The 56202-nt window shown below is 67.7% G+C and carries 56 protein-coding genes (1 of these 56 only partly in view); 32 read left to right on the forward strand and 24 right to left on the reverse strand.

All coding sequences use genetic code 11. The features are described from left to right. The 3 genes from WC597_RS13250 to mscL all read left to right on the forward strand — a co-directional run. The coding region (locus tag WC597_RS13250) for a S1 RNA-binding domain-containing protein (protein ID WP_372693898.1) at positions 1 to 719 on the forward strand (719 nt) is incomplete at its 5' end. A gap of 246 nt (positions 720 to 965) precedes the next feature. Next, entirely contained in the window at positions 966 to 1256 is a 291-nt protein-coding gene (locus tag WC597_RS13255; RefSeq protein ID WP_135193710.1) for an integration host factor subunit beta, read from the forward strand. 41 nt (positions 1257 to 1297) lie between these two features. Next, positions 1298 to 1717, forward strand: a complete 420-nt coding sequence (mscL, locus tag WC597_RS13260; RefSeq protein ID WP_372693901.1) for a large-conductance mechanosensitive channel protein MscL — start codon at positions 1298 to 1300, stop codon at positions 1715 to 1717. Here mscL and WC597_RS13265 read toward each other — a convergent pair whose 3' ends face one another. Further along, positions 1718 to 2869, reverse strand: coding sequence for an N-acetyltransferase (locus tag WC597_RS13265; protein ID WP_372693903.1), 1152 nt, complete (start codon positions 2867 to 2869; stop codon positions 1718 to 1720). A 214-nt stretch (positions 2870 to 3083) separates the two neighbouring features. Here WC597_RS13265 and WC597_RS13270 point away from each other — a divergent pair, with 214 nt between their 5' ends. Further along, positions 3084 to 4913, forward strand: coding sequence for a peptide MFS transporter (locus WC597_RS13270; protein WP_372693905.1), 1830 nt, complete (start codon positions 3084 to 3086; stop codon positions 4911 to 4913). Positions 4914 to 4985: 72 nt separating this feature from the next. Here the strand turns inward: WC597_RS13270 and WC597_RS13275 are convergent, their stop codons facing one another. Next, positions 4986 to 7055, reverse strand: a complete 2070-nt coding sequence (locus WC597_RS13275) for a TonB-dependent receptor plug domain-containing protein (protein ID WP_372693907.1) — start codon at positions 7053 to 7055, stop codon at positions 4986 to 4988. Between the two features lie 145 nt (positions 7056 to 7200). Between WC597_RS13275 and WC597_RS13280 the strand changes: the two genes are divergently transcribed. Then, positions 7201 to 8139 carry a TraB/GumN family protein gene (locus WC597_RS13280; protein WP_372693909.1) on the forward strand — a complete coding sequence of 313 codons (939 nt, stop codon included), beginning with the start codon at positions 7201 to 7203 and terminating at the stop codon, positions 8137 to 8139. A 4-nt stretch (positions 8140 to 8143) separates the two neighbouring features. On the opposite strand, the gene WC597_RS13285 is transcribed toward WC597_RS13280, so the two are convergent. From WC597_RS13285 to WC597_RS13305, 5 genes are read right to left on the reverse strand one after another with little or no spacing between them, the layout of a single operon-like run. Next, complete coding sequence (locus WC597_RS13285) at positions 8144 to 8449, reverse strand: hypothetical protein (RefSeq protein WP_372693911.1); 306 nt, start codon at positions 8447 to 8449, stop codon at positions 8144 to 8146. Positions 8450 to 8509: 60 nt separating this feature from the next. Further along, positions 8510 to 9940, reverse strand: a complete 1431-nt coding sequence (tldD, locus tag WC597_RS13290; RefSeq protein ID WP_372693913.1) for a metalloprotease TldD — start codon at positions 9938 to 9940, stop codon at positions 8510 to 8512. A gap of 60 nt (positions 9941 to 10000) precedes the next feature. Next, on the reverse strand, positions 10001 to 11098 hold the full coding sequence (locus WC597_RS13295; protein WP_372693915.1) for a hypothetical protein: 1098 nt from the start codon (positions 11096 to 11098) through the stop codon (positions 10001 to 10003). A 41-nt stretch (positions 11099 to 11139) separates the two neighbouring features. After that, positions 11140 to 11907, reverse strand: coding sequence for an ABC transporter permease (locus tag WC597_RS13300; RefSeq protein ID WP_372693917.1), 768 nt, complete (start codon positions 11905 to 11907; stop codon positions 11140 to 11142). Then, positions 11904 to 12836 carry an ABC transporter ATP-binding protein gene (locus tag WC597_RS13305; protein WP_372693919.1) on the reverse strand — a complete coding sequence of 311 codons (933 nt, stop codon included), beginning with the start codon at positions 12834 to 12836 and terminating at the stop codon, positions 11904 to 11906. Before WC597_RS13305 ends, WC597_RS13300 begins: the two co-directional genes overlap by 4 nt. 162 nt (positions 12837 to 12998) lie before the next feature. On the opposite strand from WC597_RS13305, the gene WC597_RS13310 reads away from it, so the two are divergent. The 14 genes from WC597_RS13310 (at position 12999) to WC597_RS13375 (ending at position 28138) form a co-directional block, all read left to right on the forward strand. Further along, positions 12999 to 14351 (forward strand): hypothetical protein, encoded by a 1353-nt coding sequence (locus WC597_RS13310; RefSeq protein WP_372693921.1) that lies wholly within the window; start codon positions 12999 to 13001, stop codon positions 14349 to 14351. A gap of 44 nt (positions 14352 to 14395) precedes the next feature. Beyond that, positions 14396 to 15214 carry a c-type cytochrome biogenesis protein CcmI gene (gene ccmI / locus WC597_RS13315; protein ID WP_372693923.1) on the forward strand — a complete coding sequence of 273 codons (819 nt, stop codon included), beginning with the start codon at positions 14396 to 14398 and terminating at the stop codon, positions 15212 to 15214. Between the two features lie 70 nt (positions 15215 to 15284). Then, positions 15285 to 15779 (forward strand): cytochrome c maturation protein CcmE, encoded by a 495-nt coding sequence (gene ccmE, locus WC597_RS13320; RefSeq protein WP_372693925.1) that lies wholly within the window; start codon positions 15285 to 15287, stop codon positions 15777 to 15779. Then, complete coding sequence (locus WC597_RS13325; RefSeq protein WP_372693927.1) at positions 15776 to 17764, forward strand: heme lyase CcmF/NrfE family subunit; 1989 nt, start codon at positions 15776 to 15778, stop codon at positions 17762 to 17764. Before ccmE ends, WC597_RS13325 begins: the two co-directional genes overlap by 4 nt. Next, complete coding sequence (locus tag WC597_RS13330) at positions 17761 to 18267, forward strand: cytochrome c-type biogenesis protein CcmH (RefSeq protein WP_372693929.1); 507 nt, start codon at positions 17761 to 17763, stop codon at positions 18265 to 18267. Before WC597_RS13325 ends, WC597_RS13330 begins: the two co-directional genes overlap by 4 nt. 107 nt (positions 18268 to 18374) lie before the next feature. After that, entirely contained in the window at positions 18375 to 19913 is a 1539-nt protein-coding gene (locus tag WC597_RS13335) for a Do family serine endopeptidase (protein ID WP_372693931.1), read from the forward strand. A gap of 329 nt (positions 19914 to 20242) precedes the next feature. Further along, positions 20243 to 20914: a response regulator transcription factor gene (locus WC597_RS13340; protein ID WP_017504381.1), complete on the forward strand. Its 672-nt coding sequence runs from the start codon at positions 20243 to 20245 to the stop codon at positions 20912 to 20914. Positions 20915 to 20976: 62 nt separating this feature from the next. Then, positions 20977 to 21375: an endonuclease domain-containing protein gene (locus WC597_RS13345; RefSeq protein WP_372693933.1), complete on the forward strand. Its 399-nt coding sequence runs from the start codon at positions 20977 to 20979 to the stop codon at positions 21373 to 21375. After that, positions 21376 to 22797 (forward strand): ATP-binding protein, encoded by a 1422-nt coding sequence (locus tag WC597_RS13350; RefSeq protein WP_372693935.1) that lies wholly within the window; start codon positions 21376 to 21378, stop codon positions 22795 to 22797. It abuts the gene before it with no gap. Between the two features lie 139 nt (positions 22798 to 22936). Beyond that, the gene (locus WC597_RS13355) at positions 22937 to 25858 is read left to right on the forward strand and encodes a bifunctional [glutamine synthetase] adenylyltransferase/[glutamine synthetase]-adenylyl-L-tyrosine phosphorylase (protein WP_372693937.1); all 2922 of its coding nucleotides are present in this window, start codon (positions 22937 to 22939) and stop codon (positions 25856 to 25858) included. Between the two features lie 47 nt (positions 25859 to 25905). Further along, positions 25906 to 26568: an EF-hand domain-containing protein gene (locus WC597_RS13360; RefSeq protein ID WP_372693939.1), complete on the forward strand. Its 663-nt coding sequence runs from the start codon at positions 25906 to 25908 to the stop codon at positions 26566 to 26568. A gap of 66 nt (positions 26569 to 26634) precedes the next feature. Next, positions 26635 to 27219 (forward strand): RNA polymerase sigma factor, encoded by a 585-nt coding sequence (locus WC597_RS13365; protein ID WP_372693941.1) that lies wholly within the window; start codon positions 26635 to 26637, stop codon positions 27217 to 27219. Beyond that, positions 27216 to 27623: a hypothetical protein gene (locus WC597_RS13370; protein ID WP_372693943.1), complete on the forward strand. Its 408-nt coding sequence runs from the start codon at positions 27216 to 27218 to the stop codon at positions 27621 to 27623. Before WC597_RS13365 ends, WC597_RS13370 begins: the two co-directional genes overlap by 4 nt. Further along, positions 27620 to 28138, forward strand: coding sequence for a periplasmic heavy metal sensor (locus WC597_RS13375; RefSeq protein WP_372693945.1), 519 nt, complete (start codon positions 27620 to 27622; stop codon positions 28136 to 28138). The genes WC597_RS13370 and WC597_RS13375 overlap by 4 nt, the downstream gene beginning before the upstream one ends. A 13-nt stretch (positions 28139 to 28151) precedes the next feature. Here the strand turns inward: WC597_RS13375 and WC597_RS13380 are convergent, their stop codons facing one another. The 3 genes from WC597_RS13380 to WC597_RS13390 all read right to left on the reverse strand — a co-directional run bounded on the left by WC597_RS13380 (position 28152) and on the right by WC597_RS13390 (position 30190). Continuing rightward, the gene (locus WC597_RS13380; RefSeq protein WP_372693947.1) at positions 28152 to 28832 is read right to left on the reverse strand and encodes a bifunctional 4-hydroxy-2-oxoglutarate aldolase/2-dehydro-3-deoxy-phosphogluconate aldolase; all 681 of its coding nucleotides are present in this window, start codon (positions 28830 to 28832) and stop codon (positions 28152 to 28154) included. A gap of 157 nt (positions 28833 to 28989) precedes the next feature. Continuing rightward, the gene (locus WC597_RS13385) at positions 28990 to 29328 is read right to left on the reverse strand and encodes a hypothetical protein (RefSeq protein ID WP_372693949.1); all 339 of its coding nucleotides are present in this window, start codon (positions 29326 to 29328) and stop codon (positions 28990 to 28992) included. Between the two features lie 46 nt (positions 29329 to 29374). After that, positions 29375 to 30190: an alpha/beta hydrolase gene (locus WC597_RS13390; protein WP_372693951.1), complete on the reverse strand. Its 816-nt coding sequence runs from the start codon at positions 30188 to 30190 to the stop codon at positions 29375 to 29377. A 46-nt stretch (positions 30191 to 30236) separates the two neighbouring features. Between WC597_RS13390 and WC597_RS13395 the strand changes: the two genes are divergently transcribed. After that, positions 30237 to 30494, forward strand: a complete 258-nt coding sequence (locus WC597_RS13395) for an Lrp/AsnC ligand binding domain-containing protein (RefSeq protein WP_306002252.1) — start codon at positions 30237 to 30239, stop codon at positions 30492 to 30494. Here WC597_RS13395 and WC597_RS13400 read toward each other — a convergent pair. After that, on the reverse strand, positions 30491 to 30994 hold the full coding sequence (locus tag WC597_RS13400) for a GNAT family acetyltransferase (protein ID WP_372693953.1): 504 nt from the start codon (positions 30992 to 30994) through the stop codon (positions 30491 to 30493). The two genes, WC597_RS13395 and WC597_RS13400, sit on opposite strands and share 4 nt — an antisense overlap. Positions 30995 to 31108: 114 nt before the next feature. Here WC597_RS13400 and hmgA point away from each other — a divergent pair, with 114 nt between their 5' ends. Beyond that, the gene (hmgA, locus tag WC597_RS13405; protein WP_372693955.1) at positions 31109 to 32404 is read left to right on the forward strand and encodes a homogentisate 1,2-dioxygenase; all 1296 of its coding nucleotides are present in this window, start codon (positions 31109 to 31111) and stop codon (positions 32402 to 32404) included. Beyond that, complete coding sequence (locus tag WC597_RS13410; protein ID WP_372693957.1) at positions 32401 to 32763, forward strand: hypothetical protein; 363 nt, start codon at positions 32401 to 32403, stop codon at positions 32761 to 32763. The genes hmgA and WC597_RS13410 overlap by 4 nt, the downstream gene beginning before the upstream one ends. A gap of 79 nt (positions 32764 to 32842) precedes the next feature. Here the strand turns inward: WC597_RS13410 and WC597_RS13415 are convergent, their stop codons facing one another. The 13 genes from WC597_RS13415 to WC597_RS13475 all read right to left on the reverse strand — a co-directional run bounded on the left by WC597_RS13415 (position 32843) and on the right by WC597_RS13475 (position 45351). Then, positions 32843 to 33148, reverse strand: a complete 306-nt coding sequence (locus tag WC597_RS13415; protein WP_372693959.1) for a hypothetical protein — start codon at positions 33146 to 33148, stop codon at positions 32843 to 32845. 81 nt (positions 33149 to 33229) lie between these two features. Continuing rightward, a complete protein-coding gene (gene glk, locus WC597_RS13420) occupies positions 33230 to 34201 on the reverse strand; it encodes a glucokinase (protein ID WP_372693961.1) in 972 nt (323 codons plus the stop codon). Positions 34202 to 34231: 30 nt separating this feature from the next. Further along, entirely contained in the window at positions 34232 to 36121 is a 1890-nt protein-coding gene (edd, locus tag WC597_RS13425) for a phosphogluconate dehydratase (protein WP_372693963.1), read from the reverse strand. After that, a complete protein-coding gene (gene pgl, locus WC597_RS13430; RefSeq protein ID WP_372693967.1) occupies positions 36121 to 36837 on the reverse strand; it encodes a 6-phosphogluconolactonase in 717 nt (238 codons plus the stop codon). Before pgl ends, edd begins: the two co-directional genes overlap by 1 nt. After that, the gene (gene zwf / locus WC597_RS13435; protein ID WP_372693969.1) at positions 36830 to 38290 is read right to left on the reverse strand and encodes a glucose-6-phosphate dehydrogenase; all 1461 of its coding nucleotides are present in this window, start codon (positions 38288 to 38290) and stop codon (positions 36830 to 36832) included. The genes pgl and zwf overlap by 8 nt, the downstream gene beginning before the upstream one ends. A 48-nt stretch (positions 38291 to 38338) precedes the next feature. Continuing rightward, positions 38339 to 38965, reverse strand: coding sequence for a bifunctional phosphoribosyl-AMP cyclohydrolase/phosphoribosyl-ATP diphosphatase HisIE (hisIE, locus tag WC597_RS13440; RefSeq protein ID WP_372693971.1), 627 nt, complete (start codon positions 38963 to 38965; stop codon positions 38339 to 38341). Continuing rightward, positions 38962 to 39729, reverse strand: a complete 768-nt coding sequence (hisF, locus tag WC597_RS13445) for an imidazole glycerol phosphate synthase subunit HisF (RefSeq protein WP_372693973.1) — start codon at positions 39727 to 39729, stop codon at positions 38962 to 38964. The genes hisIE and hisF overlap by 4 nt, the downstream gene beginning before the upstream one ends. Further along, positions 39726 to 40463: a 1-(5-phosphoribosyl)-5-[(5-phosphoribosylamino)methylideneamino]imidazole-4-carboxamide isomerase gene (gene hisA, locus WC597_RS13450; protein ID WP_372693975.1), complete on the reverse strand. Its 738-nt coding sequence runs from the start codon at positions 40461 to 40463 to the stop codon at positions 39726 to 39728. Before hisA ends, hisF begins: the two co-directional genes overlap by 4 nt. Beyond that, the gene (gene hisH, locus WC597_RS13455) at positions 40457 to 41056 is read right to left on the reverse strand and encodes an imidazole glycerol phosphate synthase subunit HisH (protein WP_372693977.1); all 600 of its coding nucleotides are present in this window, start codon (positions 41054 to 41056) and stop codon (positions 40457 to 40459) included. Before hisH ends, hisA begins: the two co-directional genes overlap by 7 nt. A gap of 166 nt (positions 41057 to 41222) precedes the next feature. After that, positions 41223 to 42647 (reverse strand): imidazoleglycerol-phosphate dehydratase HisB, encoded by a 1425-nt coding sequence (hisB, locus tag WC597_RS13460; RefSeq protein ID WP_372693979.1) that lies wholly within the window; start codon positions 42645 to 42647, stop codon positions 41223 to 41225. 202 nt (positions 42648 to 42849) lie between these two features. Further along, complete coding sequence (gene hisD, locus WC597_RS13465; RefSeq protein WP_372693981.1) at positions 42850 to 44169, reverse strand: histidinol dehydrogenase; 1320 nt, start codon at positions 44167 to 44169, stop codon at positions 42850 to 42852. Then, on the reverse strand, positions 44169 to 45050 hold the full coding sequence (gene hisG / locus WC597_RS13470) for an ATP phosphoribosyltransferase (RefSeq protein ID WP_372693983.1): 882 nt from the start codon (positions 45048 to 45050) through the stop codon (positions 44169 to 44171). Before hisG ends, hisD begins: the two co-directional genes overlap by 1 nt. A gap of 10 nt (positions 45051 to 45060) precedes the next feature. Next, the gene (locus tag WC597_RS13475) at positions 45061 to 45351 is read right to left on the reverse strand and encodes a YerC/YecD family TrpR-related protein (RefSeq protein ID WP_372693985.1); all 291 of its coding nucleotides are present in this window, start codon (positions 45349 to 45351) and stop codon (positions 45061 to 45063) included. Between the two features lie 150 nt (positions 45352 to 45501). On the opposite strand from WC597_RS13475, the gene WC597_RS13480 reads away from it, so the two are divergent. The 10 genes from WC597_RS13480 to WC597_RS13525 form a co-directional block, all read left to right on the forward strand. After that, positions 45502 to 46710: an NAD(P)/FAD-dependent oxidoreductase gene (locus tag WC597_RS13480; protein ID WP_372693987.1), complete on the forward strand. Its 1209-nt coding sequence runs from the start codon at positions 45502 to 45504 to the stop codon at positions 46708 to 46710. A 267-nt stretch (positions 46711 to 46977) separates the two neighbouring features. Then, a complete protein-coding gene (locus WC597_RS13485; RefSeq protein ID WP_372693989.1) occupies positions 46978 to 48399 on the forward strand; it encodes a circularly permuted type 2 ATP-grasp protein in 1422 nt (473 codons plus the stop codon). A 170-nt stretch (positions 48400 to 48569) separates the two neighbouring features. Then, the gene (locus tag WC597_RS13490; RefSeq protein ID WP_372693991.1) at positions 48570 to 49508 is read left to right on the forward strand and encodes an alpha-E domain-containing protein; all 939 of its coding nucleotides are present in this window, start codon (positions 48570 to 48572) and stop codon (positions 49506 to 49508) included. A gap of 1 nt (position 49509) precedes the next feature. Further along, positions 49510 to 50349: a transglutaminase N-terminal domain-containing protein gene (locus WC597_RS13495; RefSeq protein ID WP_372693993.1), complete on the forward strand. Its 840-nt coding sequence runs from the start codon at positions 49510 to 49512 to the stop codon at positions 50347 to 50349. Between the two features lie 64 nt (positions 50350 to 50413). Beyond that, positions 50414 to 51199: a peptidase gene (locus WC597_RS13500; RefSeq protein ID WP_372693995.1), complete on the forward strand. Its 786-nt coding sequence runs from the start codon at positions 50414 to 50416 to the stop codon at positions 51197 to 51199. Between the two features lie 96 nt (positions 51200 to 51295). Beyond that, positions 51296 to 53686 (forward strand): TonB-dependent receptor, encoded by a 2391-nt coding sequence (locus tag WC597_RS13505; protein ID WP_372693997.1) that lies wholly within the window; start codon positions 51296 to 51298, stop codon positions 53684 to 53686. 71 nt (positions 53687 to 53757) lie between these two features. Beyond that, positions 53758 to 54444, forward strand: a complete 687-nt coding sequence (locus WC597_RS13510; RefSeq protein ID WP_372693999.1) for a Fe2+-dependent dioxygenase — start codon at positions 53758 to 53760, stop codon at positions 54442 to 54444. Between the two features lie 67 nt (positions 54445 to 54511). Beyond that, the gene (locus tag WC597_RS13515; protein ID WP_372694001.1) at positions 54512 to 55189 is read left to right on the forward strand and encodes a PepSY-associated TM helix domain-containing protein; all 678 of its coding nucleotides are present in this window, start codon (positions 54512 to 54514) and stop codon (positions 55187 to 55189) included. An 11-nt stretch (positions 55190 to 55200) separates the two neighbouring features. Next, positions 55201 to 55713, forward strand: a complete 513-nt coding sequence (locus WC597_RS13520; RefSeq protein ID WP_372694003.1) for a DUF2271 domain-containing protein — start codon at positions 55201 to 55203, stop codon at positions 55711 to 55713. Between the two features lie 11 nt (positions 55714 to 55724). Next, positions 55725 to 56202, forward strand: partial view of a DUF4198 domain-containing protein gene (locus WC597_RS13525; protein WP_372694005.1) — the 5' portion only. It continues 323 nt past the right edge of the window; only the first 478 of its 801 coding nucleotides appear in the window; the start codon lies at positions 55725 to 55727; its stop codon lies beyond the right edge, outside the window.

Genomic DNA, 56202 nt, shown 5'->3' on the forward strand with positions numbered 1-56202 from the left:
TCTCGACCTCGCAGGAAGTCGACGTCGTGGTTCTGGATGTCGACGCCTCCAAGCGCCGCATCTCGCTGGGCCTGAAGCAGGCTCAGGACAATCCGTGGGACGCCTTCGTCGCCAACAACCCGATCGGCTCGACCGTCGAGGGCGAAGTCAAGAACGCCACCGAGTTCGGCCTGTTCATCGGCCTGGACAACGACATCGACGGCATGGTCCACCTGTCCGACCTCGACTGGTCGGTGTCGGGTGAAGAAGCCATCCAGCGTTACCGCAAGGGCGAGATGGTCAAGGCCAAGGTCCTGGACGTCGACGTCGAGAAGGAACGCGTCTCGCTGGGCATCAAGCAGCTCGGCGGCGATCCGATCGGCGAGGGCGACACCTATCGTCGCGGCCAGCAGATCACCGTCACCGTCTCGTCGATCGAGTCGGGCGGCATCGAGGTCAAGTTCGGTGAAGACGACGCGCCGGTGACGGCCTTCGTCCGCAAGTCGGACCTGTCGCGTGACCGTAACGAGCAACGTCCCGAGCGCTTCGCCGTCGGCGATCGCATCGACGCCATGATCACCGCCGTCGACAAGGCCTCGCGCCGCGTCTCGGTGTCGATCAAGGCGCTGGAAATGAAGGACGAGGCCGAGGCTATCGAACAGTTCGGATCGTCCGATTCGGGCGCTTCGCTGGGCGACATCCTGGGCGCTGCGCTGAAGAACGCCGGCACCAAGGACTAAGCGCTCAAGCAGCGGAGCGCCGCGCGCTCCGCGATAGCGCACTAAAGATGAGGGCGGCGGGAGCGATCCCGTCGCCCTTTTCTCTGTCTGGCACACCCTTGTGTTCGCTAGCGGACACATTTCTTGCGAATGGCGCGCATCATTGGCGGATAAGGGCTTTTTCGAGAGCCGGTCGAAGGTTAGGGTGCAGCTTCTGGATCGACGGCGGGCGAGACGGCCTGTCAAAACGAGCTGGCAGGGGCATCGATGATCAAGTCCGAACTGATCGAAAAGCTGGCGATGGAAAACACCCACCTGACCCACGCGGAGGTGGAGCGGTTGGTCAATGTCATTTTGGGCACCATGACCACGGCCCTGTCCGAGGGCGGTCGGGTCGAGCTGCGCGGTTTCGGAGCCCTGTCGGTTCGTTCGCGCCCGGCGCGGGCGGGACGCAATCCCCGCACCGGCGAGGCCGTCGAGGTGCCGGCCAAGGCCGTGCCCTTCTTCAAGAGCGGCAAGGAACTGCGCGAGCGGCTTAACGCTTCCGGCGACGCGTGATCCTGCGCCTCGCCCTCTGACGACCATCCAAGGAAAAATCCATGAGCCTGCTGTCTGAGTTTCGTGAATTCGCGGTCAAGGGCAATGTCGTCGACCTGGCGGTCGGCGTCATCATCGGCGGCGCCTTCGGCAAGATCGTCACCAGCCTGGTCGATCAGGTCATCATGCCGCCGATCGGCTGGTTGATTGGCGGGATCGACTTTGCGGACCTGAAGATCACCCTGCCGGTCAATCCGGCCAATCCGACCGGCGAGCCGGCCGTGATCGAATACGGCGCCTTCATCAATGTGATGATCCAGTTCCTGATCGTCGCCTTCGTCATCTTCATGATGGTGAAGCTGATCAACAAGCTGCGCCGCCAGCAGGCTGCCGAGCCGGACGCGACACCTTCGGCGCCCACCGCGACCGAAGCCCTGTTGATCGAAATCCGCGACGAGCTGAAGGCCCGCCCAACCGCCTGATCAGGCCTTGGAGACGCGGCCGCGCGATGTCGCGCGCGCCGCGGACGGCCGGCTGAGGCGCGTCGGCGCCGGTGGATTGCGCGAACAGATGCCGTAGTCACCGTCGAACGGGGTCGGCGCCCAGGCGGCCGCCAGCGCCGGATCGTCGATGATGGCGTGGCAATGGCCCCAACCGCCTTCGCGCCGCGCCGTGGTCGCCAGGTCGCCCAAGGCAGCCATCATCCGCGCCGTCACCATCTGCAACCGCACCTTGGCGGCGCCCATGGCGCGCGCATTGTCGATCAGGGCCTGCGTCAAAAGTTCGATCGCATCCTGCGCCGTTTCCAAAGCGACCAGATCGATGATGTCCAGGCAGGGCGGCTCGATCAGGCTGGTCTTGGTCATCTGCGCCATGGCGGTCGCGACGATCCGTCCCTCGCGCACACAGGCCAGCAACAGCGGCGTCAGCGTCAGGTCGGGGTCCGCCATGCGCCAGCGCAGGGTCTCTGGGCTGCGATCCGCCAGCAGCCGATCTTCGGACGACAACATCCGCCAGAAATCGGCATAGGGCGAGGCGTCCGACAGGTCGCGCAGCACGATCACCTGCGGCGGCAGGGCCGGGGTCGTCTGTTGAAACACCCGTCCGTTCATCAGCTGCTCGCCCAGCCGGGCGGCCGTCTGCGCCGAGGTGCGGCCTAGAAGGCTTCGCAGCATCCGCCCCTTGGCGCAGGCCACCCGGTCCGTCACCCACGACAGCTTCAGCCCGTGGGTCTGGGCGGGCCAGGGCGACATGCCGAACAGGCTATAGAGCGGCGCCGAGCGCGCATTGGCGTTGAAGGTGTAGCGAGCGAACAGGCCGGACTGTTTCAGGAAGGTGCGGATCAGCGGACGGCTGGCGCCTTTCTGGCTAGGCGGCACGATGATCGAAAAGCCGGTCGCCCCATAGAGACTGCGTGACCCGTGCCGAAACCGCTGGATGAAGTTGCCCAGCATGGCGACGGCCTCGTCCTGATCGTCGGCGACCACCCAGCCGGCCGGGGCTGCGATATCCTGGCGCGCCGGATTGGCCTCCAGCCAGCGCCAGCCGGCCGGCGACCGTTCGGGCCAGCCCACGTCTCGGTGCAGCCGGTTCAGGGCCTCGTGGTCGGATCCGACGATCGGTCGAACGGACATCGGGCGCTCCTTCCCATTATGAAACCGGGGGTTTCTCCTGGGCGCGAGGATTGCAGAATGGGCGCCAACATATATCACCACAGGTTGTGTCTGGCGACAGGTCTTCGCGGCACGCTGTCCCACAACGGCCTTAACACTTGTTCGGATTCGCCCGCTGTGCTGGGTATGCGCCTTTCGCGCGCCCGATAGCGGCGCAGCAGTTGGGAGTGAGCCGTTGACAGCGACGGATGGGGGGGCGCTAGAGCCTCGCAAGACTTTCCTGGGGCACCCGCGGGGGCTGGTGATCCTGTTCTTCACCGAGATGTGGGAACGGTTTTCTTACTACGGTATGCGCGCCCTGCTGGTGCTGTACCTGACGCAGCACTTCCTGTTCGGCCCGGCCGAGGCCCAGGGCATCTACGCCGCCTACGCCGCGCTGGTGTATCTGATGCCGGTCATCGGCGGCATGATCGCCGACAAATATCTGGGATCGCGCAAGGCGGTCATCATCGGCGCCGTCCTGTTGGTGCTGGGCCACTTCACCATGGCCTTCGAAGGCACAGGCGGACGTGAAAGCCTGACCATCGGCGAAAAGACCTATCAGATCCAGGTCGAAGGCCGCGATCAGAACCGCAAGATGTTCGCCGTCAACGGCGACGAGCGGGTTCATATCGCCATCACGCCCGAAGGTGTTTCGACCGTCGGCGCCGAACCCTCGGCCGCCAACGCCGCAGACGCAGCGGCCGCCGCTGTCGGCACGGGTCTGGGCACGCCGCCGACCGGCGCGCTTGATCCCGCGACCCAGGCTGCGCCTCAGGCCGCCGCCGCCGCCGGCTTCCCCGCCTTCACCGCGACCGGCGCCTATACGCTGGAGACCGAGCGCGACCAGAAGCTGGGCGAGCCCGTCCTGTTCCTGGCGCTGGCCCTGATCATCGTCGGCGTCGGCTTCCTGAAGGCCAATATCTCGACCGTCGTCGGCTCGCTCTACGAACAGAACGATCCCCGCCGCGACGGCGGCTTCACCATCTTCTACGTCGGCATCAACCTGGGTTCGTTCCTGGCCACGGCCGCCTGTTCCTATCTGGGCTTCAACTACGGCTGGGCCTACGGCTTCGGCCTGGCGGGCATCGGCATGCTGGCGGGTCTGCTGACCTTCGTGCTGGGTCAGTCGTGGCTGGAAGGTCGCGGCGGACCGCCGGTCCCGATCCAGGGGCGTTCGATCCTGGGCGTGCCGCTGGTGCCCTTCTTCTGGATCGCCGGCATCATCGCCGTCGTCCCGACCTGGCTCCTGATGCAACGCCACGAGATCATCGAGACGGGCCTGCCCTGGATCGCCGGCGTGATCTTCGCCTCGGTCGTCGGCTTCACCGTCTTCCGTCTGAAGGGCGCCGAGCGCAGCCGTATGCTGGTCGCCCAGGTGCTGATCTTCTTCTCGGTGCTGTTCTGGGCCCTGTTCGAACAGGCCGGTTCGTCGCTGACCCTGTTCGCGGACCAGTCGACCCAGATGCCCAGCTGGTTCAACGCCGGCTATACGCAGATGTTCAACCCCGGCATCATCGTCATCGGCGGCCCGATCATGGCGGCCCTGTGGGTCTGGTTGGCCAAGCGCAAGCTGGAGCCGTCAACGCCGGTCAAGTTCTCGTTCGGTCTGGTCTTCGTCGGCTTCGGCTTCCTGGTCCTGACCTGGGCGGCGGGCAGCCAGGCCAACGAGGCCTTCCGCGTGCCGTTGCTGTTCCTGTTCCTGACCTACTTCTTCCACACGATCGGCGAGCTGTGTCTGTCGCCCGTCGGCCTGTCGATGATCACCAAACTGTCGGTGGCGCGCGTGGTCGGCCTGATGATGGGCGTCTGGTTCCTGTCCAGCTCGGTGGCGCACATCGTCGCCGGACTGATCGCCAAGGCGACGGCGACGGACACGGTCGCGGGCGTCGTGACCAGCCCGGCCCTGGCGCTGGAGACCTATGGGTCGATCTTCGGCACCATCGGCTGGACGGGCGTCGGTGTCGGCGTCTTCCTGCTGCTGATCTCGCCGCTGCTCAAGAAGGGCATGGCCGGGGTTCACTGATCCCGACCGCCTGACGAAGAAAGGCCCCGGCGGAGCGATCCGCCGGGGCTTTTTGCTGGACGCCGTCTGGCCTCAGAACGTCTTGCGGACGCGCAGCGACAGGAAGGTGCGCGGGTCGATGTCGCGGTCCTCGACGAAGGCGACGGTGCGCGGGTCGCGCGAGGCATAGACCGTGCGGCGGATGGTGAAGTCGTCCCACAGGTTCAGCTGGGCGCGGATCGCCAGGGTCACGGTCGGCTTGTATTCGACGAAGGCCTCGATGTAGTCCGAGCCGCGCCAGACGCTGACCTGATCCGGGCCATAGGTGCCCTGGCCAAGGCGCGGCAACCAGTTGATCCCCCACTGGGTCTTCCACCGGGTGATGTCCTGCTGGAAGCCGATATTGGCTTGGCTGGCGCGCACGCCCGAGATGCGGCGGTCCTCGCCCGTGGTCGGGTCCGTGACGCTGGTCTTGTTCCAGTTGTTCCTGAAGGTGAAGCGCGCGCCCGAGATGCCGACCTTGTCCAACGGCGCCGTCACGTTCAGCGACAGCTGGTCCAGCGTGCCGTCGCCGATATTGCCTACCGCCGACAGACCGCCGGGCAGCGGCAGGCGGTCGATGACGTCGATGATCCGGTCGTGGCGATAGCCGATGGCGACGATGCCCTCGCCCCAGAAGCGGCGTTCATAAGTCAGTTCGGAGATCCAGCGCTGCTCCGGCTCCAGATCGACGTTGCCGCCGAAGACATTGTTTTCACCCAGGTCGGCCGATGCGGCGAAGTCGCCGAAATTGAGTTGACCCAGTTCGCGTTCGAAACGGAACCGCAGCTGGTTGTTGGCCATCGGCGTCCAGGTCGCCAGGAGGCGGGGCTTGGCGAAGAAGAAGCTCTTTTCCTGGTTCGCGTCGCCGGACTGTTTGATGGTCGAGGCCTCCAGACGGACTCCGCCCTCCAGCGTGAACTTTGGGTTCGCGCGCCAGGTCACCTTGCCGAAACCCTCGCCGCGCGTCTCCTCGACCTTGACCGAGGCGCTGGGCAGATCGACTGCCGTCCCGCCGATGGTGAAGCCCTGCTGCACGTCCAGCATATTGTAGGCGACCTCGCCGCCGGCCTCGAACGTCAGGGCCGGCGAACGCTCGTTGCGGACCAGGGCGCGCAGGATGGTTTCCGAAGAGTCGCCGTTGGATTTGAACTGCTGTTCCGGGTCGATGGCGCCGTTCAGGGTCTCGTTGCTGTTGGAGACGTTGTCGAAGCTGCTGAACTCATGGATGAAGCGCGTCTCGAACTGCCAGCGCGGATTGATCGGGCGGGTCCAGGTCAGGCCGACCTCGCCCGAATCGCCGGTCTCCGCATAGTCGTTGCGACGCAGCGAGGTCGCAGAGGTCAGCTCCGACCAATTCTCATAGTCGTTGATGCCGTAACGGGCCGTGCTCTCGACCTTGCCGCCGAACAGGGGCCCGGAATAGTTGCCGCGGATGGAGTTGCCGCCACCCCAGCCGTCGTTCTCGTAGCGCTCATCCCGGATGACCTGGCCCACCGCATTGGTGCGGATCGAACGGCCGACGCCGTTGGAATCGCTGGACCCGATGCCGTCCGACAGGACGACGCCCCAGCTGCGGTCGCCGTCTCGCGCCGTGAACTGATACGAGCCGCCGTAGATGTCGTGGCCGCCTTCGAACAGCATGGCGTTCCAGGTCAGGATCGATTGACGGCTGCTGGTGGATTTCAGGACCACGTTCACGACGACCGCATAGCCCTGCATGTCGATGCCGGACGCGCCGCCGCGGATCAGCTCGATGCGCTGGACCTGATTGGCCAGGGTGCGGCCCAGGACGTTCGAACCCGAGTCGTTCTTGGACGCCGGGCGGTTGTTGTTGATCAGGACGTTGCCGACCGCCCCTTCGAAGCCGCGCGCGCCGGAACCGTCGTCGACCGAGAAGCCGGGCACACGGTTGACCATGTCCAGCGCCGTGTTGGGGCGCTGGGCGGCGAAGAAGTCGGGGGTGAAGACCAGCACGCCGCGCTGGTTGGCGTCGGTCAACGGCGCCTGGCTGGTCGGCCCGGTCGGGACCGGGGCCTCGGCGACCTGCGGCGCATCACCGGCGAAGGCGGCGCTGGCGGTGAAGAGCAGGGCGGTGCTGGCCAGCAGCAGGGTCTTGGTCATGGGGTTCCCCTCGTTTCGTTGGCGAGAGGTGTGCCGATCCGACGCGTTCATCTCCAGTTACAAGGCTGAAAGGTGAATTAAATCGACGACATCATTACAGGGATTTCATTACACATAAGACAGTAGAACGCCTTACAGCGATGTAATGATCAGACGCTCATCTTGCCTGTTGTTGTCCCTGCTGGCCGCCGCCGCGTTTGCCGGCCCGGTCTCGGCCCAGGAGGTTCCGTCCGATGCGGTCGAAGACATCGTCGTCACGGCGCGCCGGATCGAGGGGCCGATGTGGGAGGTGCGGCGCGGCGACAGCGTGCTGATCCTGGTCGGGTCGATCGACGGCCTGCCGCCCGATATGGAATGGCGCACCGACGCCCTGATCTCGGCGGTCGAACGGGCGGATCGGGTGCTGTTTCCGGTCGAGGGGCGCGCGTCCCTGGCGGATGTCGGGCGTCTGCTATGGCGGATGCGAACCCTGACGCGCCTGCCGGACGACCGCACCAGCGCGGACTATCTGTCGCCCGAGCTTGAGGCGCGGGTGGAACAGGCGACGGGCGAGGGCCCCAGCCGCAAGAGCATGCTGATGCTGTCGGCGGACCTGATGGAACACGGCGGCTATGCGCGTCGGGCGCGGCCGGTGTCGGAGGTGGTGCGCCGCGCCGCCCGGACCAACCGCACGCCGGCCGAGCCGGTGGGTGTCTTTCGCGGCGACGAGATGGTTGACAAGATCCTGACCACCCCGCCCGAGGCCTATGTCGATTGTATCACGGCGGCGGTGACGGCGGCCGAGGCGCACCCGGAAGAGGCCGCCCAGCGCGCCGAGGCCTGGCGTCTGCGGCGTGTGCCCGCTGTATTGGCTTCATCGTTGGACCAGGCGACCAACGCCTGTTCGTACTGGGCGGTGATGGGGCAGGGCGAGACGCTGCGGGGCATCTGGAACACGGCGGTTGACGATGCCCTGGCCGAGACCGGCGTCACGGTCGCCATCGCGCCCTTGCGCCTGCTAGCCGAGCCGGGCGGGGTGCTGGATCGACTGGAGGCGGACGGGCTGGAACCGCTCGGTCCCGAATGGCGTCCGTCCGCCCCCTGACGATTTAGTTAGCCGGCGCCGGGGCGCGTTCGGGCACGGCGTCGCGGGCGGCGTCGCCGATATTGTCGGCGGCGTTGCCGACGCTCTCGGCCGCGCCGGCGATGGCGTTGGATTCGACCGCGTCGTTGCGGTCCATGTTCATCAGGAAATAGCCGATCACCAACACGGCCAGCAGGCCGATGATCAGGGCGACGATGGCGCCCATGCCGCTACCGCTGCGGCGCTCTACGATGGTGGTGGGAGCGTCCGTGGTTTCGGTGATGCGTTCAACCCGGCCATCAGGATGTCTGACTTCGCGTTCGGTCGGCATGGGTGTTCCCTCTCCAGTGTAGCGAGAAAACACCCTGCGTCGCGATACGGTTCCGCTGGCTCAGACCGCCGTTCCGCCAACGGTCAGTCCGCCGATCTTCAGCGAAGGCTGGCCGATGCCGACGGGGACGCCCTGTCCGGCCTTGCCGCAGACGCCCACGCCGGGATCGAAGGCGAAGTCGTCGCCGACCATCTGGATCCGGGTCAGTGCCGTGGCCCCGTCTCCGATCAGGGTGGCGCCGCGGACCGGTGCGGTGATCACTCCGTCCTCGATCAGATAGGCCTCGTTGCACTGGAACACGAACTTACCGTTGGTGATGTCCACCTGGCCGCCCGAGAAGTTGGCGGCGTAGAGGCCGCGCTTCGTATTGGCGATCATGTCGGCCTTGGAGTCCTTGCCCCCCTCCATGAAGGTGTTGGTCATGCGCGGCATGGGCATGTGGGCGAAGGACTGGCGACGCCCGTTGCCGGTGGCGGCGACGCCCATCTCCCGCGCCGACAGCCGGTCGTGCATCAGCCCGACCATGATCCCATCCTCGATCAGAACGGTGCGCGAGGTCGGGGTGCCTTCGTCATCGATGGACAGGGAGCCGCGACGCCCCGCGATGGAGCCGTCATCAACCACGGTGACACCGGGGGCGGCGACCCGCTTGCCCATCATGCCGTTGAAGACGGACGAGCCCTTGCGGTGGAAGTCGCCCTCAAACCCGTGGCCGATGGCTTCGTGCAGCAGGACGCCGGGCCAGCCGGCGCCCAGGACCACCTCCATTTCGCCCGCGGGACAATCGATGGCGTCCAGATTGACCAGGGCCTGACGCAGGGCCTCGTCCACCTGGGCCTGCCAGCGTTCGGGGGCGACCCAGGTTTCGAACCCGGCTCGGCCGCCCGCGCCGGACGAGGCGCTCTCGCGCTTGCCGTTCTGTTCGACGGTGACCGAGACGTTCAGGCGCACCAGGGGCCGCACGTCGCGCACCGCCCGCTCGTCGGCGCGCAGGATTTCGATGGCGCGGCGCTCGCCCACCAGCGAGGCCGAGACCTGGACGACGCGCGGATCACGGGCACGGGCCCAGGCGTCGATCTCGGCCAGCAGGGCGATCTTGTCGGAGAAGGCAGGCGAGGCGAGGGGGTCGACCTCGCCATACAGTTTCTGATTGGTGGCGCGCGGCCCGTCGGCGACCAGGGCGGCGTGACCCTGTTTGGCCAGGGCGGCGCTGTCGGCGGCGCGGCGCAGGGCGGCGCCCGAAATCTCGTTGGCGTGGGCGTAGCCGGCGGTCTCGCCCGCCACGACCCGCAGGCCGAAGCCCTCGGTCGCGTCATAGGCGGCGGACTTCAGCCGTCCGTCGTCGAACACCAGGCTCTCGCTCTCGGACCGCTCCAGGAACAGTTCGCCGTCGTCGGCGCCGGCGAGCGCGGTCTTCAAGATCGACAGGGCTTCGTCGGTATCGACGCCGGCGGCGTCGAGGATGGGCGGCGGGGAGGCGTGAACAGTCATGGCCTGTAGGTAGGGGCTGAAGGCCGCTTCGTCACCTGCGAAGGCGCGCGATCTTTCGGATCAGTCCAGCGGCTGGGGCCGGGTCACGACCGGGGCGTCGGGATCGCTGGCGCCGGGACGCGCGGCGGTCGGGGGCGGCGTGGACGGCACGACCACCAGCGGCTCGATCTGGACCGTCGGGGCGGGCGTCGCTGCGGGCTGGGCCGCAGCCGGCGCCGGTTGGCGCGGCACGGCGGTCGCAGGGCGAGGCTGAGCATTCGTCGTGGTCGACGGCGTCGTCGTCGGCGTTGTGCGGGCGGCTTGGGTTGGAGCGGTCTGAGCTGGCGCGGGCGCAGGGGGCGCGGGCGTCGGCGTTTCAGCCGGAACGAAGGGGGCTGCGCCCGTGGGGACCGTCTCGGCCGGCGGCGTGGTCAGCGGCGCCTCGGGAACCACGGCGGCGGTCGTCGCCGGGGCGGGCGTGGAGGCCGGACGCGTGGCGAACCAGACGCCGCCGCCGATCACCAGCAGGGCGGCGACGCCCGCGCCGACATAGAGCGGCAGGCGCGAGGGCTTGGTCGGCGCGCGGGCGAAGCTGGGCGTGATAGGCGGCGCCGGCGTTGCGGCGACAGGGGCCGGCGTCTGGACGGCAGGTTTGGAGGCGACAGGCGACGTGGCGACAGCTTTGGCTGCGACCGGCGCGATTTCCGCCGGCTTCGGCGTGGGGGCAGGCGCGGCCTGCGGCGTCGGCAGCGGACGTACGGTCAAGTCCGCAGCGGCCGATTGCTGGGGCTGGGACTGGGGCAGGGGCTGAGGCGCGGGCTGGGGCGTCGTCGCGGTCTGAGCCGGACGGGCTGTGGGGATCAGCGATCCGCCCAGGATGCTGCCGGTTTGCGGACGCGGCGGCCTGGGCTGCGCGGGGGCCCGGCTGGGGGCCGCCGCCTGGCCCTTGGCGGGCGCCACGCCGGAGGCCAGGCTCCGGGTCTGGATCGAGGCTTGCTGCTGTTGCGGCGAGGGCTTGCGCGGCGGCGGATTGGGAATGCGGTCCAGCGGATTGGGCGCGACCGGCACCGGCCCGACGTGGAAGGTCGTCGCGGGCATGCGTCCCCACGTCACCGGCTTTCGAGCGAAAGGTTCGGGGCGGGCGACGGGTTCGGGCGGGGTCTTCTGGTCGTCGGACATTCTATTCCATTCGCTGGCGATCTGGCCCGTTTCGTGACGGATCAGTTCTTGAGCCGATAGCCGGTTTTGAACATCCACATGACGATGGCAAGGCAGACGGCGAAGAAGCCCAGGGTCGCCGCCACGCTGATCCCTATCGCGACATCGCCCTGACCATAGAAGGCCCAGCGAAAGCCCGAGATCAGATAGACCACCGGATTGAACAGGGTCACCGTGCGCCAGCCGTCGGGCAGCATGTCGATGGAATAGAAGGCGCCGCCCAGGAAGGTCAGGGGCGTGACGACCAGCATCGGGATCATCTGAAGCTGCTCGAACCCGTTGGCCCAGACCCCGATGATGAAGCCGAACAGGCTGAAGGTCACCGAGATCAGGATCAAAAAGGCCATCATCCAGAACGGATGCAGGATTTCCAGCGGCACGAAGAAGGCCGCCGTCGCCAGGATGATCAGACCCAGCACTGCCGACTTGGTCGCCGCCGCCCCCACATAGGCCAGCACGATCTCAAGCGACGACACAGGCGCCGACAGGATCTCGTAGATCGTCCCCGTGAACTTGGGGAAGTAGATGCCGAAGGAGGCGTTGAAGATGGACTGGGTGAACAGGCTGAGCATGATCAGGCCTGGCACGATGAAGGCGCCGTAGGGCACGCCGTCCACCTCCTGCATCCGACTGCCGATGGCGCCGCCGAAGACGACGAAATACAGGGCCGTGGTGATGACGGGCGTGACCACGCTCTGCCACAGGGTGCGCAGCGCGCGCGCCATCTCGAAGCGATAGATGGCCCAGACGCCAAATGCGTTGAAGGTCATGCCGCGGCTCCGTTCTGGTGGACCAGGCTGACGAAGATGTCTTCCAGCGAGCTCTGGCGGGTGTTCAGGTCCTTGAAGCCGATGTTCAGCGCCTCAAGCCGGCGGATCAGCGACGGCACGCCCGTATCGTCGGCGTTGGCGTCGAAACTGTATTCCAGCTCGCCGCCTTCGTTCTTCAGCGTCAGGTCCCAGTCGGACAGGTCGGCCGGCAGGGCGGTCAGCGGGTCGATCAGGTTCAGGGTCAGGGTCTTCTTGCCCAGCTTCTTCATCAGGGCCGACTTCTCCTCGACCAGGATCAGTTCGCCCTTCAAGATCACGCCCACCCGGTCGGCCATCTCCTCGGCCTCCTCGATATAGTGGGTGGTCAGGATGATGGTGACGCCGCGCTCGCGCAGCTTGCGCACCATCGCCCACATGTCGCGGCGCAGTTCGACATCGACCCCGGCGGTGGGTTCATCGAGGAACAGGATGTCCGGTTCGTGGCTCAGGGCCTTGGCGATCATCACCCGGCGCTTCATCCCGCCCGACAGGGTCATGATCTTGGCGTCGCGCTTGTCCCACAGGGACAGGTCCTTCAACACGCTTTCGATGAAGGCGGGGTTCGGCGCCTTTCCGAACAGGCCACGGCTGAAGGTAACGGTGGCCAGCACCGTCTCGAAGGCGTCGGTGGTCAGCTCCTGCGGCACCAGGCCGATCTTGGTGCGGGCGGCGCGGAAGTCCTTCTGGATGTCATGGCCGTCGGCGACCACCGACCCCGTCGTGGGCGTGACGATGCCGCAGACGATGGAGATCAGGGTGGTCTTGCCGGCCCCGTTTGGACCCAGCAGGGCGAAGATCTCACCCTTTTCGATGGTCAGGTCGATACGCTTCAGCGCCTGAAGACCCGACTTGTAGGTCTTGGTCAGGCCGTCGATCTCGATTACGGGCATGGGCGTTCCTTTCCGGCGGCGCGGCGGCGCCGGCCGGGGTGTGGCGGCAATATGGCGTGCCTGACGCCTCACTCAAGGGGCGTCTGACTCAGGAGGGCGCCAAGTCGTTGTTAACCGGATTGCCGCACGGTGCAGGCTGTCCCTTTGTTGGCGGGAGCTTTCGTGTCGTCCCTGTCCGCCGCCCACCGCGCCGCTCTGACGGCGGTCGTCGAGGCCTGTCCCGATGCGTCACTGACGACGCTCGGGGCGGCCGTGGCGGCTCTGAACGGCGACAAGGCGGCCGAACTGGCGATCATCGTCGCGCAAGAGGCGCGCGACCGTGCGCGGCGCGGTACGGCCTTCGGACCCCTGTTGCCGCTGTTTCAGCCAAGGGCGGACGGCGTGCCGGCCCTGACCTTTCCGCCCCGGGTTCTGGCGCGTGTCTGGCGTCATGCGGTCCAGGGCGAAGAGGCCTTCCTGCCCTTGCTGGACGGCGCCGTCACCATCGACGGCGAATGGACCCTGGCCGCCGACCGGCTTTGCGCCAAGGCGGCGGCTGTGCTGCGCGACCGCGCGAGCGATGTCTGGCCCGACTATCAGCGACCGGCGGAGGGTGAGCCGCCTGCGACGCCGTTCGAACTGGCGGGCTGTTTCGACCTGACGCCGCTGGCGCGGTCCGCCTTGCCGCGTCTGCCGGTGTGGCTGGAACGGCCCGACGACAATCAGCTGGCGGGCCTGCGCCTGCTGATCCAGGACTGTCTGGTCATGTCGCCCGAGGGCGGCCGGCGGATGATCGACATCCTGTTCGCCCATGTGGCGGACGCCGAGCGCATGCTGCGGGTCGTGACGCGCACCAGCCGTCTGGCCGACCGCGAGGCGACCCTCAGCCATTCGGAAATGGGCGTCTTCGTCGAACGGCTGCTGACCTCGGTCCAGACGCGGGTTCAGCGCATCGCCGCCGTACGGTCGTCACTGGGCGAGGCGACCATGCTGGGCGTCGTGGACGACGTGACCTGGTGCGCCGGGGTTCTGGCCGAGATGGACATGAGCCTGCAAATCCGGCCCGATTCCAGCTGGGGCAAGACGGCGCGGATGGCGCGCGTCCAGGTCTCGGGTCAGCTGTCTGGGTTGATGAAGTCCACCTCGGCCGCCGTCCACGCGGCCCTGCCGATGAAGCGGCGAACGATCACCGGCCGCATGACCCGGATGTCCCCCTGGCTGGAGGCGCCCAGCGACGGCGAGCCGATCGAGGCGGCGGCGGCCCTGCTGGCGGCGGTCGCGGCCTTGCGCGGGGCGGCCGTCACCTTCGGCTGCGAGGCCGACCGTTCGGCGCTGAAGACTGAGCTGACCGACTATCTTTCCACCTGGGCCAATGAGGCGCTGGATAGCGCGGCGGACGGCGAGGTCGAGGATCCCGACCATGTCCTGCGCCTGGTCGGCGTCGCGGCGCGTTTTCTGACCCTGATCGAGGCGCTGGAGGCGGCGCGAGCCGTGCGGCGGCGCGCGGCCTCGGCGGAAATGGCGCGCCTGGGCTGAAACGACGCCTCGCCCGTCGTTCGCGGATGGGTTAGACGGCGAGAATGATCGCCTTCTGGATGATGACGGGACTGGCGGCGGCCTTGGCCGCCCTGCTGGTGCTGACCGGCGCACGGCGCGGCGCCGATCCGGCCGCCGGGGCCGAGACCCAGGCCGGCTCACGCGAGATCGAGGAACTGGATCGTCTGAAGGCGCGCGGCCTGCTGGACGATGCGGCCTATGCTGGCGCTCGGGCCGAGGCGGGGCGGCGGCTTCTGGCCGTGGCGACGACCGCGGCCCCGGTGGCCGGCGTCCGGGATCGGTTCTGGGTGCTGGGCGGGATCGCCGTGACAGTCGCGGGTGCGCTGGGCCTTTATGTCTTCACCGGGGCGCCCGGCCTGCCGGATCAGGCCTATGAGCGGCGCGTCGATGCCTGGGCGGCGAACCTGGACGGGCTGGAGCCGGCGCAGCTGGCCGCCGTGACGGCGCGGGTCGTGCGGGAACGCCCCGAGGACCGTCAGGCCCTGGCCATGCTGGGCGCGGCGCGTTACGCGGCCGGCGATCCCCTGGGCGCGGCGTCGGCCTTCCGTCGTCTGATCGCCCTGAACCCCAAGGACGCCCAGGCCTGGGCGCGGCTGGGCGAAAGCCTGGTGGTGGCCAATGACGACCAGATCGGCGGCGACGCCGAGGCCGCCTTTCGCGAGGCGTTGAAGCTGGACCCTGATCAGCTGGGCGCGCGCTTCTTCCTGGGCGAGGCGGCGTTGCGACGCGGCGACGGCGCATCGGCGCGTGCGCTGTGGACGCCCCTGATCGCCGCGCTCGATCCGGCCGACCCGCGTCGTCTGGATCTGGAGCGGCGGCTGCCGAAGGACGGCGCGCAATGACGCGTTGGTCGTGCGCCGCGACGGCGGTATATGCCGCCGGTCTGCCCTTCGAACCCGGAACGTCCGTCGCATGAGCTGGCTGCCCAAATCGCCGAAGGCGCGTCGTCGCCTGTGGGTCGTCGCCGCCGTTGCGCCGATCCTGGCGCTGGCGGTCGGCCTGTCGCTGTGGGCGATGCAGGACAGCGTGACCTTCTTCTATTCCCCGTCCGAGGCCACCGCCGACAAGGCGCCCGAGGGCCGAAACATCCGCCTGGGCGGTCTGGTCGAGGTCGGCAGTGTTCAGAAATCCGGCGACGGCGTGGTGGCCTTTTCCGTCACCGACAACGTCGGCGTGACCCGCGTCGTCTATCACGGCGACCTGCCCGATCTGTTCCGCGAAGGGCAGGGGATCGTGGCGCAGGGAGCCTTCGGCGCCGATCGCACCTTCCACGCCAGCCAGGTCCTGGCCAAGCACGACGAGAACTATATGCCGCGCGAGGTCGCCGACCGTCTGAAGGAAAAGGGCGAGTGGCGGCCTGAAGCGGCGCCGACGTCGGCCGCTGCGACCAAGACCGTTCCCCTATGATCGCCGAACTTGGGGCCTTCGCCCTGGCGCTGGCTCTGGCGCTGTCGATCCTGCAGACGGGCTTGTCGGCGGCCGGGCGCGCGCGACGCAGTCCGGTTCTGGCGGGCGCGGCGCAAGGCGCGGCGCTGGCGGCGGCGGGTGCTATCGGGCTCAGTTTCGCGGCCCTGATCTACGCCTTCGTCGTGTCCGACTTCTCGGTCTCCAACGTCGCGGCCAACAGCCACACCGACAAGCCGATGCTGTACAAGGTCGCCGGCGCCTGGGGCAGCCACGAGGGGTCGCTGCTGTTGTGGTGTCTGGTGCTGACCGTCTTCGGCGGGGCGCTGGCCCGCGCGCGCGGCCTGCCGTTCGGGCTGAAGGCCTCGGCCGTGGCGGTGCAGGGGGCGCTGGGTTCGCTGTTCCTGGCCTTCGCCGTCTTCACCTCCAGCCCCTTCACCCGCCTGGACCCCGCCCCTTTCCAGGGGGCGTCGCTGAACCCCCTGCTTCAGGATCCGGCCCTGGCGGTGCATCCGCCGCTGCTCTACGCCGGCTATGTCGGCTTTTCCGTCTGCTTCTCCCTGGCTGTCGCTGCCCTGATCGAGGGCCGGGCCCAGACCGCCTTCTGGCCCGCATGGGGGCGCTGGGTCCGACCCTGGGCCCTGGCCAGTTGGGCCTTCCTGACCGTCGGCATCACCCTGGGGTCGTTCTGGGCCTATTATGAGCTGGGCTGGGGCGGCTGGTGGTTCTGGGACCCGGTCGAGAATGCGTCATTCATGCCATGGCTGGCGGGCGCGGCCCTGTTGCACAGCGCGGTCGTGACCGAACGGCGCGGCGCGCTGGCGGGCTGGACCGTCTTCCTGGCCCTGCTGGCCTTCACCTTCTCCATGCTGGGCGCCTTCTTGGTGCGGTCGGGCGTGCTGACATCGGTCCACGCCTTCGCTGTCGATCCCCAGCGCGGCATGATGCTGCTGGCCATTCTCGGAATCACGGCCGGCGCCGCCTTCGCCCTGTTCGCCTGGCGTGCGCCCCAGCTGAAGGGCGGCGGCCTGTTCGCGCCCGTCAGCCGTGAGGGCGCGCTGGTGCTGAACAACCTGTTCCTGACAGCCTCGGCCGCGACCGTACTGCTCGGCACCCTGTATCCGTTGATCCTTGAGGCTGCGTCCGGCGCGACCATCTCGGTCGGCCCGCCCTATTTCGCCGCCACCTTTGTCCCCCTGATGGTCGTCGCCTTCATCATCCTGCCCGCCGGGCCGCTGCTGGCCTGGAAGCGCGGTGATCTGACCGGCGCAATGCAGCGCCTGGCCGTCGCGGCGGGCCTTGCGATCCTGTCCGCGCTCGCCGCCTTCGCCTTGTGGGAGCCGAAGAGGGCCCTCGCCGCCGCTGGCATCGGCCTGGGGGGCTGGCTGATCCTGGGATCGCTGGCCGAGGTGGCCGAACGCGCACGCCTGTTCCGCGCCTCCGTTGCCGAGACCCTGCGCCGGCTGAGGGGCCTGCCGCTAGGCGCCTGGGGCATGACCTTGGCGCACCTGGGCCTGGGCGTCTTCATCCTGGGGGCGGTGGTCGAGACCGGCTTCAAGGCCGAGACAGCGCGCGCGCTGTCGCTGGGCCAGAGCGTGTCCGCCGGCCCGTGGACCGTCACCCTCGACGAGGTCCGCGTGATCGAAGGGCCGAACTATCTGGCCGAACAGGGCCGGCTGACGGTGCGCGCCACAGATGACCGGGGTCGGGCCAGCACGGTGACGGCCGAACGCCGTTTCTTCCCCGCCGGCGGTCAGACCACGACCGAGGTCGGACTGGATTTCCGAGGACTCGACGACGTCTATGTAACGCTGGGCGAAAGAGCGGGTAGTCCCGAACAACCGGCCTGGGTCGTGCGCCTGTACTGGAACCCATGGGCGCGACTGATCTTCCTGGGGCCGATGATCATGGCGTTGGGCGGCGTGCTGTCCCTGCTGGATCGACGGTTGAGGGTCGGCGTCGGCGCGCGTCGGCGCAGGACGGCGTGAGGCGCCTGGCGATCCTGCTGGCCGCGCCGGTTCTGGTGCTGATGCTGACGGCGGCCGAACCGCCCGCCGCGCCCGACAGGCCCCTGTCCGATGCAAGACAGGAGGCGCGCGCCCAAGCCCTGTTTAAGGACGTGCGCTGCGTCGTCTGTCAGCACGAGGCCATCGCCGACAGTCCGGCGGGCGTGGCGGGCGACATGCGCCGCCTGATCCGCGAGGAAATCGCGACCGGCGCCTCCGACCAGGCGGTGCGCGACGATCTGGTGCGGCGGTTCGGCGACTATGTGCTGTTCACCCCGCCGGTGCGGGCCGGGACCTGGCTCTTGTGGTTCGGGCCCTTCGCCCTGGTGCTGCTGGCGGTCGCCGTTCTGATGCTGCGCGCGCGCCGCCGTCCGGTCGAGGCCGCGCCCCTGACGGCCGAAGAGGAAGAACGGCTGGACGAAGTTCTGCGAAATGAGAAGCTTCGCCGCGATCCTGACGCAACCTCGCCTCACGACGGGCGCTAGTCGAGATCAACGATCGGCGGTCGGGATTGGCGCAACGCCGGTTCGGCCTATATCAATCGCGAAACCGGCGCCCGCATGGCGCAGGACAGAGGATCGCAAGGACCACGATGCTGAAGCGCAAGGAGTTCATTCTCGGGGCCGCGGCCGGCCTGACCCTGGCGGCGGCGGCGACCGCCGGCGGCGTCATCAACTGGCCCGGCGCGCACGCGGAACCGCAGGCGGTCAACAGGATCACCCCGGTCCCGGCCAACGGCGACGCCTTCACGCCCCCGCCGGGCGCGCCCAGCAGCTTCGCGACCATCTTCGATCAGGTCTCGCCCGCCGTCGTTCAGATCGACGTGACGGTCAAGGTCGATCAGCCCCAGGGCGGCGGCGCCTTCACCATCCCCGGCCTGCCGTTCCAGTTCGTGCCGCCGCAAGGTCGTGGCGGTCAGAACAATGACGAGCCGCAGACGACTCAAGGCGCGGGCTCGGGCTTCTTCATCTCCCAGGACGGCTTCATCGTCACCAACAACCACGTCGTCGCCGACGCGACCGAGATCAAGGTCAAGATGTCGGACGGCCGCGAACTGCCGGCCCGCCTGATCGGCCGCGATCCCGCGACGGACCTCGCCGTGATCAAGGTCGAGGGCGCCGACTTCAAATACGTCAGCTTCGAAGAGACGGCCGAACCACGCGTGGGTGACTGGGTCATCGCCATCGGCAACCCGTTTGGCCTGGGCGGCACCGCCACGGCCGGCATCGTCTCGGCCAAGGCGCGCGACATCGGCGGAGCTGAAAGCCCCTATACGGACTTCCTTCAGATCGACGCCGCCATCAACCGGGGCAACTCGGGTGGCCCGACCTTCGACATCCACGGCCGCGTCATCGGCGTGAACTCGGCCATCTATTCGCCCACCGGTGGATCCGTCGGGATCGGCTTCGCTATTCCTGCCGAGGTCGCCAAGCGCATTACCTCGCAGCTGATGCGGGGAGAAACCATCGAGCGAGGCTATCTCGGCGTCCAGATCCAGACCTTGGCCCCCGAGGCGGCGGCGGCCTTGGGCCTGCCGGAAAACACCAAAGGCGCTTCGGTCGGTGAGGTAACTGCTGGCGGCCCGGCCGCCCGAGCTGGTGTGCAGATTGGGGATATTGTGACGGCCGTGGATGGCCAGGTGGTGACCAATAACACCGAACTGACCCGCCGTGTTGGCGCTGCAAAGGCTGGCGACACTCTTCGCCTTGACATTCTTCGCGACGGCCGCCGCCAAACTATAAACGTCCGAGCTGGGCGTCGTCCGTCGGAAGCTGAGCTTCAAGGTGGAACTAAAGGCGGTGATGAGGCACCGTCCATGCCAAGCGCGCCGTCGGGTGCCGTGGTTGAGGGTATGCAGATTGCTCCAATGTCTGATGCGCTGCGCCAACGCTATTCAGTGCCAGCCGAGGTCAACGGTGTAGTTGTTACTAATGTGGAGCGTGGTTCGAATGCGGCTGGCCTAGGGATGCCGCCCGGCGTTGTAATTATGCGCGCTAACAACCGCGCTGTGAACAGTCCATCCGATCTTGAAGCAGCAGTGGCAGCAGCTAAGGCTGCCAGCCGCCCGGGCATTCTTCTGCTTGTTCGAGCGCCAAATGGCAACACGTCGATAGTATTACCATTTAAGTGAGAATTTCGTTAGATTGCGTTGACTCCCCTATGAGTTGTGTTAAAGTTCTTGTGGTCCTTTAACCGTGGAGAATTGCTCTGCGTATTCTGGCACTGATTTCAACTTTAGTTGTTTCGCAAACTGTTTTTACTACATCTGTGTCGGCCCAAGCAGCAGTCAGATACGGTTGCCATGGAACCATGTGTTGCTGGGTGTATGCTGACGGCACCTACAAGTGCGTACACCGAGCCTAAAAGTCGAATGATCGGCATTCTGACCAAGCCTTAACTCACCCTATCGCCGCCGATGCGCTACCATCGGCGGCGATTTTGATTCCGGGAGGGGTTTCGATGCGGATTCTGGTGGTCGAGGATGACGCCGAGGCGGCGACCGCCATGGTGCGGGGCCTGTCCGAAGCCGGACATGAGGTGACCCACGCCGTGGACGGCGCCTTCGGGCTGCTGGAGTCGCAAAAGGGCGGCTACGACGTCTATGTGGTGGATCGGATGATGCCGCGCCTGGACGGCGTCGGCATGGTCGAGACGGTGCGCAAGGGCGGCGATCAGACGCCGGTCCTGTTCCTGTCGGCCCTGGGCGAGGTCGAGGACCGGGTCACGGGCCTGAAGGCCGGCGCCGACGACTATCTGGTCAAGCCCTACGCCTTCGCCGAGCTGATCGCCCGGGTCGAGGCCCTGGCCCGCCGTCGTGAGACGGGCGGCGTCCAGACCGTGCTCAAGGTCGGCGACCTGGAGATGAACCTGATCGGCCGCACCGTGCATCGCGGCACGACCGAGATCGATCTTCAGCCGCGCGAGTTCCAGCTGCTGGAGTTCCTGATGCGCCACGCCGGCCAGTCGGTGACGCGCACCATGCTGCTGGAGAAGGTGTGGGAATACCATTTCGACCCCCAGACCAACGTCATCGACGTCCACATCAGCCGCCTGCGCTCCAAGATCGACAAGGGCTTCGACCGCGCGATGCTGCAGACCGTGCGCGGGGCGGGGTATCGGTTGGAGGCGTAGGCAACTTCCCTCCCCTTTATGGGGAGGGACGATCGCGCAGCGATCAGGGTGGGGAAGTGCTCATGTCTTCGGAGACATATCGCGCTCGCGCGATGCGCAAGGCGATGACCCCGCCGGAGGCGCGGATGTGGGCCAATCTCAAGCGGCTTCGCGGCGAGGACTTTCACTTTCGCCGTCAGGCGCCCTTCAAGGGTTATTACCTGGACTTCGTCTGTTTCAAGCACCGTCTGGTGATCGAGGTCGATGGACAGGTGCATCAGTTGGATGAACAGATACGCCATGATCGGATCAGGGATGCGGTCCTGGCGAAAGAGGGGTTCGTCACCCTGCGCTTCGACAATGCGGCCATCCGCGACAACATCGGCGATGTGATGGATTTCGTCGTGGCCAGGCTCAAGAACTCCCCCACCCTGGCGTCGCTGCGCGCCGCCGTCCCTCCCCATGAAGGGGAGGGAGAATAGTTGCGCCTTCCCTCCCTCCTTCGCCGCACGCCCTTCCGGCTGACGCTGCTGTTCCTGGCGCTGTTCGTGGCGGCGGCGGGGGCGATTCTGGCCTATGTCTATTTCGCCTCGGCGTCCGAGGCCCAAGGCCGGGCCAAGGCGGATGTGGAGATCGAGCTGGGCGCCCTGACGGCGATCCATCGCACGCGCGGCATCGACGCCCTGAACCAGGCGCTGGTCGAGCGGTCGATCCGGGGCGGGCCGTATCTGTATCTGCTGACCGACGCGGCCGGAAAGACGATCACCGGCAACATCACGGAATCGCCGATCGACATCGACCTCAGCCTGCCGGCCGGCGCCAGCGACTGGGAGACCTTCCGCCTGACCGACACGGACGCGCAGGGTAAGGTCCAGCGTCGCCGCTCCATCGGGGTGATCACGACCTTGACCGGGGGCGAGCATCTGTTCGTCGGTCAGGACATCGGCGACATCGAGGACTATCTGGCCCGCCTGACTCAGGCCCTGTGGGGGGCGATGGGGCTGGTGATGCTGCTGGGCCTGGCGGGCGGTCTCTACATCAGCCGACGGGTGGAACAGTCCATGGCCGGGCTGAACCGGGTCGTTCAGGCGGTGCAGGAGGGCGACCTCAAGGTCCGCGCGCCCGTCCGCCACACCGGCGACGAACTGGACGAGCTGGGCCAGGGGCTAAACACCATGCTGGACCGGCTGGAGGCGTCGATGTCCTCGATCCGCCACGCCGGCGACGCCATCGCCCATGACCTACGCTCGCCGCTGACCCGGATGCGGGCCAAGCTGGAGGTGGCTCTGATCGACGCCGAGGCGGGCAAGATCGACGGGGTGGAGGCCCTGGGCATCGCCCTGGACGAGGCCGATCATCTGCTAAAGACCTTCAACACGGTCCTGGCCATCGCGCGTCTGCAGGCGGGCGGCGCGCCGGACCCCAGGCTGATGGACGCCGCCGACCTGGCCGCCGACATGGCCGAGCTTTACGAGCCGGCGGCCGAGGACAAGGAGATCGACTTCTCGTCCGAGGTCGAGCGCGGCCTGATGGTCGAGGGCAACCAGCCCTTCCTGGCCCAGGCCTTGGCCAACCTGATCGACAACGCCATCAAATACACCCCGGCCGGCGGGGCCGTGAAGCTGCGCGCGCGTCGGCGCTCGTCGGGCGAGATCGAATATTCGGTCACCGACACCGGACCGGGCGTGCCTGAGGAGGATCGCGAAAGGGTGGTCCAGCGTTTCGTGCGCCTGGACAACAGCCGCACCGAACCCGGCTCGGGCCTGGGTCTGTCGCTGGTGACGGCGGTGGCCGAGGCGCACGGCGGCCGGGTCGTGCTGGACGAAGGGCCCGGCGCCTATGGCGATTTCGGGCCGGGGCTGCGGGTGGCGCTGGTGCTGCCTGCGGCCTCGGGTTCTCTGTAAACTCCGCTCATCCCGGCGAAAGCCGGGACCCAGTTCTTTAGGTGCTCGGACTTGTGAGTGTGTCTTGGATCGTGGTCCAACGCCCTGCTGAGCGAAAGCACTGGGTCCCGGCTTTCGCCGGGATGAGCGGAAGATTTGAATGCCTGATCTCAAGTCCAACCCCCTATTCCAATCCCTCGCCCCGGCCGGCCCGGTCGCGAGCCCCGTCGCCGCCGACCGCCTGCAAGAGACCTTGATCGAGGCCGCCGACGCCGACGGCTGGCGCGACACACTTGACGCCGCCTGGCCCGCTCTGGCCCCGGTCGCCGGAGCGTCGCCCTATCTCGCCGGTCTGATGCGTCGCCGGCCGGCCCATCTGCGCCGCCTGTTGGAGGAGGATCCCGCCGCCAGCCTCGTCCAGATCATCCGCGACACCGATGCGCTGGACGCCGAGCCGGACGAGGTCCGCGCCCCGCTGCGGGTGCTCAAGGCAGACCTGCATCTTCTGACCGCGCTCGCCGACCTCGGCGGTGTCTGGGATCTGGACCAGGTCACCGACGCCCTGTCGAAGTTCGCGGACGCTTCATGCCGCGCCGCCCTGCGCGCCGTCGCGGCCGAGCAGCGTGCGCGCGGCCGTCTGGTGTCGCCACCGGGCGATCCGCGCGGCCCGATCCCCGGCCTGTTCGGCCTGGCCATGGGCAAACACGGCGCCAACGAGCTGAACTACTCCTCCGACATCGACATTTCGCTCTTCTTCGAGCCGCGCCTGATGGTCCTGGCCCTGCGCGAGGGCGAGGAGATGCAGGACTTCGCCAATCGCGTCGGCAAGGGGATCGCCACCCTGCTGACCGAGCGGACGGCCGACGGCTATGTCTTCCGCGTCGATCTGCGGCTGCGGCCCGATCCGTCCTCGACCCCGCCGGTGGTCGCCGGGCCGATGGCCCTGGCCTACTATGAGAGCGTGGGCCAGAATTGGGAGCGGGCGGCCTTCATCAAGGCGCGGCCGGTGCTGGGCGACATGCGCGCGGCGGGCCGGTTCCTGAAGGCCATGATTCCCTTCATCTGGCGGCGCAGCCTGGACTACGCCGCCGTGCTCGACATCCAGTCGATCAAGAAACAGATCCACGTCCACAAGACCGGCGAGGGCTTGCACGCTGCCGGGGCCAATCTGAAACTGGGGCGCGGCGGCATCCGCGAGATCGAATTCTACGCCCAGACCCAGCAGCTGATCCTGGGCGGGCGCGATCCGGCCTTGCGCAAGCAACGCACGCTGGAGGCGCTGAAGGCGCTGGCCGACGCCGATCACATCCCCCAGGCGGTCGCCGAAGAGCTGTCGGCCGCCTATGTCGAACTGCGCGGGCTGGAGCACCGGGTGCAGATGCTCGACGACGAGCAGACCCACCGCCTGCCTGAGGACCGCGAACGTCGCGCCGCCGTCGCCGCGCTTGCCGGTTTTGGCGAACTGGCGGCCTTCGACGCCCATGTCGAGGCCCTGCTGGTCCGGGTCAACACCCGCTATGGCGAACTGTTCGAGGGCGGCGAGGATCTGGATTCGAGCTATGGCAGCCTGGTCTTCACCGGGGTCGAGAACGATCCCGAGACCCTGGAGACCCTGCGCCGCATGGGCTTTTCCGAGGCCCCGTCCGTCGCTGCTGCCATCCGCAGCTGGCACCACGGCCGCATCCCCGCGACGCGGACGGCGCGAGGGCGCGAACTGTTCACCCGCCTGGCGCCGCGCCTGCTGGAGGCCCTGGCTCGGTCGGGCGCTCCAGACGACGCGTTTCGCCGTTTCGCCACCTTCTTCTCGGGCCTGGCGGCGGGGGTCCAGGTCCAGGCCCTGTTCCTGAACCAACCGAAACTGTTCGAGATGGTGCTGGGCGTCATGGCCTTCGCGCCGCGCCTGGCCCGGACCCTGGGGCGGCAACCGGCGGCGCTGGACGGGGTGCTGGACGCGCGGTTCCTGGTCGATCTGTCGGAGGAGACCGGCCTGACGGAACAGATGTTGCGCGAGGCCGGCGAGACCGAGGATTTCGAAGGCGCCATGAACGCCGTGCGTCGCCTGCACCGCGAGCAGATGTTCCGCATCGGCATCCACGCCCTGACAGGACGTGCGGGGCCCGAGGCGGCGGGTCGCGCCTATGCCGCCCTGGCCGACGCGGCGATGCGGACTCTGTCGCTGGCGGCCCTGGCCGAGACCGAACGGTTGGGCGGCGCCTTGCCCGGCGCAGTCGCGGTGGTGGCTCTGGGCAAGGCCGGATCGCGCGAGATGACGGCAGGGTCGGACCTGGATCTGATGACCCTTTACGAGGCGCCGCCCGAAGCCGTGTCCGAGATCAAGGGCTGGACCTCTGACGTCTTCTACGCCCGTTTCACCCAGCGGCTGATCGCGGCCCTGTCGGCGCACACGGCCGAGGGCGGCCTGTATGAGGTCGACATGCGGCTGCGGCCCACCGGCTCCAAGGGGCCGGTGTCGGTGCGGCTGAAGGCCTTCGACGACTATTACGCCCGCGAGGCCGAGACCTGGGAGTTCATGGTTCTGACCCGCGCCCGCGTCGTCTGGGCCAGCGACGACAAATTCTGCGCTCAGGTGTCCGCCGCCATCGAGGCCGCCCTGCGTCGCCCGCGCCCCGGCGTCGATATCGCCGCCGATGTCAGGAAGATGCGCGCTCTGATGGATCGCGAGCGTCGCCCCCACGGCTTCTGGGATTTGAAACTGTCGCCCGGCGGCCAGGTGGACGCCGAGTTCGCAGCCCAGTTCCGCCAGCTCCAGGCCGCCGCCATCGGCGAACCCCTGACCCTGTCGACGCTGGAGGCCCTGCACGACGACCCGGTCCTGGCCGAGGCCTGGCGGGTGCAGCAGCGGCTGGCCCACCTGCTGGCCGCCGCCTTCGAGGGGCGGGTCGATCCCGAGGCCGAGCCGTCTGTCTTCCAGCTTCGTCTGGCCGAGGCGGCGGGGGCTCAGGATTTCGAGAGCCTGAAGACCGAACTGACCGACCTGCGGGCGCGGGCGCGCAAGGCCTTCGAGCGGGCTGTTCCTGCAGGCCGCGACGGAGATTCGGAGACGCCGCGTTCAATCTCCTGACAGGGCAATGTCAAAGGGCGTGCAAGGCGCCCGTGGAGATGATCGAGATGAGAAAGACCTTTCTGACCGGCCTGAGCGTCATCGCACTGGCCGCCGTCGCCGGCGTCGCGACCGCACAGGTTCCCCCCGCTGGCGCGGCCGCTCCGCATCAGGCGCGCGGCGAACCGAACCGTCAGATCACGCGCGCCGAGTTCGTCGATACGCGCGTCGCCCGCCTGACCGCGCTGGATGCGGACCGCGACGGCACGGTCAGCGTCGAGGAGCGTCAGGCCGGCATGCAGGCCCGCCAGGCCGAGCGCGCCGATGCCCGCTTCACCAAGCTGGACGCCAACGGCGACGGCTCCATCAGCCGCGCCGAGTTCGACGCCGGCCATGCCGCTCGCCCCGATCGCGGCCCGCGCGCCGAACGCGCCGGCAATCGTGAGGGTCATCGCGGCGGTGCGCGTCACGCCATGCGCGGTCCCGGTCGTCCGGGCGCCGAAGGTCGTGGCGCCGGCCGGGAACGCGGTCCGGTGGTGATCTCAGACGTCGCCGCCACGCTGGGCGAGCGTTTCGTCAAGATGGACGCCAACCGCGACGGCGTGATCTCGGCCGACGAGCGTCGCGCCGCCATGACCGCCCATCGTGCAGAGCGTCAGGCCCAGCGTGCGGAACGCCGCGCAGCCCGTCCGGCGCAACAACCGGCTTCCCCCGCCCCGGCTTCGGAGTAAGAACGGTGTCGGGGTCGGCCGTCATGAACGAACCGGTCCCTTTCGTCAGCAGCGGAAGAGGCAGGTTTGGTCGCGATCGTCGACCCCGACGAGGATCTGGTGCGCCGGGTGGGTCAGGGCGACCCGGCGGCCGCGCAGACGCTCGTCGCGCGCAAGCTGCCGCGCATCCTGGCCTTGGCGCAGCGGATGCTGGGCGACGCGGCCGAGGCCGAGGACGTGGCCCAGGAGGCCATGCTCAAGGCCTGGCGACAGGCGCCGAAATGGGCGCCCGGCAAGGCGCGGTTCGACACCTGGCTGCACCGCGTCGCGCTGAATCTCTGCTACGACCGGCTGAGGCGACGGCGCGAAATCCCCACCGATACGCCGCCGGATCGCCGCGACGAGGGACCGGCGCCGGATCGGGGGCTGCTGGCGGCGGAAACAGGCGTGCGGGTCGATGCGGCGCTGAAACGTCTGCCGGACCGTCAGCGCGAGGCCATCGTCCTGTGCCATTATCAGGAGCTGTCCAATATCGAGGCGGCGGCCCTGATGGAGATCAGCGTCGAGGCGCTGGAGAGTTTGTTGTCGCGCGGTCGTCGCGCATTGCGTCAGGCCCTTTCGGACATGGCCCCAGCCGGGTCGCCAAGGGCGGGTAGAGGAGACGGACGATGAAGGCGGAACGGTTGCACGAACTGGCGGACGCCTACGGCGCCGACCTGCGTCGGTGGCCCGCCTCCGAGCGCGCCTTCGCCGAAAGCCTGATCGCGGCCGATCCGTCGCTGAAGTCGGTGCTGGACGAGGCGGCGACGCTGGACGCTCTGCTGAATGCGGCTCCGGCGCCGGTTCCGTCCGCCGCCCTGACCGCGCGTGTTCTGGCTGTCGCGCCCAAACGCAAGGCACGCAGCCGGCTGGGGCGTGCAGTCTGGTATCTGGGGGCCGGATGGGCCGCCGCCGCCTGTGCGGGCGTGGTCGCCGGCGTCGGCCTGACCACCCATCTGACCGCCGACGCGCGGGCCGATGCGGTGCTCTATCAATCCTCGCTGACCGGCGTGGACGACACCGAGGTTCTGGGATGACGCCGAAGACCCTGAAGATCGCCCTGGCCGTTTCGGTGGCGTTGAACGTGTTCGCGGTCGCGGGGGCCGTGACCTATGGCGTCAATCGCGACCGGATCGAGCGCAAGATCGAGGACCAGAGACGGCCCGGTCGTGAAGGCCCGCTGGCCGAGGTCCTGACTGATCTGGACCCCGCCGTTCGCCAACGCGTGCGGGCCGCCTTGCGGGAATCCGCCTTGGCCGCACGGCCCGATTTCGAGGCGGCGCGGGCTGCCCGGCGTCAGGCTATCGACATCGCCGGCCAACCCACGCTGGACGTCGCTCGCGTCGAGACCCTGCTGGAACAATCACGAGCCGCCGAGATGCGTGGCCGCACGCGGTTGGAAAACGGCGCCGTCGCCGTCCTGGCGACGCTGACGCCGGAAGAGCGCAAGGCCCTGACGCCGATACTGCAACGCAAGGGCGACGCCCGGCGCGCCATCGTCCATCACGGCGAGCGAAACGGTCGTCAGCGGGACGACCGTCCGTCCCGCTAAGCCGTTCGGCCGATCAGCCCTTCTTGGACGCCCGGAAGGCGGCGACGGCGTCCACCGTCGCGCGGACCTTGGCCTCGATGGCGGCCCAGTCGCCCGACTTGACGGCCTCGTCCGTCACCAGTTTGGAGCCCATGCCCGCCGCCACGATCCCGGCGCCGAACCATTTGGCGATGGAGGCCTCGTCCGGGTCCACGCCGCCCGTTGGCATGATCTTGACCCAGGGCATCGGTCCCTTAACCGCCTTGACGAAGTCCGGGCCGCCGACCGACGAACCGGGGAACAGTTTGACGATGTCGCACCCCAGTTCGTGCGCCTCTCCGATGTCCGTCACCGAGCCGCAACCGGGGAAATAGGCGACCATGCGGCGGTTGCAGACCCTGGCCACGTCGGGGATCAGGCAGGGACTGACCACGAAGCGCGCGCCCCGATTCAGATACAGCGACGCCGTGCCCGCATCGACGACCGAGCCGATGCCCAGAACCACGTCCGGGTCGGTCCTGATCAGTTCGCGATTGATCTCGCCGAACAGGTCGCAGGCGAAATCGCCGCGATTGGTGAACTCGACTACCGGCGCCCCGCCGCGCGCGCAGGCGCGAATGACGTTCAGGCTGACCTCGGCGTCGGGGTGATAGAAGACCGGGCAGACGCCTTGGGTCTCCAGCGCCTGAAGCACGCTGACGCGATCATGGGCCATGGTCTGTCTCCGCCTGTCCCGACGCGGGCCGGGATTTTGTGTTGCAACGACCGGTCGTCCCGGCCCTGATCCCCTGCTTATCCCAGCCGACGCGAAATGCGAAAGCGCCGCGCGGCGGCTTTCGCGGGGCCGGGCGGAACTTATTGTTTCACCGGTGTCAGTCGCCGCCGGCTCGACCGTCGTCCGGCCCGCATCCCTTGGCCAGCAGGGCGGCCTCGACCACCGACAGCCGGGCCTGGGCCGCGCGTTCAGCGTCGGGCCTGGCCGTCGAATAGAGAACGGGCCGCTGCGAGAACCTGGGCCGCCCGCCTTGCGCGATATGGGCGATCTTCTGCGCCGTGTCCTCGGCGACCAGACGCTGGCCATGGAGTTGGCTGCAGGTCATCGCGCCCGCATCGACGGCGCTCAACGTCGTCAGCATCGGATATTTCGTCCCCACGCACCCCGCCAGGGCGAGGCCGCAAACGAGGATCGGGATCGGTGCGTGTCTGGACATGGCGATATTGTGGAGGGCGCGGACGCCTCCGTCCACGGGTTCGCCGTCAGCATGCGGCGCGCGCGTGCGCCAAGGCGGCCAGCCGTTCGACCATCGGGCTGTCTGTATCGAACAATGGATTCAGCACCGTGAAATGGTTAAGAGCCGGCAGGGCCTCGAAGCGTGTTTCCGCGCCTAGAGCGCCCCAATGCTCGGCCATGTCGCGGCTTTGCTGAAGGAAGGCGTCGCTCTCGGCGCCGCCGACGATGCAGTCCAGAACGGCGCCGGCGGGCGCGGGCCAGTGGATCGGCGACAGGGCGCGGGCCTCGGGCGGGTTGAGGTCCAAGGCGGCGTTCAGCGAGGTCGGGATCAGCGGCTCAAGCTCGAACACGCCGGATATGGAGATGGCGGCCCAAGCGCCACCCTCCGACAGCAGGCAGGCCGCCATATGCCCGCCCGCCGAATGGCCGCTGACGACGGGGCGGGCGCCGGTGCGGTCATGGATCAGATCGACGGCGGCGCGCATCTGATCGACGATCCAGCCCAGCCTAATGGTCGGCGCCAGGTCATAGGTCGGGATGGCGACGCTGACGCCGTGGGCCAGCAGGGGCGGGGCGACGAAACTGAACCAGCCGGCGTCCAGCGCCTGCCAATATCCGCCGTGGATGAAGACCACGACGGGCGCGCCTTTCCCCGCATCGAACCAGTCGATCCGTTCACGCGCGCCGGGGCCGTAGTGCAGAATTTCTGGCGGATGAGCGGTGCGAGCGGCCTCCGATCCCGCCTTCCAGCGCGCCATGACGGCGGGGTGGTCGGGGACCAGGGCGCGGTTGTTATATTGCGCCTCCAGCACGGCGTCTGTGTCTTGCGGCTTACCCGGCACGTGTTCATCCGCTAGGAACGCCCTCGAACCAGAGGACTGATCCGCCATGATGACCGCCATCTTCGTCTTCATCAAATGCGAGCTGGGCTACGCCAACGAGGTGGCGGCCGACATCGTGGACAATGTCGAGAACGTCTCGGAGGTCTATTCGACCTCGGGCCAGCACGATCTGCTGGCCAAGTTCAACCTGCCGCGCGACGCCGACATCGGCACCTTCGTGACGAAACAGGTGCAGACGCGACCGCATGTGCGCGACACCTTCACCGTGATCACCTTCTCGCCTTTCCTGCCTTCGAAGGGCTAGGTCGCGGCCTTTCGCTTGACCTTGTCCTTGCGGTCCTCGGCCTCGTCGTCGTCGCCGACCTTTTCCTCGACCGTGGCCGACAGGCGCTGGAAGACGCCTAGCCCGACCAGAACCATCACCGAGGCGACCAGCAGGGCGGTGGGATAGAGCAGCAGGGCCACGTCCTCGCGCGCCGTCTTGAACACGACCACCAACGCCTCCAGAAACAGGGCGATGACGATGGTGGACAGGAATTTGGTCAGGCTGCGCCGGGCCTCGGCGGCGCTGCGCTTCTCGTTGCCGCGCCGCACCTCGTCCTCGAAGATGTATTTGGCCACGTCGAACACGGCGATGGCGACGATGACATAGCCCAGCACGTCCAGCACGGCGTCGGCGCCCGACTTGTCCGGCAACCCGATCCCCTCCAGCGCGTCCTTCACGCCGAAGCCGATCAGGGCCATTGCGGCCAGCAACAGCAGCAGGCTGGCGAAGGCGAAGACCGCCCGGGTCAGATAGGTCATGGAAATCCCTCCGTGAGGCCAGAGCAACGCGCCAACCGCCAAGCTGTTGCCTCGCCGCAAAAGGGTGACGCTGACCCAAGGGACGGCTAAACCGGCGTCATAGGGAGACACGACATGACGCGATCCAACGCGCCCGCCTATCTGACCGGCTTCGGCAATCATTTCGCGACCGAGGCCGCGCCTGGCGCACTGCCGGTGGGCCGCAACTCGCCGCAGAAGACGCCGATGGGCCTGTATGCCGAACAGCTTTCGGGCACGGCCTTCACCGCCCCGCGCGCCGAGAACCGGAGAAGCTGGCTGTATCGCCTGCGCCCCTCGGCCCAGCATGGACCGTACACGCCCTTCGGCCAGGGTCTGGTGCGCTCCGGCCCGTTCGACGAGACGCCGCCCAATCCCAATCGGATGCGCTGGGACCCGCTGCCGATGCCCGAGGCGCCGACCGACTGGGTCGAGGGGCTGACGACCTATGGCGGAAACGGCGAGCCGGACGCGGGCGCAGGCGCGGGCATCCATCTTTATGCCGCCAACCGTTCTATGACCGACCGGGTTTTCTACGACGCCGACGGCGAGCTGCTGATCGTGCCGCAAGAGGGGGCGCACCGCTTTGTCACCGAGATGGGCGTGATCGAGGCCGAGCCGGGCCATGTCGTGCTGATCCCACGCGGCGTGCGCTTCCGCGTCGAGGTCGAGGGACCGGTGCGCGGCTATGTCTGCGAGAACTACGGCAGTCCGTTCCGACTGCCGGACCTGGGCCCCATCGGCTCGAACGGCCTGGCCAATCCGCGCGATTTCGAGACCCCGGTCGCGGCCTATGAGGACGTGGATCGTCCGACCGAGTGCGTCCAGAAATATGGCGGCCGCCTGTGGGTCACCACCTTCGATCACAGCCCGTTGGACGTTGTCGCCTGGCACGGCAATCTGGCGCCCTGCCGCTATGACACGGCGCGGTTCAACACGATCAACACCGTCAGCTTCGACCACCCGGACCCGTCGATCTTCACCGTCCTGACCAGCCCGTCGGAGACGCCGGGCACCGCAAACATCGACTTCGTCATCTTCCCGCCGCGCTGGATGGTGGCCGAACAGACCTTCCGGCCGCCGTGGTTCCACCGCAACGTCATGAGCGAGTTCATGGGCCTGGTGACCGGCGCCTATGACGCCAAGGCCGGTGGGTTCGCACCGGGCGGCGCGTCCCTGCACAACCGCATGAGCGGGCATGGCCCCGACCAGGCCAGCTATGAAGGGGCGATCAAGGCGGAGCTGAAACCGCACAAGATCACCGACACCCTGGCCTTCATGTTCGAGACGCGCGCGCCGATCCGCGTCACGAAATGGGCGTCCGAATCACCGCAGATGCAGCTCGACTACGACGACTGCTGGTCAGGCTTCACCAAAGGACAGATCTCATGATCCGTATTTCCTTCATCGCCGCCGTCGCCTTGCTGGCTGCCGCCTGCTCGTCCCAGCCGACGGGCTCCGCCTCCGATGCGCCGATGCAGAGCGCGGACGCCGCGTCCTGCGCCACCCGAGGCGGCACGATGCAGCAGGTGGGGCGGATGCAGTCCTGGCAGTGCGTCGTCCGCTATGCCGACGCCGGCAAGCGCTGCGCCGACGGCGATCAATGCCAGGGCGACTGCCGCATCGAAGGCAACAGCGGCGTCGCGCCCGGCGCGGCGACGGCCGGCGTCTGTCAGGCCACCAGCGACCGCTTCGGCTGCAATACTCCGGTCGAGGATGGCAAGGCCGGCGCGACCCTCTGCATCGACTGACCGTCAGGCACGAAAAAACCCCCGTCGCGAACGACGGGGGCTGATCCATCCGTAAACGGATTTAGTGGGTCGCCCGACCTTAGTGGGTCGAAGGCGTGTTGGCCGTGGTGGCGCCGCCGTCGGCGTTGCCGGCTTGCTGCTCGACCATGTCGGCCTTGCGGTCGGCGTTCTCCTCGACCTGATCGGCCTGGGCGTTCAGAGCGCCGGCCTGAGCGGCGGTCGGAGCGGTCGCGGCTTGCGATTCCAGTTGATCGGCGCGGGCCTCGCCCGTCGCTTCGACGGCCCCAGCTTGCTTTTCAGCGGCCTTGTCGGCGGCGCTTTCACCGCAGGCGGCGACGCCGGCCAGCATGAACAGCGAGGCGGCGGCGATGGCGATCTTCTTCATTTTCGTTTCCTCTCCTTGGTGGAAATCAGGAAACGTCACGGCGGCGAAACGGTTCACGCCGCCGTGATATTTTCGTGATCTTCAGTCTTCGGATTGGGCGAAGGCGACGCGTGCCGCGCCCAACAGGGCGGCGTGTTTGTGCATGATCACCTTGGTCGGAATCTCGGACATATAGTCCTTGAACCGGCCCTTGCGCTCGAACCGCTGGCGGAAGGGGCTGGCCTTGATGAAGGGCAGGATACGCGGGACGATGCCGCCGGCGATATAGACGCCGCCGCGCGCGCCGGTAGTCAGGGCGATGTCGCCGGCGACCGCGCCCAGGATGGCGCAGAAGCGGGCCAGGGTCGCGCCGCACGGGCTGTTGGGGTCCGCCATCGCCGTCTCGGTGATTTGGGCCGGATCGTCGATATGGGTCTCGCGCCCGTCGATCTCGGCCAGAGCCCGGTGCATGTTCAGCAGGCCGGGACCGCAGATCAGCCGTTCGATCGAGACGCGGTCATAACGGCGACGCAGGATGCGCAGGATTTCGTCCTCGATCGGATCGCCGGGCGGGAAACAGGCGTGACCGCCTTCCGACGGCATGGCCATTTCCTTGCCGGCCGCGTCGCGCACCAGGGCCGAGACGCCGAAGCCGGTGCCGGGACCCAGCACCGCAACCGTCGAATGGGGATCGCCGTCGACCGGCCCGCCCAGGCTTTCCAACTGGTCCTCGGGGACGATGGGCGCACCCCAGGCCAAGGCCTCGAAATCATTGATCAGTTTGACCGGCTTCAGGCCCAGGGTCTGAAGTTCGCTCTCCGACACCGCCCAAGGCGAGTTCGTCAGGTCGATTGCCCCTTCCGTCACCGGACCGGCCACGGCGATCACGCCGCCAGTCGGCTTGACCTCGCAACCGTCCACGTAGGCGGCGACGCCTTCCAGGAAGGTCGGATAGGTCTCGGCCGGGAAGCTCTCGTGGTGGTCCAGCATGGGCTTGCCGTCCACCATGCGGGCTACGGCGAAGCGGGCGTTGGTGCCGCCGACATCACCGACGAGGAGGGTCTTGTCATTCATGGGGTCGTTTCCTGCGCTCGGTTCGGTGGATCATGCGTCCACGGTCCGGTCGACGAAGTTGGGGTTGGGCGGCGTGTCGTCATGACCGCGTGAACCGGTTGGAACGGCGAAACAGACTGTCGCCCCCTGTTCGGCCGTGGTGACCACATGGCGGAAGGCGCCGAACATCTCGCGGCCATAGCCCCAGGACGAACCCTCGGCGTTGTCGGCGGATCGGGCGGCGAGGGGGCGGGCGGTCAGGTCGGCGATCCCGACCGTGGTCAAGACCCCGGCCTCGGCGTCCAGGCGGATGATGTCGCCGTCCCGGACATGGGCCAGCGGGCCGCCTGCCAGGGCCTCAGGTGACACGTGAATGGCGGCGGGCGTCTTGCCGCTGGCGCCCGACATGCGGCCGTCGGTGACGAAGGCGACCTTGAACCCCTTGTCCTGAATGACCGACAGGGCCGGCGACAGGCTGTGCAGTTCGGGCATGCCGTTCGCCTTCGGACCCTGGAAGCGCAGGACCACGACCACGTCGCGGAACAGCTTGCCGTCCCGGAAGGCTTGCAGCGCGTCTTCCTGGGTTTCGAACACGGCGGCGGGGGCTTCGACGATGCGGTTCTCGGGCTTCACGGCGGAGATCTTGATGACCGCGCGGCCCAGGTCGCCCTTAACCAGACGCAGCCCGCCCTCCTTGTCGAACGGGTTCGAAGCGGGGCGCAGGATGTCCAGGTCCAGGCTTTCCGCCACCCCGTCGCGCCAGACCAGTTCGCCGTCCACCATCGACGGTTCCTGGAAATAGGCCTCGATGCCCTGACCCATGATGGTGGTCACGTCCGAGTGGATGTTGCCGGCCATCGCCAGTTCGCGGGCGATGAAGGCGACGCCGCCGGCGGCCTGGAAGGCGTTCACATCGGCCGAGCCGTTGGGATAGACCCGCGCCAGCAGCGGCGTGACCGATGACAGTTCGTCCATGTCGGTCCAGTCGATCAGCACGCCCGCCGCCCGCGCCATGGCGACCAGGTGGATGGCGTGGTTGGTCGAGCCGCCGGTGGCCAGCAGGGCCACGATCATGTTGACGATGGACTTCTCGCTGATGACGTCGGCCATGCGGCACTCGCCGCTGCGGGCCAGTTCGACCGCGCGCTTGGCCGCCGCCGCCGTCAGGGCGTCGCGCAGGCCGGTGTCGGGGTGGACGAAGGCGGTGGACGGCATGTGCAACCCGCCCAGCTCCATCATCATCTGGTTGGAGTTGGCTGTGCCGTAGAAGGTGCAGGTGCCGGGCGAGTGGTAGCTGCCAATCTCGCTTTCCAGCAGGGTGTGGCGATCCACCTTGTTCTGCGCATATTCGGCGCGGACTCGGGCCTTTTCCGCGTTCGGAATGCCCGACGGCATGGGGCCGGCGGGGGCGAAGACGACGGGCAGGTGGCCGAACGCCAGGGCGCCCATGAACAGGCCAGGCACGATCTTGTCGCAGACGCCCAGCATCAGGGCGGCGTCGAAGGCGTCGTGCGTCAAGGCGACGCCGGTGGACATGGCGATCACGTCGCGGCTGAACAGCGACAGCTCCATGCCCGGACGCCCCTGGGTCACGCCATCGCACATGGCGGGGGTGCCGCCGGCGACTTGGGCCGTGGCGCCGACCTCGCGCACGGCTTTCCTGACCACGTCGGGGAAGCGTTCGAACGGCTGGTGGGCCGAGAGCATGTCGTTATAGGCGGTGACGATGCCCAGGTTGGGTTTGGATCCATCCATCGCCGTCAGCTTGTCGGCGATGGTCTGACCGGCGAAAGCGTGGGCCCAGTTGGCGCAGCTCAGCTTGGCGCGGCCGGTCCCGCTGTCGCGAGCGGCGTCCATGCGACGGATATAGTCGGCGCGGGTCTCGCGGCTTTTCTCGACGATGCGGGCGGTGACCGCGGCGACCGTGGGGTGAAGCGTCATCAGCTTTCCTCCGTCCACAGAACTTCAAGGGGAACGCCTGCGGCGATCAGGGCGGCGATGGGCTGGATCTTCGGATCGCCCTGCGCCTGTTCTTCGAACACCCGCCGCTTGGCCCCGCCCTTCAGGCCCAGGATCACCCGGCCCGCCGACATCAGATAGGGCAGGTTGATCGACAGTCGTTCGAGGCTGGGCGCCATGCCGTCGCGCCCATGCGGCACGCCCAGGACCGTCGGCTTCAGCGTCGGCGTCAGCAGGGTCTTCAGCGTCGGGCTTTCCGGGAACATGGAGCAGATATGGCCATCCTCGCCCATGCCCAGAAGGACCGCGTCGAAACGCCCGCCCGCATCGGCCAGGGCCTTGGCCGCCACGATGCCTGCACGGTCCACCGTGACCTCGGGCGTGTAAAGGGGGATGAAGCGCGCCGCAGCCGCCTTGTCCTGCAACAGCACGTCGCGGATCAGGCGAGCGTTCGATTCCGGCGAGGTCTCGGGGACATAGCGCTCGTCCACCAGGGTCACGGCGATCTTCGACCAGTCCAGATCGGTCGCCGCGAGACGGCGATAGACCGGGGCGGGCGTCGAACCGCCAGGACCGGCGAACAGGGCGCGGCCATTGTCGCGCACGGCGGCGTTCAAGGTCTCGGCCAGGCGCGTGGCGATGGTCGCGGCCCAGGTCTCGACGGTGGGGAAGGTTTCGATGGGGTGGGGCTCAGACATCGGTCGTGTTCCAGTCGCGGCCAGTGCGCATCATCAGCATGTCGGCGCTGTCGGGGCCCCAGGTGCCGGCGACGTATTCGTCGGGCTTCAAGCCGGATTCGGCCCAGGCCTCGGAGACCTCGTCCACCCATTTCCAGGCCTGTTCCGCTTCGTCTCGGCGCACGAACAGGGTCGAGTCTCCCGCCATCGCATCCAGCAGCAGCCGCTCGTAGGCGATGCGGCGGCGGGGCGGGGCGGCGGACTTGCCATCGACGCCCCACGACAGGCTCATCTTGATCGGCTGAAGCTGCATCCGCCGATCCAGGCCGGGACGCTTGTTCATCACCGTCAGCGAGATGTCTTCCTCGGGCTGCAGCTCGATGATCATGCGGTTGGCCTGCACTTCTCCCCGGTCGTCGCGGTCGAAGATCGAGTGGGGAACCGGCTTGAACTGGATGACGATCTCGGTGCGCTTCTCGGGCAGGCGTTTGCCGGTCCGCATGAAGAAGGGCACGCCGGCCCAGCGCCAGTTGTCGATATCGGCGCGCACCGCGACGAAGGTTTCGGTGTCGGACGGCTGGCCGCGTTCCTCGTCATAGCCCTTGACCGGCTTGCCCTCCGAGACGCCCGCCACATACTGGCCGCGCACGGTGACGCGCTCGACCTCGTCCACCGTGACGGGACGCAAGGACCGCAGCACCTTGACCTTCTCGTTGCGCACCGAGTCCGGGTCCAGGTCGCTGGGCGGCTCCATCGCCACCAGGCACAGCAACTGGAGCATATGGTTCTGCAGCATGTCGCGCAGGGCGCCGTATTCGTCATAGTAGGGCCAGCGGTCGCCGACCCCCACCGTCTCGCCGACCGTGATCTGGACGTGGTCGATGGTCAGATTGTTCCACAGCGGTTCGAAGATCGTATTGCCGAACCGCAGGGCGATCAGGTTCTGGACCGTCTCCTTGCCCAGATAGTGGTCGATGCGGAACACCTGGCTCTCGCTGAAGGCGTGGGCCACGGCGTCGTCGATTTCCAGGAAGGACTTCAGGTCGCGTCCGACCGGCTTTTCCAGCACGATGCGGCAGTTCTTGTCCGCCAGGCCCGCCGCCTTCATCGCCGTGACGATGCGGGCGTAAAGCGAGGGCGAGACGGCCAGGAAGGACGTGACCTCGCCGTCGCCGACCTTGTCCTTCAGCGGCTTGAGGCTGTCAGGCGAGGTGGCGTCCACGGCCAGATAGTCCAGACGGGCCTTCATCTTGGTCCAGCTGGTTTCGTCCCAGGCCTGGTCGGCCTCGGCGCGGGCCTTCACGGCCTCATGCACCTTGGCGATATAGTCGTCGGCGCTCTCTTCCGAACGGGCGGCGCCGATGATCTTCAGTCCTTCAGGCAGAAGACCGTCGTGTTCGAGGAAATAGAGCGACGGCAGCAGCATGCGCATCGCCAGATCGCCGCCGCCGCCGAACAGAATGAGAGCCGCCATAGAATTTCCCTCGACTGTCCCATTTGTCGGGACGAACGCCTTTACGGCCTAGCCGCTGGCTTTGCCCGCTTCCGCACGCGAGGCCAACACGTCCAGCACGTCCTGAAACACCATGTTACGGGCATGGAGAAGAACGAGCAGGTGATAGATCAAATCCGCAGCCTCGCTGGCGAGTTCCTCGTCAGGGCCTGCGACGCCGGCCAGAGCCGTCTCGACACCCTCCTCGCCGACCTTCTGGGCGATGCGTTTGGGCCCCTGGGCGATAAGTTTGGCGGTCCAGCTTTCGGACGGATCGGCGGCGGCGCGCACGGCGATGGTCTGTTCCAGCCGGGCGATGCGGCCCACGCCCGGCGCGTCGGCCTCGCCGAAGCAGCTGGTCCGGTTCAGGTGGCACGCATTGCCGACCGGGTTCACCGACAGGACCAGGGCGTCGTTGTCGCAGTCCGGCGTGACGCCGACGACATGCAGCCGGTCGCCCGAGGTCTCGCCCTTCCTCCACCGCCCGCCGCGCGAACGCGAGAAGAAGGTGGCCTCGCCGGACGCGAGGGTTTCGTCCAGGGCGGCGCGGTCCATATAGGCCAGGGTCAGCACCTGAAGCGTGGCGGCGTCCTGAACCACCACGGGAACCAGGCCGTCGCCCTTGGCGAAGTCGATGGTGTTTGGATCGAGGGTCATATCCGCATCTCCAGGCCTTGCTCGGCCAGGTATCGTTTGAGGTCGGGAATGGCGATGGCGCCGGTGTGGAAGACGCTGGCGGCCAGGGCGCCGGAGACGTCGGCCTGTTCGAACACAGCCTTGAAATGCTCGGGCGCGCCGGCGCCGCCCGACGCGATCAGGGGAATGGTCAGGCGCGCGCGGGCGGCGGACAGTTGGGCCACGTCATAGCCTTTGCGCACCCCATCCTGATCGATGCAGTTCAGCACGATCTCGCCGGCGCCGAGGCCTTGCGCCTCGTCCAGCCAGTCCAGGGTGCGCTTTCCCGCGTGGCGGCGCGCGTCGGGATCGCCGGTGTATTTGTGGACCACCCAGTCGCCGTCCTCGAACCGGCTGTCGACGCCGACGACGACGCACTGGCTGCCCAGTCGCGCGGCCATGTCGGCGATCAGTTCGGGGCGTTCCAGGGCGGGCGAGTTGATCGACACCTTGTCCGCCCCGTGATCCAGGCAACGCGCCGCCTGGTCCACGCTGCGGATGCCGCCGGCGACGCAGAAGGGGATGTCCAGCAGCCGGGCGATGTCCTTGATCCAGCCATAGTCCAGCGTCCGCCCCTCGGGACTGGCGGTGATGTCGTAGAAGACCAGTTCGTCGGCGCCCGCGTCGCGGTAACGGGCGGCCAGGTCCGCCGCGTCGCCCATATCGGTATGGCCGACGAACTTCACGCCCTTGACCACCCGGCCATCCTTGACGTCCAGGCAGGGAATGATCCGGCGCGCGGTCACGACCGTTTGGCCGTCGCGATGGCCTCGGGCAGGGTGAAGCGGCCTTCGTAGAGGGCGCGGCCGACGATGACTCCGTGACAGCCCAGAGCCTTGACCGCCGCGATGTCGTCCAGCGACGAGACCCCGCCCGAGGCCTGGAGCACCAGATCGGGGCGGCGCTGACGGATTTCCGCCAACAGATCCAGGTTCGGTCCGGTCATTGCGCCGTCGCGGCCGACGTCCGTGACCAGCAGATGCTTTGCCGTCCCCTTGGGATAGCGATCCAGCGCCTCCCACAGGGTGACGCCCGACGACTGGGTCCAGCCCTTCAGGGCCGGGACGGGCACGCCGTCCTCGATCTTGACGTCCAGGGCCAGGGTGATGTGTTCGACGCCGAAGCCCTTGAGCCAGGCGGCGACGTCGTTGGGCTGGGTCACGGCGAGAGAGCCGACGACGACGCGGGATACGCCCGCGTCCAGCAGCTTGGCCACGTCGTTGGCGCCGCGCACCCCGCCGCCTGATTGGATCTTGACGTCGATGGCCTGGGTCAGTTCGCCGATCAGGCCGTGCTGGCGCGCTTCGCCCGCCTCGGCGCCGTCCAGATCGACGATGTGGATCCACTGGGCGCCCTCGGTCGCGAAGGCGGTCAGGCGTGCAGCCGGCTGTTCGTCATATCGCGTCACCTGATCGAACTTGCCGTGCATCAGGCGCACGCAGACGCCGTCCTTCAGGTCGATGGCGGGATAGATCAGCATGGCAGGCCCAGGAAGTTCTTGAGGATGGTCGCACCGGCCTCTGCCGAGCGTTCGGGGTGAAACTGGCAGCCCCAGCGGTTGGCGGATCGCACCATGGCCGGAACGACCCCACCATAGTCGGCGCGGGCCAGGGTCGCCGGGCCGTCGGGACAGACGAAGCCGTGAACGAAATAGGCGTAGGCGCCGTCGGCGACGCCGTCCAGCAGCGGGTCGTCGCGGTCCCGCGTCAGGCGGCTCCAGCCCATGTGCGGCACCGGCAGATCGCCTGCGGGTTCCAGCCGGATCACCATGCCGGGGATCAGGTCCAGCAGATCGACGCCGTCGCCTTCGTCGCTGCGCCCGAACAGCAGTTGCTGACCCAGGCAGACGCCCAGCAGGGGGCGGGAAAAGGCGCGGATCGGTTCGACCAGACCCAGTTCGGACAGGCGGCTCATAGCGTAACCTGCGGCGCCGACGCCGGGCAGGATGACTCGTTCGGCGTCCGCGATCACGGCGGGATCGTCGGTCAGGCGCACGGTCGCGCCCAGCCGTTCCAGCGCGAACTGGACCGAGGCGACGTTGCCGGCGCCATAGGCGATGACGGCGACTTCCATCAGCCTTCTCCCCTCGGGGGAGAAGGTGGCTCGCGGAGCGAGACGGATGAGGGAGCTGCTGGACACAGGACCTCTCTTGCCGTCACTGAGGCGGACAGAGCCCCCTCATCCGAGCCCTTCGGGCCCACCTTCTCCCCCGAGGGGAGAAGGAACGCGGGTCCGCTCATCATAGCACCCCCTTGGTCGATGGCACCGCGTCGCCCTCGACGCGGATGGCCTGACGGAGCGCCCGGCCGAAGGCCTTGTAGACGGCCTCGGTCTTGTGGTGGTCGTCCTGGCCGGTGACCGAGATGTGGACGGCGGCGCCCATGGCCTCAGCCAATGAACGGAAGACGTGCGCCGTCAGGTCGGTGCGATAGTCGCCGATGAAGGGGGTGTCGAACGTGCCCTCGAACAGCGGATAGGGGCGGCCGGACAGGTCGATGGAGACGGTGGCGTTGGCCTCGTCCATCGGCAGGACGAAGCCGTAGCGGGCGATGCCTTTTCTTTCGCCCAAGGCCTGTTTCAGCGCCTGGCCCAGGGCGATGGCGCTGTCCTCGATGGTGTGGTGCGGGTCGGTATGCAGGTCGCCCTCGCACTGAAGCCGCAGGGAAAAGCCGCCGTGGGCCGCGATCTGCTCCAGCATATGGTCGAAGAAGCCGACGCCGGTTTCGATCTTCACCGTACCGGGGGCGTCCAGGTCGACGGCGCAGACGATGCGGGTCTCTTTCGTATCGCGCACGGCCTGGCCGACGCGGGACGGGCGGCGCTTGGCGGGCGTCAGGCCGAAGGCGGCTAGCAGCCGGTCGTTGACCTCGGGCTTGATCGAGACGGGCAGGCGCAGGCGGTCGCCCGACAGGTCGGCCTCGACGCCATAGGCCTTCAGACCGGCCAGCGCCGCAGCAGGGTCTTCCGGCCGGGCCATGATGATGGGGCCGACGCCGGCCTCGACCGGCATCTGGCGAGCCAGTTCGCGGGCGATCCGCTCGCGCTCGCGTCGGACCGAGGCGATCCGCTCGGCGGTCTCGATCATCCGCGACGGATCCAGCGCCTGCTGGGCCAGCCGCACGAGAGGTTCGGGCAGGGCGTAGGGTTCGAGGACAGACGCCAGGCGGGCCAGGGTCGGGGCTTGTGCGATGGCGGCGCCGACGCGGGCGCCGGCCAGACCATAGGCCAGGGACAGGCTGCGCAGGACGATCAGGTTCGGCTGCTCAGCGACGACCGTGACGGCCGAGACGCTGTCGGAGAACTCGATCAGGCCTTCATCCACCACCAGCAGGGCGGGGGCGACGCGGGCGGCCATTTCGGCGACGGCCTCGGGCGAGCCCAGCGCGCGGATGACGACGACGGCGGGTTCGCCCCTGGCCGGATAGATGGCGGCGAGACTGTCATAGGGCTCGGCCTTGGGGGCCTCGACCGAACCGCCGTCGCGGGCGGCGAGGCGCCAGGCCAGCTCCAACCCGTGGGTCAGGCCGCGCACCGGCAGGACCTGCTCGGCGGGCACGGCGTAGACGGCGGCCATGCGGGCGCCCAAGGCCGACGCGTCGCCAGGATAGCGGTCCAGGCCCTCGCCGCCGGAGACCAGCGGGGGATAGGGGGCGGGCAGGGTCATTGGATGGCGCCCCGGACAAAACGAGGTGCAATCAGTGCAATTGGTCTCAAATCGGCGCCCAAAAAACAGGGTGCAATGTGTGCAGTTCGCCTAGATGCGCTCACGATAAAAGAGGGTGCAATCAGTGCACTTCGTCCATTCAAGGCTGGGCGACGCACAGGAGGTGGGGCGAGGGCGGGGTCTTGTCCAGAGGCTGCGGCGTTCATCCCTCACTCCTCAGATCGGCGGCGCGGGCGTGGGCTTCGAGGCCCTCCATCCGGGCCAGGCGGGCCGCGATGGGCGCCAGCGCGCGGGCGCCGGCCTCGGTCACCAACTGAACCGACATAGTGGTCATGAAGCTGGACGTGGTGACGCCGCCCAGGGTGCGGGCGCCGCCGTCGGTCGGCAGGACGTGGCTGGGGCCCGCCGCATAGTCGCCCAGGGTCTCGGCCGCGAACCGACCGACGAAGACGGCGCCGGCGGCGTTGATTGAATCGACCAGCGGCTCGGGGTCGTCGATCTGGATCGCCAGGTGTTCGGGACCATAGAGGTTGGCGACCTCTGCGGCGTCGTCGAGATCGCGGACCAGGATGGCGCGGGCCTCGGTCAGCGAGGCGCGGGCGATGGCTTCGCGCGGCAGGGTGGCGATCTGAACCTCAACCTCCGACAGGATGTAGTCGATGGTGGCGCGGCTGGTGGAGACGAGGATGACCTGGGCGTCGGCGTCGTGTTCGGCCTGGCTGAGCAGGTCGGCGGCGGCGATCTCGGGCGCGGCGTCGCGGTCGACGATGATCATCAGTTCGGACGGGCCGGCGGGCATGTCGACGGCGGGGCCGCCGGTGAGAGCGGACGCCTGTTTCTTGGCTTCGGCGACATAGGCGTTGCCTGGGCCGAACAGCTTGTCGCAGGCGGGGATGATCCCGTCCTCCAGTTCGACGCCGAAGGTCAGGGCGGCGATGGCCTGGGCGCCGCCCATCAGCCAGAGGGCGTCCAGGCCCGCCTCGGCCGCCGCCAGGATCATGGCGGGGTGGACGCCGCCATCCTTGTTCGGAGGCGTGACGGCGACACGCTGGCCCACGCCCGCGACCCCGGCCGGAATGGCCAGCATCAGCAGGGACGAGAACAGGGGGGCGGTGCCGCCGGGGATGTAGAGGCCGGCCGAGGCGATCGGACGCCAGGCCAGTTTGGAGCGCACGCCGGGCGTGGTCTCGATGAAGGGGGTGTCTTCCGGCCTGGTCGCCTGGTGGAAGACGCGCACGTTCTCGGCCGCCATGCGCAGGGCGCGCGCGTCGGCGGGCGGCAGGGCGTTGCGGGCCTCGGCCACCGCGCCAGGCGTGATGGCGATACGGCGCGGCGGCGCCTTGTCCAGTTTCAAGCACCAGTCGGCGACGGCCGCGCCGCCGCGCATCCGCACGTCGTCCAGGATGGTGCGGACCACCTCGGTCACGTCGCCGGCGGTGCGCTGGGCAGGGCGGGCCAGTGCCGCTTTCTTGCCGGTGGCATCCAGGGCCGACCAGTCGATGCGTTTGAAGGCGGAGGTCATCACATCATCTTCTCGATGGGCAGGACCAGGATGGCCGAGGCGCCGGCGGCCTTCAGCTTCTCCAGCGTCTCCCAGAAGACGGCCTCCTGACAGACGGCGTGGACGGCGACAGCATCGTCACGACCCATCAGGGGCATGACAGTGGGCGAACCGGCGCCGGGCAGGATGGCGGTGATCTGATCCAGCGCCGAACGCGGCGCGTTCAACATGACGTATTTGGCGCCCTGCGAGGACACCACGCCGGACATCCGTTCGATCACGCTGTCCAGCAGGTGCTGCAGGCCGGGCTCGGGCGCGACGGGGGACTGGATCAGGACCGCCTGGCTTTCCAGCACCGTGTCCTTGGCGCCCAGGCCGTTGGCCTCCAGTGTCGCGCCGGTCGAGACCAGGTCGCAGATGGCGGCGGCCAGTTTCAGCCTAGGCGCGACCTCGACGGCGCCGCGCATGACGACGATGTCGGCCTTGACCCTCCGCTCGTCCAGAAAGCGACGCAGGATCTTGGGATAGGACGTGGCGATGCGCAGGCCGTCCAGCGAGGCCGGGCCGTCATAGGCCAGGGTCGGAGGCGTGGCGATCTTCAGGGTGCAGCGGCCGAAGCCCAGCGGCATGACGATGGAGGCGTTGGCGCCGCCGTTCTTTCCCTCTTCCAGCACGTTCTCGCCGACGATCCCCAGGTCGCAGACGCCGTCGGCCACGAAGGTGGGGATGTCGTCGTCGCGGACGCGCAGCAGGTCGATCGGATAGTTCTCGACCCGATACAGCAGGTCGTTGTGGCCCTTGACCCATTTCAGGCCCGCGTCGCGGATCAGGTCGAGGCTGCGGTCGGCCAGACGGCCGGATTTCTGGACGGCGATGCGAAGCCGGCCCTGGACGGTGCTCATGTTCGGATACTCAGTTCTTGTTCTTCAGGCGATCCAGGGCGAGGCGATAGCCCTGGTGCGGCATGTCTTTCAGATAACGGGCGACGCGGACGACGGTAGTGGGGCTGGCATGGGCCTCGGCCGCGATCTCACGATAGGATTTTCCGCCGGCGTCGAGCAGGCGCGCCACCTGCCAGCGCTCGGAGAACGCCCGCAGTTCCGCCGGCGTGCACAGATCGGCCAGAAAGGCGTCGATCTCGGTGCGCGTCTGCATCGACAGCAGGGCGTCATGAAGGGCGTCACGGGCGGGCGGGGTCGTCATGCGCGTTCCACTATGCTGTAACGGTGGAACGGTCAAGAGGGAGTACGTGAGTCGTGATTGGTGACTCGTGATTGGTGTGGGCTTCAGTCACGGCTCACGATTCACCAATCACGACTTACGCACACTCGTTCACCGCTCTACATCACCCCCATGACCAAGATCCTCATCATCGGCGCTGGACATGCGGGCGGCTCCGTCGCGGCTTTCCTGCGGCAGTACGGCCATGAGGGGCCGATCGTGCTGGCGGGCGAGGAGGATGCGCCGCCATATCAGCGGCCGCCTCTGTCCAAGGCCTGGCTGAAGGGCGAGGCGGATCTGGAGGCGCTGCTGCTGCGGCCGCTGCGCTTCTATGACGAGCAGAACATCGACTTCCGGCCCTCGACGGTCGCCGTGTCGGTGGACCCCGAAGCGAAGACGGTCGCCTTCCATGATGGATCGTCCGAGGCCTATGACGTTCTGGTGCTGGCGACCGGATCGACGGCGCGCAAACTGCCGGTGCCAGGCGGGGACCATCCCGACCTGCTGGAGCTGCGCACGCTGAAGGACGCCGAGCGGCTGAAGGCCGTGCTGGGGCCGGGCAAGCGGCTGGCGGTGGTCGGCGGCGGCTATGTCGGGCTGGAGGCGGCGGCCTCGGCCCGCGCCCTGGGCGCCGAGGCGGTGGTGATCGAGCGGGCGTCGCGCGTGCTGGCGCGGGTGGCGTCAGAGACCCTGTCGGCCTTCTTCACCGCCCAACACCGGGCGCATGGGGTCGAGATCCTGACCGAGGCCGAGGTGGTCGCCGTGGCCAATGACGGCGTGACCCTGGCGGATGGATCAGTTGTGCGAGCGGATGCGGTGTTGGTCGGGGTCGGGGCGCTGGCGTGCGACAGCCTGGCGCGGTCGGCGGGCCTGCGGTGCGACGACGGGGTGGTGGTGGACGAACAGGCGCGGACCAGCGATCCTGCCATCTACGCGGTCGGCGACATGACGCGGCGGCCTATCCCGGTTCACGGCGGGGTGCATCACCGGCTGGAGAGCGTGCCCAATGCGCTGGAACAGGCCAAACAGGCGGCGGCCGCCATCGTCGGGCGCGCCGGACCGACACCCGAAGTGCCGTGGTTCTGGTCGGATCAGTATGACTTCAAGCTGCAGATCGCCGGCCTGCCGTTCGACGCTGACCGTCAGGTGGTGCGCGGCGATCCGTCGGTAGGGGGATTTGCGGTGTTTCATTTGAACGGCGACCGTGTGGTCTGCGTCGAGGCGGTCAATGCGCCGCCGGAGTTCATGGCGGGCAGGCAGTTGATCGGGAAGGCGACGCCGGTGGACGTGGACAAGCTGGCCGATCCGGCGATTTCGATGAAGGCCGTGGCGGCCGGGTGACCCGAAACCTTTCCCTCCCCGCTTCGGGGAGGGTGGTCGCGTAGCGACCGGGTGGGGGCGGCCCGGTAGGGTCGCACTTACTTGATTCAAAGAAAGGTCTGTGAGGCGTCGCCTTGCCGCCCCCACCCGACCTCGCTCCGCTCGGCCACCCTCCCCCGCAGGGGGAGGGAGAGGTGCAGTGCCGCTCCTCGTCGCCGCAGTGCAACAAAACTGTTGCGCTTTTCGTTTGGGGACGTTCAAGCTGCGACTTCAACGCGGCGGGGGCGAATGACGAGAGCTTTCGACGAAATGAACGGCGGCGGATCGGGTGCGATCCGCGACAGCTACAAGACGCTGGCGGCGTGGCTGGAAAACGCGCCGGCCGATCTGCTGCAGGCGCGCTCGCGCCAGGCGGAGCTGTTCTTCCGCCGTATGGGCGTGACCTTCGCCGTCTATGGCGACGAGGAATCCAACGAGCGGCTGATCCCCTTCGACGTGGTGCCGCGCATCATCGGCGCCGACGAATGGAGCGGGCTGGAAAAGGGGTTGAAGCAGCGGGTCACCGCCATCAACGCCTTCCTGAAGGACATCTACGGCGCGCAGGAATGCATCAAGGCAGGCATCGTCCCGGCCGATCTGATCCTGACCAATCCGCATTATCGACCCGAGATGCAGGGCCGCCGTCCGCCGGGCGACGTCTGGTGCCATGTCTCGGGTGTCGATCTGGTCCGTACCGGCGAGGACGGCTTCTACGTGCTGGAAGACAACTGTCGCACGCCGTCGGGGGTCTCCTACATGCTGGAGAACCGCGAGATGATGATGCGGCTGTTCCCAGACCTGTTCGCGGAACATGCGGTTCGGCCGGTCGAAATCTACACCGACATGCTGCTGCGGTCTTTGCAGGCGTCCGCGCCGGCGGGCGCGGGGGCGGACCCGACCATCGTCGTGCTGACGCCCGGACCGTTCAACTCGGCCTATTACGAACACAGCTTCCTGGCCGACAAGCTGGGGGTGGAACTGGTCCAGGGCACCGACCTGTTCGTCAATGACGACACCGTCTTCATGCGCACGACCGAGGGGCCCAAACGGGTCGATGTCATCTATCGCCGCATCGACGACGACTTTATCGATCCGCTGACCTTCATGCCGAATTCGACGGTCGGGGTGCCTGGACTGATGTCGGCCTATTTCGCCGGGCGCGTCACCCTGGCCAATGCCATCGGGACGGGGGTGGCCGACGACAAGGCCGTCTATACCTATATGCCCGAGATCATCCGCTTCTTCACAGGCGAGGATGCGATCCTGCAGAACGTGCCGACCTGGCGATGTCGCGAAGCCGATGCCTTGAAAGAGGTGCTGGAAAAACTGCCGGAACTGGTCGTCAAGGAAGTGGGCGGATCGGGCGGTTACGGCATGCTGGTCGGTCCGACCTCGACCAAGGCCGAGATCGAAGCGTTTCGCGCCAAGCTGATCGCCGACCCGGACGACTTCATCGCCCAGCCGACGCTGAGCCTGTCGACGGCGCCGACCCTGAATGGAGGCGACCTGTCGCCCCGCCACGTCGATCTGCGGCCGTTCGTCCTGTCCAGCCCGGCCGGGGTGCGCGTCGCGCCCGGCGGTCTGACGCGGGTCGCGCTGAAAGAGGGGTCGCTGGTGGTGAACTCCAGCCAGGGCGGCGGAACCAAGGACACCTGGGTGCTGGATGTTTGAGGCGATCACACTGTCTCCTCCCCGCCATGCGGGGAGGGGGACCGCCGGCGCAGCCGGTGGTGGAGGGGCTCTGGACGCCGCACGGACGCCGGTGATGTGGCAAGAACCCCTCCGTCACGGCGCTGAAGGAGCGCCGCGCCACCTCCCCATGAATGGGGAGGAGACCTGAGATGCTTTCACGCACTGCAGACAGCCTCTACTGGACCGGCCGCTACATGGAGCGGGCGGACTTCCTCGCGCGCATTCTTGAGGCCGCCATTCGCCTGGCCGCCTTGCCGGCCAAGGACCAGGCCACGGTCACGGCTTGGGCCGGCGCCATCGCCTCGTCCGGGGTCAAGAGCGGGTTCGACGCCTCGGGCCGGACGATTTCGGAGAAGTCGGTCCGCGAATATCTCGCCTTCGGCTACGACAATTCGACCTCCATCAAGGCCTGCATCACCAAGGCGCGGACCAATGCGCGTTCGGTGCGCACCGCCCTGACTATCGAGCTGTGGGAGGCGATCAACGGCGCCTGGAACGGTCTGAACGAACTGGGCGAGCCGACCAAGCGCGACGATTTCACCAACTTTCTCGACTTCGTGAAGTCCACGTCGCTGGCGGTCGAGGGCGCCTCGTCGCGGACCATGTTGCGCAACGACGCCTACTGGTTCCTGCGGCTGGGCATGGCGATCGAGCGGGCCGACAACACCGCGCGCCTGCTGGACGTCAAATACCATCTGCTGCTGCCGCCCGGCGAACGGGTGGGGGGACAGCTGGACTATTTCCAGTGGACGACCCTGCTGCGCGAGGTCTCTGCCCTGACCGCCTACCGCTGGGTCTATCGCGAGAGCGTGCGGCCCTGGCTGGTCGCGGATCTGCTGGTGCTGAACCGCCAGATGCCGCGCTCGCTGGCGTCGTGCCAGGGGATGATCGTCAGCTATCTGGAGAAGCTGGCCACCGACTACGGCCGGCGCGGCCCGGCGCAGCGACTGGCCTCCAACCGTCTGACCCAGTTCAACGAGGCCAAGATCGAGGACATCTTCCAGTCCGGCCTGCACGAATACATCCAGGGCTTCCTGAACGAGAACAACGCCCTGGCTGCGGCCGTCCAAGAACAGTATCTGGTCTGACATGCGGATACGGATCGACCACTCCACCCGCTATGCCTACGCCCGCCCGGCGCGTTTCATCGTGCAGATGCTGCGGCTGACGCCCAAGTCGTGCGAGAGCCAGCAGGTGCGCGACTGGCGCATCGAGACGGATGTGGACGCCCGGCTGCGACGCAGCGAGGACGCCTTCGGCAACATCGTCCACAGCCTCTATACCGAGCGGCCGACCAACGCGCTGACCATCCGCGTCACCGGCGAAGTCTCCACCGTCAACACCGGCGGGATCGTGAAAGGACAGGCCGAGCGGCTGTCGCCCATCGTCTTCCTGCGCGAGACGCCGATGACCAAGGCGGACGCCGGCATCGCCGATTTCGCCCGGTCGATCGAGCCAGCGCCGACGCTGAACCGAATGCACCGGCTGATGGGCGCGCTGAAGGACGAGGTGGCGTTCGAGGTGGGCTCGACCTCGGCCACCCACACCGCTGCCGAGGCCTTCGCCCAGAAGCGCGGCGTCTGTCAGGATCACGCCCAGATCTTCATCGCGTCGGCGCGACGGATGGGCGTTCCCGCCCGCTATGTCTCGGGCCACCTCAGCCGTCAGGACGGCAAGCACGACCAGGACGCCGCCCATGCCTGGGCCGAGGCCTGGGTCGAGAACCTGGGCTGGGTCGGGTTCGATCCGGCCAACGGCATCAGCCCGACCGAACACTATGTTCGCGTCGCCGTCGGCCTCGACGCGCGCGGGGCCACGCCGATCCGGGGCACCAGCTATGGCGGTGGGCATGAGACCCTGACGGTCGCCCTGAATGTGCGGCCCGTGCAACAGACCCAACAACAACTGCAGTCGCGCGGATGGCCCTGATAGGCATGTCGCGCGAATCTGTTAGCGTCATCGGATTCGCAACGCGGGGAGCGGATAGAGCGAAGTGACCTATTGCGTAGGCATGCTGGTGGACGAAGGGTTGGCGATGATCGCCGACACGCGCACCAATGCGGGCGTGGACAATATCTCGTCCTACCGAAAGCTGCACATCTACAAGTCGCCGGGCGAGCGGATGCTGGCGGTGGCGACGGCGGGCAATCTGTCGGTGACCCAGACGGCGCTGGCCATGGCGTCGGCAGGCGTGAAACTGCCCGACTCCATCGATGTCGAGACGCTGGAGACCGCGCCAACCCTGTTTCGCGCCGCCCAGATCCTGGGCCATGCGATGGCCAGCGTGCGCGCCAGCATCAACACGCCGCCGACCCCGACAGCCGACGGGCTGAACGTCACGGCGTCGATGTTGCTGGGCGGTCAGATCTCGGGCGGCAAGATGGGGCTGTATCTGATCTATGGTCAGGGCAATTTCATCGAGTGCGGGCCGGACACCCCCTATCTTCAGATCGGCGAGCTGAAATACGGCAAGCCGATCCTGGATCGGGCGCTGCACAGTTCGACGACCTTGTCCGAGGCTGTGAAGCTGGGGCTGATCTCGTTCGATTCGACCATCCGTTCGAACATCGCGGTCGGGCCGCCGCTGGACCTGATCGTCATGCCGCGTGACCAGTTGAGCGGCACCGCACGGCGTATCGAAGCCGACGACCCCTATTTCCGCGACCTGGGGCGCCGCTGGTCGGAGGCTCTGGCCGCCGCCCACCGCGCCATGCCCGATCCGACTTGGCTGGATGTAGACAAGACGCCGGCCCAGAGGACGATGACCGTCGTCAGCTGATTAAGATTGCGATTTGTTCGCAATTTGGCTTGTGCGACATATTGAAGCTGGTTATTGCGACCGCATCGCAAAATCAGACCAAAAGGTCGCAAAATCATGTCCGACTCCCGCGCCGCCTCCCTCCGTGCGCTTCTGTTCGCCTCCAGCGCCGCCGGCATGCTGGTTTCCGCCCCGGCTCTGGCCGCTGATGTGATCGCCGAGGACGGCGTGGTCGTCACGGCGGACCAGCAGCAACCGGCTAACCTAGGCACGATCGACGTGAATGGTCAGGTCAAGAAGCCGGCACCGGTCAGCCCCGAGTTCGTAGCGCCCCTGGTCGATACGCCGCGCTCGGTCACCATCATCCCCCAGGCCATTATCGAACAGACCTCGGCCTCGTCGCTGCAGGATCTGTTGTCCAACTCGCCGGGCATCACCTTCGGCGCGGGCGAGGGCGGCCAGCCGCTGGCCGACCGTCCGTTCATCCGGGGCCAGTCGTCGGGCAACAACATCTTCGTGGACGGCATCCGCGACACCGGCGGCCAGCAGCGCGAAGTCTTCAACCTGGAGCAGGTCGAGGTCATCAAGGGACCGGACGCCGTCTATTCCGGGCGCGGCTCGGGCGGGGGCAGCATCAACCTGGGCTCCAAGTCGCCCAAGCTGAACGTCTTCAACAACATCTCGGCCGGCGTGGGCACGGACGGCTATCTGCGCGGCGCGATCGACAGCAACCTGCCGCTGGGCGAAACCGCCGCCCTGCGCATCAATCTGATGGGCGCCCAGGGCGACGTGCCGGGCCGCGACGCCGTCGACTATGACAAATGGGGCTTGGGCCTTAGCCTGGGCGCCGGCCTCGGCACGCCGTCGTCGATGGTCTTCAGCTATTACCACCTGACCAGCGACCAGATGCCCGACTACGGCATTCCGCTGTTTACGAAGCTGGTTCCGTCCGCGACCTCGACGGCGCCGGTTCGGCCGCGCACGGACAGCGGCGTTCTGGATGTGCCCTATGACAGCTTCTATGGCCTGAAGGCGCGCGACTATCTGACCAATGAGGTGGATACCTTCACCTTCCGGGCCGAGCATCGCCTCAACGACTTCGCCACCATCCGCAACGTCAGCCGCTTCTCGCGGACGCTGAACGACTATATCGTCACCAATCCCGGCGACGGCGGCTATGTCGGTCGGGCGGCGGATGGCGCCTACTGGATGAAGCGGGGCACCAAGACCCGCTGGAATCCGGTCACCACCCTGGCCAATGTGACGGATGTCTTCGGCCAGTTCGCCACCGGCTCGATCAAACACAGCTATGACGTCGGCGTCGAACTGTCGCGCGAGCGGAACCTCAATGCGGCCTATTCGACCTATACGACCTCGGGCTCGACCTGCCCGACGGGTCTGACGACAGTGAATGGTGCGCCTCCCACGGCGACGGGCGCGCTGGGCGCCGACGATTGCACCCCGGTGTTCAACCCCAACCCCGACGACGCCTGGACCGGCGTCATCAATCGCGGCCCGACCAGCTCCAACACGACCGAAGCCATCGGCGTCTATGCGAACGACAGCATCACCCTGACCGAGCGTCTGATACTGAACCTAGGCGTCCGCTGGGATCAGTATTCGGTCAAGGGCGTGAATGCGACGGCGACCCAGGCGGCTGGCGTCTGGACAACGACGGGATTCACCGCCGTGCCCGAACAGACCTGGGAGTTCACCAACTATCAGGTCGGACTGGTCTTCAAGCCGACGCAGAGCAGCAGCGTCTATGCGTCGTGGTCCACCTCCTCGACGCCGCCGACCATATCGGCAGGCGACCAGAACGCCTCGGGCGGCACGGGCACGGTCGATGGCGTCGCCAACGTCGTGCTGGACCCGGAAGACACCGAAAGCTTCGAGATCGGAGCCAAGGCCAACGTCTTCCACGACCGTCTGGCGCTGTCGGCGGCCGCTTTCCAACTGACGCGCAAGAACGCGCTGATCCTGGTTCAGCCCAACATCTTCCGTCAGGAGGGCGAGGTCGAGGTCAAGGGCTTCGAACTGGGTGTTTCGGGCAATATCACCCCGAAGTGGACCGTGTTCGGCGGCTACACCTACATGGACTCCGAACTGACCAAGGCGGCCAGGATGTTCACGGCGACGCTGCCGCCGGTGGAGATCGTCAATCCGCTGCAGGGCCTGCCGCTGGCCAATACGCCCAAGAACAACGCCAGCCTGTTCACCACCTACCGCGTCCTGCCAAAGCTGACGGTCGGCGGCGGCGTCTACTATACGTCCAAGTCTCTGGGCGGGAACCAGGGCGGCGCCGGCGGCGGGACCAACCGCGTCTATGCGCCGGAATGGACCCGCGTGGACGCCTTCGCCACCTATGACCTGACGGATCGCGCGACGCTTCAACTCAACGTCAAGAACCTCACGGACGAGGGATACATCATCCGCACCAACGGCATCCACTACGCCGGCGTGGCGGCAGGTCGGCAAGCCATCCTGGCCCTGAACCTGCGCTTCTAAAGGCCCTCCACCCGGCCTATCCTGACGGCCCCGCGATCCCCCGCGGGGCCGTTTTCTTTCCGCGAGGCATGATGCTGCTGCAGATCCCGGAAGTCTTCTCCAAGGCCGAGGTCGCGGCCCTGCGCGCGCGGCTGGACGCCGGCCCCTGGAGCGACGGCAACGTCACATCGGGCCATCAGTCGGCGACGGCGAAGAAGAACCTGCAACTGCCCGAGGATTCTGAGGTCGCGAAAGAGGTCTCGGCCCTGGTCGTCCAGGCCCTGAACGCCAATCCGATGTTTGTGGCCGCCGCCCTGCCGCACACGATCTTTCCGCCCCTGTTCAACCGCTACGAGGGCGGGGGCGAGTTCGGCCTGCACATCGACAACGCCATCCGTCAGGCGCGGGGAGGAGGCGCTTTACGCATCCGCAGCGACCTGTCGGCGACCCTGTTCATGTCCGAGCCCGAGGATTACGACGGCGGCGAACTGATCATCGAGGAGATGTACGGGTCGCAATCGATCAAACTGCCCGCCGGCGATCTGGTCCTGTATCCGTCCAAGAGCCTGCACAGCGTCACGCCGGTGACGCGCGGCGCGCGGGTGTCGTCCTTCATGTGGATGCAGAGCCTGGTGCGCGACGATGCGGATCGCGAGACGCTGTTCCGCCTCGACATCGCCACCCAGCGGGTCGCGGTGGACAAGGGTCCGAAGGATCAGGCGGTGATCGAACTGACCGGCGTCTATCACAATCTGCTGCGCCGCTGGGCCGAGGTCTGAAGGCACAGGGTGTCGCGGGGCTGCAAACGCTATTGCAACCCGTTCGCAACAATGGCACAGCGACCGCGTGACCGAACTCGCCACACAGCGTCAGGCCGAAACCGCAACCAAGGGGCCCAAACCCAAGGCGGCGCTGAACGGCGCGCGGTCGTTCTGGCTGAAACAGCTCCATAGCTGGCACTGGATTTCGGCGGCGGTCAGCCTGGTCGGCATGATCCTGTTCGCCGTCACCGGCATCACACTGAACCACGCGGCCTCGATCCCCGGAAACCCGGTCACGGTCGAACAGACCGCGACCCTGCCGGCGCCCCTGTTGCAGCGACTGGCGGGCTTCCCCGAAGAGACCACCGATCCCGTTCCCGACGCCGTCGCGCGCTGGGCGTCGCAGGCGCTGAAGGTCGAGATCGCCGGCAAGCCGACCGAGACCACGCCGGAAGAGGTCTATGTCGCCCTGGCCATGCCGGGCGGCGACGGATGGGTGACGATCGACCGTTCAAACGGCGAGACGCTGCACGAGAAGACCACCCGTGGCTGGATCGCCTACCTCAACGACCTGCACAAGGGCCGCAACGCCGGCTCGGTCTGGTTCTGGTTCATCGACGTCTTCGCCGTCGCCTGCACCCTCTTCGCCCTGACGGGACTGGGCCTGATGGTCCTGCACGCCAAGGGTCGGCCGTCGACCTGGCCGCTGGCGGCGCTGGGCCTGCTGATTCCCGTCGTCATCGCCCTGATCTTCATTCACTGACGAGTTTCCCGATGCGCCTCCTCCCCGTCGTCATCACCACAGTCGGTCTCGCCGCCGCCGCTGCGCCCGCCATGGCCGCCGACCTGACGGTGTCGGTCGAGATTCCGCGCCTGAACACCGCCTCCTATCACCGCCCCTATGTCGCCGTGTGGATCGAGAAGCCGGACCAGTCGGCCGAGCGGACCCTGGCCGTCTGGTATCAGCAGACCCGCAACAACGAGGGCGACGGCAAGGACTGGCTGAAGGACCTGCGCACCTGGTGGCGCAAGGGCGGCCGGGCCATGAGCCTGCCGGCCGACGGCGTGTCGGGCGCCACTCGTGCGCCGGGTCGCCAGACCGTGACCGTACCGGCCGCGCGTCTGGCTGGCCTGCAACCCGGCCAGTACAACATCGTCGTCGAGGCGGCCCGTGAACTGGGCGGTCGCGAGGTCGTGCGCGTGCCGTTCCGCTGGGGCGCCGCCAACACCGGCGCCGGAACCGGCTCCACCGAACTGGGCGCCGTGCGCGTCGCCGTCTCTCGCTAAGGAACAGACCCATGAAGAAGACGATCGCTCTCCTCACGCTGGCCGCCGCCTTGGCCGCCCCCATGGCCGCGCAGGCGCACCGCGCCTGGCTGGCGCCGACCGCCACGACCCTGTCGGGCTCGGACGCCTGGGTCGGTTTCGACGCCGGCATGTCGAACCAGGTGTTCAACCCCGATCACGCCGCCATGCGCCTGACGGGCCTGGCCATCACCGCGCCGGACGGTTCGGCGGTCCAGCCCGAACACGCCATGCAGGGCCAGTATCGCTCGACCTTCGACGCCCACCTGACGCAGAACGGCACCTACAAGATCGCCAACGTGATGGGCGGCGTCATGGCCAGCTACAAGCTGAACGGCGAGCAGAAGCGCTGGCGCGGCGCGGCGGCCGAATACCCGGCGGGCCTGCCCGAGGGCGCGACCGACGTGCAGGCGACCCGCACCGCCAGCCGCATCGAGACCTTCGTCACCCTGAACAACCCGACCGACACCG

Origin of the sequence: Brevundimonas sp. (assembly GCF_041648115.1) — a bacterium.
Taxonomy (GTDB): Bacteria; Pseudomonadota; Alphaproteobacteria; order Caulobacterales; family Caulobacteraceae; genus Brevundimonas.

Bases quoted from the DNA above. Each gene is read 5' to 3' on its own strand.
- WC597_RS13255 (WP_135193710.1), top strand. From the start codon at position 966: ATGATCAAGTCCGAACTGATCGAAAAGCTGGCGATGGAAAACACCCAC.
- mscL (WP_372693901.1), top strand. From the start codon at position 1,298: ATGAGCCTGCTGTCTGAGTTTCGTGAATTCGCGGTCAAGGGCAATGTC.
- WC597_RS13265 (WP_372693903.1), bottom strand. From the start codon at position 2,869: ATGTCCGTTCGACCGATCGTCGGATCCGACCACGAGGCCCTGAACCGG.
- WC597_RS13275 (WP_372693907.1), bottom strand. From the start codon at position 7,055: ATGACCAAGACCCTGCTGCTGGCCAGCACCGCCCTGCTCTTCACCGCC.
- WC597_RS13280 (WP_372693909.1), top strand. From the start codon at position 7,201: ATGATCAGACGCTCATCTTGCCTGTTGTTGTCCCTGCTGGCCGCCGCC.
- WC597_RS13285 (WP_372693911.1), bottom strand. From the start codon at position 8,449: ATGCCGACCGAACGCGAAGTCAGACATCCTGATGGCCGGGTTGAACGC.
- tldD (WP_372693913.1), bottom strand. From the start codon at position 9,940: ATGACTGTTCACGCCTCCCCGCCGCCCATCCTCGACGCCGCCGGCGTC.
- WC597_RS13295 (WP_372693915.1), bottom strand. From the start codon at position 11,098: ATGTCCGACGACCAGAAGACCCCGCCCGAACCCGTCGCCCGCCCCGAA.
- WC597_RS13300 (WP_372693917.1), bottom strand. From the start codon at position 11,907: ATGACCTTCAACGCATTTGGCGTCTGGGCCATCTATCGCTTCGAGATG.
- WC597_RS13305 (WP_372693919.1), bottom strand. From the start codon at position 12,836: ATGCCCGTAATCGAGATCGACGGCCTGACCAAGACCTACAAGTCGGGT.
- ccmI (WP_372693923.1), top strand. From the start codon at position 14,396: ATGATCGCCTTCTGGATGATGACGGGACTGGCGGCGGCCTTGGCCGCC.
- ccmE (WP_372693925.1), top strand. From the start codon at position 15,285: ATGAGCTGGCTGCCCAAATCGCCGAAGGCGCGTCGTCGCCTGTGGGTC.
- WC597_RS13325 (WP_372693927.1), top strand. From the start codon at position 15,776: ATGATCGCCGAACTTGGGGCCTTCGCCCTGGCGCTGGCTCTGGCGCTG.
- WC597_RS13335 (WP_372693931.1), top strand. From the start codon at position 18,375: ATGCTGAAGCGCAAGGAGTTCATTCTCGGGGCCGCGGCCGGCCTGACC.
- WC597_RS13340 (WP_017504381.1), top strand. From the start codon at position 20,243: ATGCGGATTCTGGTGGTCGAGGATGACGCCGAGGCGGCGACCGCCATG.
- WC597_RS13345 (WP_372693933.1), top strand. From the start codon at position 20,977: ATGTCTTCGGAGACATATCGCGCTCGCGCGATGCGCAAGGCGATGACC.
- WC597_RS13355 (WP_372693937.1), top strand. From the start codon at position 22,937: ATGCCTGATCTCAAGTCCAACCCCCTATTCCAATCCCTCGCCCCGGCC.
- WC597_RS13360 (WP_372693939.1), top strand. From the start codon at position 25,906: ATGAGAAAGACCTTTCTGACCGGCCTGAGCGTCATCGCACTGGCCGCC.
- WC597_RS13370 (WP_372693943.1), top strand. From the start codon at position 27,216: ATGAAGGCGGAACGGTTGCACGAACTGGCGGACGCCTACGGCGCCGAC.
- WC597_RS13375 (WP_372693945.1), top strand. From the start codon at position 27,620: ATGACGCCGAAGACCCTGAAGATCGCCCTGGCCGTTTCGGTGGCGTTG.
- WC597_RS13380 (WP_372693947.1), bottom strand. From the start codon at position 28,832: ATGGCCCATGATCGCGTCAGCGTGCTTCAGGCGCTGGAGACCCAAGGC.
- WC597_RS13385 (WP_372693949.1), bottom strand. From the start codon at position 29,328: ATGTCCAGACACGCACCGATCCCGATCCTCGTTTGCGGCCTCGCCCTG.
- WC597_RS13395 (WP_306002252.1), top strand. From the start codon at position 30,237: ATGATGACCGCCATCTTCGTCTTCATCAAATGCGAGCTGGGCTACGCC.
- WC597_RS13400 (WP_372693953.1), bottom strand. From the start codon at position 30,994: ATGACCTATCTGACCCGGGCGGTCTTCGCCTTCGCCAGCCTGCTGCTG.
- hmgA (WP_372693955.1), top strand. From the start codon at position 31,109: ATGACGCGATCCAACGCGCCCGCCTATCTGACCGGCTTCGGCAATCAT.
- WC597_RS13410 (WP_372693957.1), top strand. From the start codon at position 32,401: ATGATCCGTATTTCCTTCATCGCCGCCGTCGCCTTGCTGGCTGCCGCC.
- WC597_RS13415 (WP_372693959.1), bottom strand. From the start codon at position 33,148: ATGAAGAAGATCGCCATCGCCGCCGCCTCGCTGTTCATGCTGGCCGGC.
- glk (WP_372693961.1), bottom strand. From the start codon at position 34,201: ATGAATGACAAGACCCTCCTCGTCGGTGATGTCGGCGGCACCAACGCC.
- edd (WP_372693963.1), bottom strand. From the start codon at position 36,121: ATGACGCTTCACCCCACGGTCGCCGCGGTCACCGCCCGCATCGTCGAG.
- pgl (WP_372693967.1), bottom strand. From the start codon at position 36,837: ATGTCTGAGCCCCACCCCATCGAAACCTTCCCCACCGTCGAGACCTGG.
- zwf (WP_372693969.1), bottom strand. From the start codon at position 38,290: ATGGCGGCTCTCATTCTGTTCGGCGGCGGCGGCGATCTGGCGATGCGC.
- hisIE (WP_372693971.1), bottom strand. From the start codon at position 38,965: ATGACCCTCGATCCAAACACCATCGACTTCGCCAAGGGCGACGGCCTG.
- hisA (WP_372693975.1), bottom strand. From the start codon at position 40,463: ATGCTGATCTATCCCGCCATCGACCTGAAGGACGGCGTCTGCGTGCGC.
- hisH (WP_372693977.1), bottom strand. From the start codon at position 41,056: ATGGAAGTCGCCGTCATCGCCTATGGCGCCGGCAACGTCGCCTCGGTC.
- hisB (WP_372693979.1), bottom strand. From the start codon at position 42,647: ATGACCCTGCCCGCCCCCTATCCCCCGCTGGTCTCCGGCGGCGAGGGC.
- hisD (WP_372693981.1), bottom strand. From the start codon at position 44,169: ATGACCTCCGCCTTCAAACGCATCGACTGGTCGGCCCTGGATGCCACC.
- hisG (WP_372693983.1), bottom strand. From the start codon at position 45,050: ATGAGCACCGTCCAGGGCCGGCTTCGCATCGCCGTCCAGAAATCCGGC.
- WC597_RS13475 (WP_372693985.1), bottom strand. From the start codon at position 45,351: ATGACGACCCCGCCCGCCCGTGACGCCCTTCATGACGCCCTGCTGTCG.
- WC597_RS13480 (WP_372693987.1), top strand. From the start codon at position 45,502: ATGACCAAGATCCTCATCATCGGCGCTGGACATGCGGGCGGCTCCGTC.
- WC597_RS13485 (WP_372693989.1), top strand. From the start codon at position 46,978: ATGACGAGAGCTTTCGACGAAATGAACGGCGGCGGATCGGGTGCGATC.
- WC597_RS13490 (WP_372693991.1), top strand. From the start codon at position 48,570: ATGCTTTCACGCACTGCAGACAGCCTCTACTGGACCGGCCGCTACATG.
- WC597_RS13495 (WP_372693993.1), top strand. From the start codon at position 49,510: ATGCGGATACGGATCGACCACTCCACCCGCTATGCCTACGCCCGCCCG.
- WC597_RS13505 (WP_372693997.1), top strand. From the start codon at position 51,296: ATGTCCGACTCCCGCGCCGCCTCCCTCCGTGCGCTTCTGTTCGCCTCC.
- WC597_RS13510 (WP_372693999.1), top strand. From the start codon at position 53,758: ATGCTGCTGCAGATCCCGGAAGTCTTCTCCAAGGCCGAGGTCGCGGCC.
- WC597_RS13520 (WP_372694003.1), top strand. From the start codon at position 55,201: ATGCGCCTCCTCCCCGTCGTCATCACCACAGTCGGTCTCGCCGCCGCC.